This window comes from Pseudocoprococcus catus (assembly GCF_019734885.1).
GTDB classification, from domain to species: Bacteria; Bacillota; Clostridia; order Lachnospirales; family Lachnospiraceae; genus Coprococcus_A; species Coprococcus_A catus.
Window position 1 is genome coordinate 1 of sequence record NZ_JAAXCM010000047.1, and the last position, 57,671, is coordinate 57,671.

The following is a 57,671-nucleotide window of genomic DNA, read 5'->3' on the forward strand; positions in this document are numbered from 1 at the left end:
TAAGCATATCAAAAAAAGCAGAAGATATCTAATCCTTTTAGAATAAATATCTTCTGCTTTAAGTTAATGACATTGTGCTTTAAGGGGGCTTGCGTTATGGAAAGCTTTAAGTACAATTATTTGCAATCAAATCCCACCTAATAGCACACTATTAAAAATTGAATATGTTTTAGCTTTAAAGGCTCGTACAGACTATATGTTTTGTGCGGGCTTTTTTCATACCCGAAAAAATTTAAAAAATTTTTCAAAAGAGGTCATTAAATCACACCTAGCTGTCCTTATATGGTGCGGAAAGAGGGATAAACACTTTTCAAATCATAAAGGAAAGGAGGTGAGATTGATGAAACCGTCTGACTTCCAGAAAACAGTTCAATGTCGTTTTGAAAGTTGTTTAAAGAAAGTTGTCCGTAGTGTCGTGAAAGATTATTACAAGGAATTAAACCGTCGTAAGAATAAAGAAATATCTTTCAGCGAATTGCCAGATGTCCTTGTTGATAAAATGGCTGTTTGGGACGACTACGAAACAGATTATACAATCTTTTCAGTATGTGGCATTGATATTCGTGTCCTTGATGATGAATTGGCAGAAGCCTTGAAGAAACTTCCAGAAAGAAAACGCAATACTCTGTTGATGTATTACTTCTTGGAAATGACAGAAAGTGAAATTGCCAACTTGCAGAAAATCACGCAAAGCGGTGTATTTAGAAACCGACATCACGCTTTGGAAACTATGAAAAAAATACTCAAGGAGGAACATTAGAAAATGAAACAGTTATTTAAGAAACCGTCTTATTACTTGATTTCATCAGCTATGGACGGAAACGAAAAAGCGATTGAAAAATTACTGGCATTTTATGACCCTTACATATCAAAGTGCTGTTTGCGTTCACTTTATGATGAATACGGCAATGTTTATATCGTTGTAGATATGGAATTAAAAGGACGTATCAGAGAAGCACTTATCAAAATGATTTTAGGTTTTGATATTGAAGATATGGACTTAGAACCAGAAGAATAAGCAGTTTTTAGCGGAGCATGATTTAATATCCCCCTCTTTCCTGCTCTGCCACCTGCTTTTATATGAAAGCAACACGCTTTCGCCACAGCTCTTTGACAACTGAATAAAGCAGACAGATACGTTTGTGAGATGGCGAGCCACGGGGACTGTACGCCACGACCTTTTCAAAAGAAAGCGAGCGACCCACGCAGTGATCCGAGAGCGACTGTTGGAAAAGTTGTTTTGCCACGACCTATCCTCACAGAATAATGATACGTCCGCATGGTGCGGTTCTGCCCACAAGAATGGGAATAGTTGAGATACTAATGGAGCTTTCCAAAGCCGTCTGCCTGCTTGTAAAAAACGACACACAGTAAAGGGGGTGCATAGATTATGAACAATACTGATGTGCCTATTTGGGAAAAATATACGCTGACGGTTGAAGAAGCGTCCAAATACTTCCGCATTGGCGAAAAGAAATTGCGTAAATTAGCCGAAGAAAATCTTGACGCTGGCTGGGTTATCGTGAACGGCAACCGTATTCAGATTAAGCGAAAACAATTTGAAAAAATCATAGATACATTGGACGAAATCTAATGTCATTGAGCCGTAGATATGGTATAATAAATATAGCGTATCACGGCTCGTTCCATGACGGAAAGGAGCTTTACACTATGTCTAATGTAAAACGAAAAGACAGTAAAAATCGCAATTTGCGTAATGGAGAGAGCCAGCGAAAAGACGGAAGATACGTTTATAAATATACCGATATATACGGAAAGCCACAATTTATCTATTCTTGGAAACTTGTACCGACAGACAAGACACCTGCTGGAAAGCGTGATGATATATCGTTGAGGGAAAAAGAAGCACAGATTAAAAAAGACCTTAACGACGGTATCGATACAGCAGGCGGTAAAATGACAGTCTGCCAGCTCTACGACAAGAAGAACAGCCAAAGAAAGAACATCAAGAGGGCTACTGAAAAAGGACGACAGTATCTTATGAACGCTCTGAAAAATGACCCATTGGGTATGAGGGCGATTGATACTGTTAAGCAGTCGGACGCTAAAGAATGGGCTATCAGAATGAGCGAAAAAGGATACGCCTATAAAACGATTGATAACTACAAGCGTTCCTTGAAAGCGTCATTTTACATGGCGATACAAGACGACTGTATCAGAAAGAACCCGTTTGAATTTAAGCTAAGTGATGTTCTGGAAGATGATACGGAGCAGAAAGTTATCCTTACACCAGAGCAGGAAGAACGCCTGCTTGCCTTTATGGAAAAGGATAAGATTTACAGCAAGTATTATGATGAGGTTGTGCTTCTGCTGGAAACGGGACTTCGTATTTCTGAATTTTGCGGACTAACGACGCATATTGATATGCAGAACAGAATACTCAATATAGACCACCAGTTATTGAAAGACAGCGAAATCGGCTACTATATTGAAACGCCAAAGACCAAAAACGGAAAACGAGAACTTCCATTGACAGAACGGGCTTATCAAGCAATCCAAAGAATACTAAAGAACAGAGGAAAGGCACAACCGTTGATTGTAGGTGGTTATAGCAATTTCCTATTCTTGAACCGTGAGGGCTTACCTAAAGTTGCAGGAAACTATGAGGGCATGGTGCGAGGACTAATTAAGAAGTATAACAAGTATCACACGGACAAGTTACCGAACATCACACCACATTCATTCCGACATACTTATTGTACGAATATGGCAAACAGAGGAATGAACCCAAATACTCTGCAATATCTCATGGGACACGCTAACATAACCATGACACTTGGCTATTACGCACACGGTACATTTCAATCTGCAAAAGCGGAGCTGGAAAGACTGGCTTGTTAATATCGGAGCGTATATTTACTACTCATTTACTACTTTTGGTTGCATTTTCATGCTGGTAAATGCTAGCTTATGCAAGGTATCTTCCAAAAGGAAAATACCGATAAAGCCCTAAAATACGGGATATATCGGCATTTACCAACTTATGAAAAGATAATCAGAAATTTAGTAAGTTTTTGATATAAAGAAAAGTTTATAATAATGGATAGAAAATAGTATCTGTTTAGTAGAATTGAAAAACGACTATTGAACATAAACAAAAGAGAAGGTGGCAGATAATGGACGCAGAGATGAGCAAAAGGGTATTGGATGAATTTTTGAAGAAGACAGAAGATGGATTCATTGTTGTAGATAAAGAGGGGATTATCAGGGAGATTAATGAAAACTATTGTGATTTTCTGGCGCGGGGGAGGGATGAAATTATAGGACGTCCCATCAATGAGGTGATATCAACGACTTCAATGTTGGATGTTCTTAAGAAAAGATATGCCGGAGACGGCAATAATGTCTATGTGCATCCTTATAAACCGGGGGAAACAAGGGATGATGAGGAAGTTTATGCAGCAGCCAATCGGTTTTGTATTTTTGATGCTCAGGATCAGCTGCTGGGGGCAGCGGCACATATGAAATTTCGTCAGCGTGCCTTGGATACATCACAGAAGTACAGAGAGACAGAACTGAATTATTACAAACAGGAGTATCAGGATCAGATGCAGAAGGAAGGCGGTTTTGCAAATTTCAGGGGCAATGATCCGAAGATCCAGCATGTGAAAAACCTTGGCATGCGTATTGCCAAAACGGATTTCCCGGTGCTGATCACAGGAGAAACAGGTACCGGTAAGGAAGTTATCGCCAAATCCATTCATATGGAAAGCAGCCGCAGTGCAGAGCCTTTTGTGGCCATTAATTGCGGGGCTATACCGGCAGAATTGCTGGAATCGGAACTCTTTGGCTATGAGGGTGGATCATTTACCGGAGCCAAAAGACAAGGGAAAATCGGCAAATTTGAGATGGCCAATAAAGGAACCTTCTTTTTGGATGAGATTGGCGATATGCCGCTGCATATGCAGGTCAAGCTTTTGAGAGTTTTGCAGGAACATGAGATTGAACGTGTCGGCGGAAATCGGCCGATACCGATTGATGTGAGGATCATATCAGCAACCCGTCTGAATCTGATGGAGATGGTGCAGGAAGGAACCTTCAGAGAAGATCTGTATTATCGTCTTGCGGTTGTGAATATTCAGACGGTACCCTTAAGAGCGTGCCCGCATGATATAATCCTTCATGCGACGAATTATCTTGATCAGCTGAATCAGCAGTATAAGACAGAGGTCAGTCTGAGTGATGCTGCAAAGAGGTGTCTGAAGGCACACAGCTGGCCGGGCAATGTAAGAGAGTTGCAGAATGTCATTTCCAGTGCTTATGCAACCTGTGAGAACAATATGATCACCATGGATAACCTGCCGAAAGTTATTACAGACAACCACAAAGAAGAATGGATCATGTCAGATACTGAAGAGATGACATTGAAGGAAAAGATGAATCATTTGGAAAAAATTCTGTTGGAGGAAGCACTTCACAAAAACAAAAATATGACAGCAGCAGCGGCTGCGCTGGGAATAGAGCGCAGCCTGCTATATAAAAAATTAAAAAAACATCATATAGAATTTTAGAAATGACCGGGCAGAAACTATTTGCCGGAGATGACAGCACGGGAGATAACCATCTTCTGGACTTCAGATGTCCCTTCATACAGCGGAATAATCCGGGCATCACGGTACATTCTTTCGATGGCATAGTCTTTCATATAGCCGTAGCCGCCATGGATTTGAAGGGCTTTATTGGTGACATATACTGCGGCCTCGGAGGCATAATATTTGGCCATGGAGGCTTCTTTAGTGATCGGCATACCGGCATCATGAAGCCGTGCAGCATTGATTGTCAGCTGCAGGGCAGCTTCTGTGCGGGTTGCCATATCTGCCAGATACCACTGGATTCCCTGGTTGGCATTGATTGGCTTGCCAAACTGTGTACGCTCACTGGAATAAGTAACAGCAGCGTTAATAGCCCCCTGACATAAGCCGACAGCCTGGGAAGCGATACCGATACGGCCGCTGTCAAGACCAGCCATGGCAATGGAGAAGCCTTTGCCTTCCTTGCCGAGAAGCTGTGTGCGAGGTACGCAGCAGTCATTGAAAATCAATTCTGACACAGCAGCAGAGCGGATGCCCATCTTGTCTTCTGTTTTGCCTACGGAAAATCCCGGAGTATCTCTGTCAACGATAATGGCAGAAAGACCTTTTGTTTTCAGAGAAGGCTCTGTGAGTGCAATCAGAATAACGTAATCCCCTTCATTCGGGCCCATATTGCTGATGAAGCACTTGCTGCCGTTGATGATGTAATCATTTCCCTTTGCAATGGCTTTCGTGCGGGCGGAAGCAGCATCGGAGCCGGCACCGGCCTCGGTCAGAGCGAAGGCACCGACAGCACCGGAAGCAGCTTTTGGAAGATATTTCTTTTTCTGCTCTTCAGTACCGTTTTTTAAAATGATTTCATTAGTGAGGGTATGGACGGCAATCAGTTCGGCAGTACTGGCACATACTTTGGCGATTTCCATGATCATCAGGCATTTGGCGATATTGTCCATGCCTGTTCCGCCATAGGCTTCGGGAATGTTAATGCCAAGGAAACCAACATCGGCAAGCTCCTGAATAAGAGCAGGATGAATTTCACCGGTCAGATCCATTTCAGCTGCCAGAGGAGCCACCTTCTTTGTTGCGAAATTCTTGGCCAGGTCACGGATCATTTTTTGCTCATCAGTAAGTAATAAAGACATACATATTCCTCCTTCGTGTTTTGAAGTTCAGTCATGCCGTAAAGGATGACGGGATTATTGAGATATAAAGCTTGATATTAAGTAAATAAAGCAAATATTATGCCAATCTATATTTGACATTTTAAAATAATTTTTCAATAAATTGTTGACGAATGCGGTATAAATGTGCTATAGTGGTAAAGCTATGTAATGGAAGAGGTCTTTTTTTTATGCCTAAAATTAAGACCAGGTAACTTATCCTGCTTTAGCGGAGCAGGAGACACACTCAGATTAAATTTAACGGAGGTGGAAGTTGTGCGCGTTAAGATAACATTGGCATGTACAGAATGCAAACAGCGTAATTACAACATGACAAAAGAGAAGAAGACTCATCCTGACAGAATGGAAACAAAGAAATATTGTAAATTCTGTAAGAAACACACATTACACAAAGAAACAAAGTAATTTAGGATGACTGTGAGGAGTGAATAACATGGGCAATGCAACTAATGAGACAACTAAGAAGACAAATTGGTTGGACGCCATTAAAGCTCAGTTCAAGAGAATCATCTGGCCGACAAAGGAAGAAGCTGCCAGAAGGTCCGCTGTTGTCCTTGCTGTTTCCATACTGCTTGGAGTGGTTATTGCTGTATTAGACAGAGTTTTACTTCTGCTGACAGATGTGATCATTTCATTATAACAGAAGGGTGAGAATATGGCAGACAGGAATGAATATTTGGAAGACCCGATGTGGTATGTAGTTCATACCTATTCCGGTTATGAGAATAAGGTTAAAACGAATATTGACAAGTCTATTCAGAATCTTCATCTGGAGGATCAGATCCTTGATGTTCAGGTGCCTGTTCAGGAAGTCATTGAGGTAAAAGACGGCAAGAAGAAAACGGTTAAGAAGAAACTCTTCCCGGGCTATGTTTTACTCCATATGATTATGAACGATGAGACATGGTATGTTATCCGCAATACCCGTGGTGTGACAGGATTTGTCGGTCCGGAATCCAAACCGGTTCCGCTGACTGAGGATGAGATGGTTGCAATGGGTATCAGCATGGACGGTGAAGAGGCTGAGAAGGATGAGCCGGATCAGATGATTCTTGTTGATGTTGAAGAAGGTGACATGGTCAATATTGTGTCTGGTGCATGGCAGGACAAAGAAGGTATTGTACAGTCTGTAAACTCAGACAGAGGAACAGTAACTGTCGGACTTGATATGTTTGGCCGTGAAACCGCAGTCGAAATCAGTTTCTTAGATATCAGGAAAATGTAACATTTACGTACGGTTCATGACGCGGGTCATGGACAGTGGGAGGGAAATCCCCGACATTACCACAATTTTCAGGAGGTGCGCTAATAATGGCGAAGAAAGTAACAGGATATATTAAATTACAGATCCCTGCAGCAAAGGCTACACCGGCTCCACCAGTAGGTCCGGCATTAGGCCAGCACGGTGTTAATATTGTACAGTTCACAAAGGAATTCAATGCTAGAACAGCTGATCAGGCTGGTATGATCATCCCGGTTGTTATCACTGTTTATAATGATAGAAGCTTCAGCTTCATCACAAAGACTCCACCTGCAGCTATGTTATTAAAGAAAGCTTGCAAGATTGAGTCCGGTTCTGCAAACTCCAAGAAGCAGAAAGTAGCTACTATCTCCAGAGCAGAAGTTCAGAAGATCGCAGAACTGAAGATGCCTGACTTAAATGCAGCATCTATCGATGCAGCTATCAGCATGATCGCTGGTACAGCAAGAAGCATGGGTATCACAGTAGAAGACTAATACGAATACTTGTTAAATAACAGTGGGAGGGTCGCTCCCGATATTACCACAAGGAGGATTTATCATGAAAAAAGGTAAGAGATATGTAGAATCTGCCAAATTAGTAGATCGTACAAATCTTTATGATGTAGAAGAAGCAGTTAGTATCATTAAGAAAACAGCAAACGCTAAGTTTGATGAGACAATCGAAGCTCATATCAAACTGGGTGTTGATGGCCGTCATGCTGATCAGCAGGTACGTGGTGCAGTTGTACTGCCTCATGGTACAGGTAAGAAAGTTAAAGTTCTTGTATTTGCTAAGGGCGACAAAGTAGAAGAAGCTCAGGCAGCAGGTGCTGATTACGTTGGTGGACAGGAACTTGTTCCGAAGATCCAGAATGAGGGATGGCTTGACTTTGACGTTGTAGTAGCTACACCGGATATGATGGGTGTTGTTGGTCGTCTGGGTCGTGTTCTCGGTCCTAAAGGCTTAATGCCAAACCCAAAAGCCGGTACAGTTACAATGGATGTTACAAAGGCTATTAATGATATCAAAGCTGGTAAGATCGAATATAGACTGGATAAGACAAACATTATCCATGTACCAGTTGGTAAAGCTTCTTTCACAGAAGAACAGTTAGCGGACAACTTCCATACATTAATGGGCGCAATCGTTAAGGCAAAACCAGCAGCTGCTAAGGGTCAGTACCTGAGAAGCGTAACAATCACTTCAACAATGGGCCCTGGTATCAAATTAAACCCAGTTAAACTTGTTTAATTATTTTTAATTTGTTGTGGTTTTTTGATTGACAACCAATATAAATGATGATATAATATCAGAGCAAAACTGCCAAAGACAGTAGGTGCCGTAAGGCATAAGGAGAAAACGCCTACCGAGGGAGATTATAGGTGTTCTTTACGAACTCGACTTATAACAAGACCTCTCTGGGCAGCCGGAGAGGTTTTTTTGGCGGTACACACGATTATTCTATAAGGAGGTGCACCAATAATGGCAAAAGTAGAAATCAAACAGCCAATCGTTGATGAGATCGCTGGTTATTTAGCTGATGCTCAGGCAATGGTTCTGGTTGACTATCGTGGTCTGACAGTAGAAGAAGATACACAGCTTCGTAAGGCTTTAAGAGAAGCAGGTGTTGATTACAAAGTATACAAGAATACTTTAATCAAACGTGCAGTTAAAGGTACAGCATTTGAAGCTGTAACAGATCTTTGCGAAGGCCCAACAGCTATCGCAACAAGCGCTTCAGATGCAACAGCTCCAGCAAGAGTATTATATGAAGCAACTAAGAAAATGCCGAACCTTGAACTTAAGGGCGGTGTTGTAGATGGTACATTCTATGATGAGAAGATGATCCAGGTTATCGCTACAATTCCATCAAGAGAAGTACTGCTCGGAAAATTACTTGGAAGTATCCAGTCCCCTATTACCAACTTTGCTCGTGTTATTAAGCAGATCGCTGAAAGCAAAGAAGAAGTTGCATAAAATCTAAAAACGGAGGTATTTTAAAATGGCAAAATTAACAACAGCTGAATTTATCGAAGCTATTAAAGAGTTATCAGTATTAGAGTTAAATGAATTAGTAAAAGCATGTGAAGAAGAATTTGGTGTATCCGCAGCAGCAGGCGTTGTTGTAGCAGCAGCAGGTGCTGGTGAAGCAGCAGAAGAAAAGACTGAATTCGATGTTGAATTAACAGAAGTTGGCCCTAACAAAGTTAAGGTTATCAAAGTTGTTCGTGAAATCACAGGTCTTGGCCTTAAAGAAGCTAAAGAAGCAGTTGACAGCGCTCCTAAGACACTTAAAGAAGCTGTTAGCAAAGAAGAAGCTGAAGACATCAAGGCTAAACTTGAAGCAGAAGGCGCTAAAGTTACAGTTAAATAATTGTACTTTACAATATGATATGGAAGGCATCTCCTCGGAGGTGCCTTTTGTTTATTTAATAGGGAATTTCCTATTAAATAAACAGGCATTAACGCGTCTGTGATGCACACTTTGTTCTATGAGTTATTGCGAAACGCTATAGTTGTCAGTAGTGTGTAACGTTTCGCAATTAGTCATAAAACTGAGGACATGAAATGAGAACTGTTCTGTGGTAATTTGTTTTGAAAAGAGAGGTTTATATACAGATGAAGAGGAAGAGAAAGTGGAGGGGTTATTTAGCAGCGGTACTTTTGATTGGAGTGGTGTTGGCAGGATGCAGACGGACTGGCGGAGATGTGAATTCAGGAGATACAGGCAGCATGGCAGGTGACACGATGACATCAACAGAAACAGAAGCGGCTGCATCGGAAGAAACCGGGAGTGAAACAGAAAGCCGGAAAGAGCAGGTGATGGCAAATGAATCAGAGACGGAACTTCAAAGGGTGTCTGAGACAGAGAACGAAAGGGCAGTTGATCCGATTGTACTCGTATTGGACCCGGGGCATGATTCAGAGTATTGTACCAGAAATCATCCGGATCTGGGAGTGAATGAGCAGGATCTGAATCTGGCCATTGCTTTGGCTTGTCGGGATCAGCTGGAACAATATCAGGGCATTAAGGTTTATATGACAAGGGAGGATGGCAGCTGTCCGGATGCGGAACATCAGGGAGAATACTGTATTGAGGCAAGAACGAAATATGCAACGGATCTGGATGCAGATCTGTTTGTGAGCCTGCACAACAATGGGACAACGGGTGTCTATGGGGCAGAGGCCAATGGTACGGAGGTTTATGTGTCCAATTACAGTGCTTATACAGAGGAAGGGAAGAAATTAGGACAGTTAGTACTGGATCACCTTTCGGCACTTGATCTGAATCCGAGAGGTGTATTTGTACGTACCAAGGAGGAAAAAGGCCATTATGATGATGGCAGCGTACAGGACTGGTATTATCTGATCAGTTACAGTGTTGAAGGCGGTCACCCGGGGATGATTATTGAACATGCCTATATGGACAATGCTCATGATAATGCCATATTAAAAGATGAAGAAAAACTGAAGGCTATGGGTGTGGCGGATGCAGATGCAATTGCTGATTATTACGGTTTAGAGAAAAAATAACGAAAACCTTAAGATTATGCGGATTAAAGGTACTCCGGACAGTTGCAAATTGACTTTAAAGGATGAATGGTTTATAATCTGTAATATATATGTAATAATTTGCGGTTATTTTGGATTTTCGCAGCATGCTGTCATACAGCGCGGTTATTAGAGAAATGGAGGGGAATGCATGAGTGATACAGAAGATAGAGATGACAGAGATTTCGATGTATTAGAGGATGACCAGAATACATCGGATGCACCGTCAACAGATAAGGATGATGATTTTGATTATCTCAAAGAAATAGAGGCAATTGAAGCACAGGAGAGAGAACTGGAAGAGCAGCGTCAGAAGAAGAAAGCAGAACTTGATAAGCTGCGTGCAGAACATGCCAAGGAAGAACATAAGCGGTCTGTTCAGAGAAAGCATGAAATGAAAGAACGCAAGAAAGAGGCAGAGTGGCTTGGAGAACCTTTTGATGATGATGTGGAAACAGTGCCTGTTCAGAAGAAGAAGAGCAAGAAAGGCATTGCAGCCATAGTGATCATTATTTTGATAGCCATTGGTGCCGGTTCCGGTTATGCCTATAAGATGCAGATGGACAAGAAGACGGTTGCGGATTTTGAACAGAAAGTGGCATCTTTTCAGTCAGAAAAACTGGACGGCAGGGATTTTGGTACTCACCAGTCCTATTTTACTGATTTTATGAAGGAATGCCAGGATGCCATTGATGCAGGTGATCTGAAGCAGATTACTGAATTGAATAAGCAATGGAGTGAAGTTGAGAATACTTATACGACCGTTGCAAATGGCAAGACATCACTGGATGCTTTTGTATCCGGCATGGATCAGGCACTTTCTACTTATTCCATTACAGATACTTATAAGAAAAACTATGAGACTTTGAAGAAAGATGCAGAGAAAGCCCAGAAGGACTGCGATTATGAAAAGGTATCTGATTTTCAGAAACAGTTGGATGCACTTGCAACAAATCTCAAAGCAGACAATATGAAGGCAATCCAGAATCTGAAGAATGATATTTCAAGTACAGACCTGGACAAAGATTATGTCAGCTCAGATGATCAGAAGAAACTGGATGCCTATAGCAAGAAGGTTGATCAGTATACAAAAGAGGAAGATTATGCACAGGCTATCAATACATTGAATTCATGGAAGAAAGAAGTAGCTTCTATTAAGAAGAGTATTGAGCAGCAGAAAGCAGAGGAGCAGGCAAGGGCAGAATCTGAGGCAGCAGCTAAACGGGCCGCTGAGTCCAGAGCAGCAGAATCAAGGGCGGCTGAGTCCAGAGCGGCAGAATCAAAGGCAGCTGAGAAAAAGAAGAACCAGACATCCGAGACGAAGAATAACAGCAACAGCAATAACAATAATTCTTCTTCAAACGGATCTTCATCAGGTTATGTTCTGCCAAACAGCAGCAGCAGCTATCTGTCAGCAGCAGATGTGAAGAATCTTTCAAGTTATCAGTTGATGATCGCACGTAATGAAATTTATGCCCGTCACGGACGTAAGTTCAATGACAGTGAACTTCAGGCGTACTTCAACAGCAAATCCTGGTATAAGGGCACTGTGAATCCGGAAGATTTTTCAACATCCGTATTTAATGATTATGAAATTCAGAATATTGAGTTAATTCAGTCTTATGAATAATATAAGTAGACTGCCGCACTGAAGAGAAAGAAAAGTGCGGCGGTCTCTTTTGGATTTTACAGGTATTTACGACAGAGAAGAATAAGAAGATATCTGCATCGCGGCCGGTAGGGAGAGTCGTTTTTGAAAAAATACGAAAAAACAATATAAATTTGTTGACAGGACTTGAAAATTATGTTAGTATATATTACTGCATTATTATGGTATATTAGGCGCTTTAGCCTGGTAAGCAGATAGAACTTGTTGATTTATCATTCAGGGAGTGAAAAACGTCAATGAATAAAAGCAGAATTAAACCGGTTAAATCAGGTAGAAACATCCGTATGAGCTATTCCCGTCAGAAGGAAGTTCTTGAGATGCCGAATCTCATTGAAGTTCAGAAAAATTCCTATGACTGGTTCCTGAAGAAGGGCCTGAAGGAAGTTTTTGAAGACATTTCTCCGATCACAGACTACAGTGGTCATCTTAGTCTTGAATTCACAGATTTTAGTTTACGTGAAGAGGAAGCAAAGTATTCCATCGAAGAGTGTAAAGAACGTGATGCAACATATGCGGCACCTTTAAAGGTGAAAGTTCGTTTAATTAATAAAGAAACAGATAGTTTCAGCGAGCATGAGATCTTCATGGGAGATCTGCCGCTGATGACAGCAACAGGCACATTCGTTATCAATGGTGCTGAACGAGTTATCGTCAGCCAGTTGGTACGTTCTCCTGGCATTTACTATGGTGTAGGTCATGATAAGCTTGGTAAGGAGCTCTACTCCGCTACAGTTATCCCTAACCGTGGTGCATGGCTGGAATATGAGACAGATTCCAATGATGTTTATTATGTACGTGTGGACAGAACACGTAAAGTGCCTGTTACAGTACTGATCCGTGCTCTTGGTGTTGGTACAAACCAGGAAATCATGGAACTCTTTGGTGAGGAGCCGAAGATCATGGCAACACTGGCCAGCAATAAAGATGCATCCGATAGCTATCAGAGCGGTCTGCTTGAGTTATACAAGAAGATCCGTCCGGGTGAACCTCTGGCTGTAGAAAGTGCAGAGAGCCTCATCAACGCTATGTTCTTTGATCCTAGAAGATATGACCTGGCAAAGGTTGGTCGTTATAAGTTCAACAAGAAACTGGCACTGAAGAACCGTATCGCAGGTTTTGAGCTGGCTGAAGATGTTGTTGATGAGACAACAGGCGAGATCATTGCGGAAGCAGATACAATGGTGACAGAAGAGTTGGCTGAGAAGATCCAGAATGCCGGCGTTGCTGCTGTCTATGTTCAGACAGAAGAACGTGTAGAGAAGGTCCTTTCCAATATGATGGTAGAACTGACCAGCTTTGTGGATGTTGAACCGGAGACACTTGGCATTACTGAGAAGTATGTATATTATCCTGTTCTTCGTCAGATCCTTGATGAGAACGATGATATTGAAGATATCAAAGATGCAATTAAGAAGAATGCGGCAGACCTTGTTCCTATGCATATTACAAAGGAAGATATCTTTGCTTCTATCAACTACAATATGCATCTTGAATATGGTGTGGGTAATGCAGATGATATTGACCATTTGGGCAACCGTCGTATCAGAGCTGTCGGCGAACTGCTTCAGAACCAGTATAGAATCGGTCTTTCCAGAATGGAGCGTGTTGTACGCGAACGTATGACAACACAGGATCTGGAAGGTGTTTCTGCACAGTCTCTGATCAATATCAAGCCTGTAACTGCAGCGGTAAAGGAATTCTTCGGAAGTTCCCAGCTGTCACAGTTTATGGATCAGAATAACCCGCTTTCCGAGTTAACACATAAGAGACGTCTTTCAGCCCTCGGTCCTGGCGGTCTTTCACGAGACAGAGCCGGTTTCGAAGTTCGAGACGTACATTATACACATTACGGCAGAATGTGTCCTGTCGAGACACCTGAAGGTCCTAACATCGGTCTGATCAACTCCCTTGCAAGTTTCGCAAGAATCAATCAGTACGGTTTCATTGAGGCACCTTACAGAATCCTTGACAAGACAGATCCTAAGAATCCTCGTGTTACAGATGATGTTGCTTATATGACAGCCGATGAAGAAGATAAGTACAGAGTTGCACAGGCCAATGAGCCGATCGATGAGAACGGTTACTTCGTGAACAAGACAGTTTCCGGACGTTTCCGTGAAGAGACAACATCCTTCCAGCGTTCACAGGTTGACCTGATGGATGTATCTCCTAGAATGGTATTCTCTGTTGCAACATCTATGATCCCATTCCTTCAGAACGATGATGCGAACCGTGCTCTGATGGGTTCCAACATGCAGCGTCAGGCCGTTCCTTTGATGCTGACTGACTCACCGGTTGTTGGTACAGGTATGGAAGCTAAAGCAGCCGTAGACTCAGGTGTCTGTGTTGTTGCAAAACGTGGCGGTGTTGTAGAACGCTCCGCATCAAATGAAGTCATCATCAAAGCTGATGACGGCACAAGAGATACTTATAAACTGCTCAAGTTCTCCGGATCCAACCAGGGTGCATGCTACAACCAGCGTCCGATTGTATTCAGAGGCGACAGAGTAGAAAAAGGCGATGTTCTGGCCGATGGTCCTTCTACATCACAGGGTGAATTAGCCCTTGGTAAGAACCCACTGATCGGTTTCATGACATGGGAAGGTTACAACTTCGAGGATGCCGTTCTGTTGAGTGAACGTCTTGTGCAGGAAGATGTTTATACATCTATCCATATTTCCGAATACGAAGCAGAAGCCAGAGATACAAAGCTCGGACCTGAAGAGATCACACGTGATGTACCGGGTGTTGGTGATGATGCACTGAAGAACCTTGATGAAAGAGGTATTATTCGTGTCGGTGCAGAGGTTCGTGCCGGAGATATCCTTGTCGGTAAAGTGACACCAAAGGGTGAAACAGAACTGACAGCAGAGGAAAGACTGCTCCGTGCCATCTTTGGTGAGAAGGCACGTGAAGTCAGAGATACATCCCTGAAGGTACCGCATGGTGAATATGGTATCATTCTGGATGCGAAGGTATTTACAAGAGAAAACGGTGATGAACTGTCACCGGGTGTTAACCAGTGCGTACGTGTCTATATTGCACAGAAGAGAAAGATTTCCGTTGGTGATAAGATGGCCGGCCGACATGGTAATAAGGGTGTCGTTTCCCGTATTCTGCCTGTTGAAGATATGCCATTCCTTCCAAACGGCCGTCCGCTTGATATCGTGCTGAACCCTCTGGGTGTGCCTTCACGTATGAATATCGGACAGGTTCTGGAAATCCATCTTGGTCTTGCTGCAAGAGCGCTTGGCTTTAAGATCGAGACACCTGTATTCAATGGTGCCGATGAAAATGACATCATGGATACACTGGAACTGGCCAATGATTATGTCAATACATCATGGGAAGAATTTTCAGCAAAATGGAAAGATACCCTTGATGAAAAAGTATACAATTATCTTGATGAGAACAAGGCTTACAGAGAAGAGTGGAAGGGTGTTCCAATCAGCCGTACAGGTAAAGTCCAGTTAAGAGACGGTCGTACAGGTGAAGAATTCGACAGCCCGGTTACAATCGGTTTCATGCATTACCTGAAACTGCATCATCTGGTTGATGATAAGATCCATGCACGTTCCACAGGTCCTTATGCCCTTGTTACACAGCAGCCTCTTGGTGGTAAAGCTCAGTTCGGCGGACAGCGTTTCGGTGAAATGGAGGTTTGGGCACTGGAAGCATACGGTGCAGCATATACACTTCAGGAAATCCTGACATTCAAGTCCGATGATGTGACAGGTCGTGTGAAAGCATACGAAGCCATCATCAAGGGCGAGAATATTTCCGAGCCGGGTATTCCTGAATCCTTCAAGGTATTGCTCAAAGAGCTGCAGTCACTGGCACTGGATGTCAGAGTCCTTCGTGATGACCAGACAGAAGTTGAACTTGGTGAAACGGTTGATTACGGTGATGACGATTTCAACAGCATCATGCAGGGCGATGGCGGTTTCAGATTTGATACAGAAGAATCCCTTGGCGATTATGTCCACAAACAGCAGACTGTCAACAGTGATGGTGAGTTTGTAGATGTTGAAGATGAGGGCAGTGCCGATGACGATACAGAAGAGTTTTATGGAGAAGATTCTGACAACGAATAGAGAAGGGAGTGCCATTCATGCCAGAAACAGTTAGTAATGAAGCTTATCAGCCAATGACTTTCGACGCCATTAAGATTGGTCTGGCTTCCCCTGAGAAGATCAGACAGTGGTCCCATGGTGAAGTCAAGAAGCCTGAAACGATTAACTATAGAACATTAAAGCCTGAGAAGGATGGTCTGTACTGCGAAAAGATTTTCGGACCTAGCAAGGACTGGGAATGCCATTGCGGTAAGTACAAGAAGATCCGTTACAAAGGCGTAGTCTGCGATCGATGCGGCGTTGAAGTTACAAAATCCAGCGTTCGTCGTGAACGTATGGGCCACATTGAGCTTGCAGCTCCGGTTTCTCATATCTGGTATTTCAAGGGTATCCCTAGCCGTATGGGTCTGATCCTGGATATGACACCGAGAAACCTTGAGAAGGTTCTGTACTTTGCATCCTATGTTGTGCTGGATAAAGGCAGCACAACACTGGAGAACAAGCAGGTATTATCTGAGAAGGAATACCAGGAAGAGTGCAAGAACTTCGGTGAAGACAGTTTCCGTGTAGGTATGGGTGCAGAAGCGATTATGGAGCTTCTGCAGGCCATTGACCTTGAAACAGAGGCTGTTCAGCTCAAGAAAGACCTGAAGACATCTTCAGGCCAGAAACGTGCAAGAATCATCAAACGTCTGGAAGTTGTTGAAGCTTTCAGAAGCTCAGGCAACAAGCCTGAATGGATGATCATGACCGTTATTCCGGTTATTCCTCCGGATATCCGTCCAATGGTACAGTTAGACGGCGGACGTTTTGCAACATCCGATTTAAATGATCTGTACAGACGAATCATTAACAGAAATAACAGACTGAAACGTCTTCTTGAGCTGGGTGCGCCTGATATTATCGTCAGAAATGAAAAGCGTATGCTTCAGGAAGCTGTTGATGCCCTGATTGATAATGGCCGCCGCGGTCGTCCTGTTACAGGTCCTGGCAACAGAGCGTTGAAGTCTCTTTCGGATATGTTAAAAGGTAAACAGGGTCGTTTCCGTCAGAATCTTCTTGGTAAACGTGTTGACTATTCCGGTCGTTCCGTTATCGTCGTTGGTCCTGAACTGAAACTCTATCAGTGTGGTCTGCCAAAGGAAATGGCCATCGAGCTGTTCAAGCCTTTCGTCATGAAAGAACTCGTATCCAGAGGCATTGCACACAACATCAAGTCTGCAAAGAAGATGGTAGAACGTCTTCAGACAGAAGTTTGGGATGTACTGGAAGATGTTATCAAAGAACACCCGGTTATGCTGAACCGTGCACCTACACTGCATCGTCTTGGTATTCAGGCCTTCGAACCTGTACTGGTAGAAGGTAAAGCAATCAAGCTGCATCCGCTGGCTTGTACAGCTTTCAACGCCGATTTCGATGGTGACCAGATGGCTGTCCATGTACCGCTGTTTGTAGAAGCTCAGGCAGAATGCCGTTTCATCCTGCTTTCTCCAAACAACTTGCTGAAACCTTCAGATGGTGCGCCTGTAGCTGTTCCTTCACAGGATATGGTCCTTGGTATCTATTATTTGACACTTGAGAAACCGGGTGATAAGGGTGAAGGTATGTTCTTCAAGGATGTTAATGAAGCAATCCTTGCTTATGAGAACCATATCATCACACTTCAGGCTCCGATCAAGGTCAGAAGAACAGGTATCGTGGGTGGAGAAGAGGTAACAAGAGTTGTTTCCTCTACACTGGGCCGTTTCATCTTCAATGAAGGTATTCCTCAGGACCTTGGCTATGTAGACAGAGAGAACCGTGATAATGACCTTGTACCGGAGATCAACTTCCTGGTAGCGAAGAAACAGCTGAAACAGATCATTGACAAGTGTATTCATACACATGGTGCAACAAAGACAGCGGAAGTTCTGGACTACATCAAAGCAACAGGTTATAAATATTCAACAATCAGTGCTATCACTGTATCTATTTCAGATATGACAGTGCCTGAAGCTAAGAAAGAGCTTCTTGCAAGTGCTGAAGCAACAATTTCCAAGATTACAGCACAGTACCGTCGTGGTCTTGTTACAGACGAAGAACGTTACAAAGCTGTTATTGAGACATGGAAACAGACAGATGACCAGCTGACAAAGGCTCTGTTGGATGGTCTTGACAAATACAACAACATTTACATGATGGCCGATTCAGGTGCCCGTGGTTCCAACCAGCAGATCAAACAGCTGGCCGGTATGCGTGGTCTGATGGCTGATACATCAGGTCGAATCATCGAGCTGCCTATCAAGTCCAACTTCCGTGAAGGTCTTGACGTACTGGAGTACTTCATTTCTGCCCATGGTGCCAGAAAGGGTATGTCCGATACAGCTCTCCGTACAGCCGATTCAGGTTACCTGACGCGTCGTCTTGTTGATGTATCCCAGGATCTGATCATTCGTGAAATCGACTGTAGCGAAGATTCAGAGAACATTCCGGGTATGTGGATCGATGCATTCATGGATGGCCGTGAAGTGATCGAAAGTCTGGAAGAACGTATGACTGGTCGTTACGCTGCTGCCGATATCGTAGATCCTGCAACAGGTGAAGTCCTTGTAAAAGCAGATCACATGATCACACCAAAGCGTGCAGCTATGGTTGCAGAAGCAGGCGTGACAAAGGTGAAGATTCGTACAGCACTTTCCTGTCGTTCACATCTTGGTATCTGTGCGAAGTGTTACGGTGCCAACATGGCAACTGGTCAGGTTGTTCAGGTGGGTGAAGCTGTCGGTATTATCGCTGCTCAGTCCATCGGTGAACCTGGTACACAGCTGACAATGCGTACTTTCCATACCGGTGGTGTTGCCGGTGATGATATCACACAGGGTCTTCCTCGTGTCGAAGAACTTTTCGAGGCAAGAAAACCAAAGGGTCTTGCCATCATCGCAGAGTTCGGCGGTACAGTTTCTATCCGTGATACAAAGAAGAAACGTGAAATCGTTATTACAAATGACGAGACAGGTGATTCCAAAGCATATCTCATCCCTTATGGTTCCCGTATCAAGGTTCAGGAGGGACAGGTACTTGAAGCCGGTGATGAACTGACAGAAGGTAGTGTTAACCCACATGATATTCTGAGAATCAAAGGCGTGCGTGCTGTTCAGGATTACATGATCCAGGAAGTACAGCGTGTATACCGTCTGCAGGGTGTTGAAATCAATGATAAGCACGTTGAGGTTATCGTTCGTCAGATGCTGAAGAAGATTCGTATCGAGAACAGCGGAGATACAGAATTCCTGCCTGGTACACTGGTTGACGTTCTTGACTTCGAGGAAATCAACGAGAACCTCAGGGAACTGGGTGAGAGACCGGCTGAAGGTGTCCAGGTTATGCTTGGTATCACAAAGGCTTCTCTTGCTACAAACTCCTTCCTGTCAGCTGCTTCCTTCCAGGAGACAACAAAAGTCCTGACAGAAGCTGCTATTAAGGGTAAGGTTGACCCACTGATCGGTCTGAAAGAAAATGTTCTTCTCGGCAAGCTGATTCCTGCCGGTACAGGTATGAAGCGTTATCGTACAATCAAACTGGATTCAGAAATCGACGAGAATGAAGAACTGACACTGGCCGATGATGACGATGCATATCTTGATCTCAGCGATGGCATCTCAGGTGAAGAAGCAGATGAAGATATGGCTGAAACAGAAGAAACAGCTGTTGAAACTGCACCTGAAGAAGCAGAAGACGATGCATTCGACGGTGAATCTGAAGACGATACAACAGATGAAAACTAATCGTTATGAAGGTCTTGAACTTTCATTAACATAATACAAGTCTAAGAAGCAGTATGGTTGCTGATCACATCGTATCAAAGGCCATACTGCTTTTTTACTATCTGCTTTCATAGAACAGGCCTTTGCGGGATGACGACAGGCCTGAATCATGGATACGGAGGCGTAAAGGTGAATAAAAAACTGAATGTGAAAGGTTTTTGTACGGATCTGGCCTATGATCTGGTTGGTTCCGTATTGTATGCAGCCGGTATTGTCTGCTTTGTTAATCCGGCGAATATGGCTCCGGGCGGGATGTCCGGTGTGGCCATTTTATTAAATTATCTTTGGGGACTGCCAATCGGTACCATGACCATTGTGCTGAACATCCCTCTGCTGATTTTGTCCTATATTTTCCTTGGCAAATCTCTGACATGGAAAACAGTGAAATCACTGGTGATCAGCAGTTTAATGGTGGATCTGGTCATGGCCAGATATGCACCGATTTATGCAGGTGACCGAATGATCGGCGGCGTTTTTGGCGGTGTACTGATGGGTGCCGGTCTGGCGATTATTTTCCTGCGGGGTTCCACAACCGGCGGTACGGATATTATTTCTTTCCTTGTGAAGAAGTGGTATCCTCATGTGCCTATCGGCCGAATGATCATGGTGGTGGACTGCATTATCATTGGTGTATCTGTCCTTGTATTCGGCAATCTGGAATCTGCCCTGTATGGTCTGATTTCCCTGTATTGCTGTTCTATGGTCATTGACAGTATTATTTATGGTCTGGACAAAGGCAGTATGGTGATGGTAGTTTCAGAGAAGAATAATGAAATCGCGGCACAGATCATGGATGAACTGGAACGCGGCGTTACCTTGCTGAAAGGCCAGGGAGCCTATACCGGTACGGACAGGGATGTGCTGATGTGTGCAGTACGCAAGCAGCAGTTTGCCAGAGTCCGTGCGATTATTTACGAGAAGGATCCGAATGCTTTTGTGATTGTCAGTGAAACCAGTGAAGTTTTGGGCGAGGGATTCAAACAAGTGTCCGGCTCATAAAGACAAATGTTTATTTGTCTTTAGCACGATGACAAAGTGAAGAGATATGACTGGAAACTGTTGACAAATGAAAGTCATAATAATAAAATTGAACGTAAAGCATGAGAGAAGGAGGATTTAAAATGAAAAAGTTAGTTAGTTTCATGTTAGTTGCTGCTATGGTAGCGGCAACATTAACTGGCTGCGGCAGTTCAGATAATGCAAAGTCAACTGAGGCAGCTGGCGAATCAAGTGCAGCTGCAGGTACAACATTTAAGATTGGTGGTATCGGCCCTGTGACAGGCGGTGCTGCTCTGTACGGTCTGGCAGTACAGCGTGGTGCGCAGATTGCTGTTGACGAGATCAACGCAGCAGGCGGTATCAATGGTACTCAGATTGAATTCAATTTCCAGGATGATGAAGCAGATGCTGAGAAGTCAGTTAACGCTTACAACTCCCTGAAAGACTGGGGTATGCAGATGCTGATGGGTACAGTAACAAGTACACCATGTGTTTCTGTAGCTGCTAAGACAGCAGAAGACAATATGTTCCAGTTAACACCATCCGGTTCATCCGTAGAATGTGTACAGAACGACAACGCATTCCGTGTATGTTTCTCTGACCCAGACCAGGGTAAGAAATCCGCACAGTACATCGGCGAACACAAACTGGCTACAAAGGTAGCAGTTATTTATGATAGCTCTGATACTTATTCAACAGGTATCTATGAATCTTTTAAGAGCGAAGCAGTTAATCAGGGTATCGAAGTTGTAGCAGAAGGTGCATTCACTGCTGATAACAAGACAGACTTCTCTGTTCCTCTTCAGCAGGCACAGGCAGCTGGTGCAGAACTTGTTTTCCTGCCAATCTACTATACAGAAGCTTCTCTGATCATTACACAGGCTAACAAGATGGGCTATGCACCACAGTTCTTTGGTTGTGACGGTCTTGACGGTCTGATCGGTGTTGAAAACTTCGACCAGTCTCTGGCAGAAGGCGTTATGCTTCTGACACCATTTGCAGCAGATGCTCAGGATGATCTGACACAGAAATTCGTTTCTGCATACAAGGACAAATACGGCGAAACACCTATTCAGTTCGCAGCTGATGCATACGATGCCATCTATGCCATCAAGCTTGCAGCTGAGAAAGAGAATGTGACACCTGATATGAGTGTTTCTGATATCTGCGAAGCTATGAAGAAAGGCATGACAGAGATCTCTCTTGAAGGTCTGACAGGTACAATCACATGGACAGCATCCGGTGAACCTGATAAGGAACCTAAGGCTGTTAAGATTGAAAATGGTGCTTACACAGCCATGGAATAATCGGTGTGTCTGACGCGATTGTACAATCGATTTAGATTTTACTAAAAGATAAAGGGGACAGGATTTTCCTGAGCGGGAATTGAAGTGGATTCCTGAAGGAAGATCTGTCCTCTTTTTTATCAGGTACATGGAGAATTACCGGACAGGCCGGACGGTCGGACTGGATACCGAACTGCGGTGGCAAGACATCATAGCATGGCTATAACTTCTGATTAGAGCTGATATCAGCAATAGATATAACCTGCATTTATGAGGCGGAAGTCAAGAGGTTGAATTCAGATTTTTCATGTGCTATACTTTTTGATAAGTATCTATAAAAATACAACAGAGAGGTGTTATTATGCAATTTATTTCTTATTTGATTAATGGCATCAGTCTGGGAAGTGTTTATGCGATTATTGCTCTGGGGTATACAATGGTATACGGCATTGCTAAGATGCTGAATTTTGCCCACGGTGATATCATCATGGTCGGCAGCTATGTGGTTTACATTGCTGTCAGCTCTCTTGGACTGAATCCGATTCTTTCGGTGGTTATATCAGCCATTGTCTGCCTTGTTCTGGGGGTTGTCATTGAAAAGGTGGCTTACAAGCCTCTGAGACATGCATCCAAACTGGCCGTATTGATTACTGCCATTGGTGTCAGCTATTTTCTTCAGAATGTAGCACTGCTGATATTTGGTGCCAATACGAAGTCCTTTACATCCGTTGTACCGGCGGTTTCTCTGAAACTGGGATCTCTGACAATCACAGCTGAGACAATTGTTACCATTGCAGCCTGTGTGATTATCATGATCTGTCTGACTTTATTTATCAATAAGACAAAGGCCGGACATGCCATGCAGGCTGTATCTGAAGATCAGGATGCGGCACAGCTCATGGGTATCAATGTCAATGCGACAATTTCCCTGACATTTGCTATTGGTTCAGCACTGGCTGCCGTTGCCGGTGTGCTCCTTTGTTCCGCATATCCGTCCTTGACACCTTATACAGGTGCCATGCCGGGTATCAAAGCCTTCGTTGCCGCTGTATTCGGCGGTATCGGCTCTATTCCGGGTGCGCTGATCGGCGGTATCCTTCTTGGTGTGATCGAGATCCTTTCCAAAGCCTATATTTCTTCACAGCTGTCAGATGCCATTGTATTCGGTGTCCTGATCGTTGTTCTGGTTGTGAAGCCGACAGGTATCCTTGGTAAGGTAATACAGGAGAAGGTGTAGGTGACAGTGATGAAGAAGAAATTGAACAAAACAACAAAGAGCAATCTGATTACATATGCAATGGTGGTCATTGTCTATATTATTGTACAGCTGCTTGTTTCAGGCGGAGCCGTTTCCAGTCTGATGAAAGGCCTGCTTGTGCCATTATGTGTTTATTCCATTCTGGCTGTTTCACTGAACTTAACAGTCGGTATTCTCGGTGAGCTGAGCCTTGGTCATGCAGGTTTCATGTGCATAGGTGCTTTTACAAGTGCGACATTCTCAAAGCTTACTAATGGTGTGATCCAGCCTGCAGGGTTCAGATTCTTCCTGGCAATTCTTGTGGGTGCGGTATTTGCAGGTATCTTTGGTCTTTTGATCGGTATTCCTGTTCTGAGACTGAAAGGCGATTACCTGGCCATCGTTACACTGGCTTTTGGGGAAATTATCAAGAATATTGTCAATGTTATTTATCTTGGCCGTGACAGTCATGGTATTCACTTTTCTATCAAAGATGCTGCCTCCCTTGGAATGGATGCGGACGGTGAGATGATCATCAAAGGCCCTCAGGGTATCACGGGTACACCGACGGATTCCACATTTACCATCGGTATTGTCCTGATTCTTGTGACATTATTCATCGTTTTGAATCTGGTTCATTCCAGATCCGGACGTGCGATTATGGCGATTCGTGATAACCGTATTGCAGCAGAATCTGTTGGTATTAATATCACAAAGTATAAGTTGATGGCATTTTCCATCTCAGCTGCACTGGCAGGCGTGGCAGGTGTGCTTTATGCCCACAATCTGTCCACGCTGACAGCTCTGCCGAAGAACTTTGGCTACAACATGTCTATCATGATTCTTGTATTTGTTGTTCTCGGTGGTATCGGCAATATCCGTGGTTCCATTATCGCTGCAGTTCTGCTGACAATGCTGCCTGAACTTTTACGAGGTCTGAACGACTTCCGTATGCTGATTTACGCTATTGTACTGATTGCGACAATGATTATTACGAACAATGAGAAGATCATGAATACAATCCGTCGTTTCCTGCCGAAGAAGCAGGCACAGCCGGTAAAGGAGGAGACGAAATAATGGCAATGCTTGAAGTGAAGAACTTAGGAATATCCTTTGGCGGTCTGCGTGCGGTAGACGGTCTGGATATGACAATCGAAAAGGGTGAGTTGTACGGATTGATCGGACCGAATGGCGCCGGCAAGACCACTGCTTTCAATATGCTGACAGGTGTCTACAAACCGACAGACGGCGTGATCAAGCTGGATGGTGAAGACATCACAGGCAAGAGTACTATTGAGATCAATAAGGCAGGTATCGCCCGTACATTCCAGAATATACGTCTCTTCTCGGAATTATCTGTTTTGGACAATGTCAAAGTCGGCCTGCACAATCATTACAAATATTCTACAATCGCAGGTATCTTAAGACTGCCTGCTTACCGTAAGGCAGAGAAGGAAATGGATGCGAAAGCCATGGAGCTTCTGAAGGTGTTTAATCTTCAGGATGAATGGGATTACAAAGCATCCAATCTTCCATATGGTAAACAGCGTAAGCTGGAGATTGCCCGTGCCCTTGCAACGGAACCGAAGCTTCTGCTTCTGGATGAACCGGCAGCCGGCATGAACCCGAATGAAACAGGAGAACTGATGGATACCATCCAGTTCGTATGCAAGAACTTTGATATGACGGTTCTTCTGATTGAACATGATATGAAGCTTGTATCCGGTATTTGCCAGAAACTGACAGTATTGAACTTCGGTCAGGTACTGGCTCAGGGCAAGACAAGTGATGTTTTAAATGACCCGAAGGTTATCAAAGCCTATCTGGGAGAATAAGGAGAGTAGTATCATGTCAATGTTAAAAGTCACAGATTTACAGGTATATTATGGTGTGATTCAGGCGTTGAAGGGCATCTCCTTTGAAGTTAATGAAGGAGAAGTTATCGCGTTGATCGGTGCCAATGGTGCCGGAAAGACAACCATCCTGCATACCGTTACCGGTCTGATCAATCAGAAAGCCGGCAAGATAGAATTTGAAGGCAAGGATATTTCCCATACACCGGCCTATAAGATTGTAGCAGAGGGCATGGCTCATGTGCCGGAGGGCAGAAGGGTCTTTGCAGAACTCTCTGTTTATGATAATCTAATGATGGGAGCCTATACACGCAAAGATAAGAAAGAAATCGCAGAGACACTGGCAATGGTTTACAAGCGTTTCCCGCGTCTTGAGGAACGTAAGAAACAGATGGCCGGTACATTGAGCGGTGGTGAGCAGCAGATGCTGGCTATGGGCCGTGCGCTGATGTCCAAGCCGAAGATTATCCTGATGGATGAGCCTTCCATGGGTCTTTCTCCGATTTTCGTTAATGAGATTTTTGATATCATCAAAGCTGTCAGTGCCAGCGGTACGACTGTTCTTCTGGTAGAACAGAATGCCAAGAAGGCACTTTCCATTGCTGACAGAGCTTACGTCCTTGAGACAGGCAAGATTATCCTTGAGGGCGATGCAAAGGTATTGATGAATGATGAGAGAGTCAAGAAAGCTTATTTAGGTGAATAGAGGCATCTCTGAAGGAGGGGTTTTATGGGCAGCAACAGAATCATTACAATTGCAAGACAGTACGGCAGCGGCGGCAAGACCGTTGGTCAGATGCTGGCCAAAGATCTGGGCATCGACTGTTATGACCGTGAGATCTTGCGTATGGCTTCTGATGACAGTGGTCTGAATCTGCAGATGTTCGGTAATCCGGATGAACGCCGCAGAAACACATTTCTGACCCGGGCCATCAAGAAAGTCTACAAAGGTGAAGTGATTCCGCCGGATAGTGATGATTTTGCATCATCTGACAATCTTTTCAACTATCAGGCAAAGATTCTGAAAGAACTTGCAGAACAGGAATCTTATGTTGTCATCGGGCGATGTGCGGATTTCATTCTGAGAGACAATCCGAATGTTGTCAGCGTCTTCATCCATGCACCATTTGATTATTGCGTAGAGCGTGGCCTTGAGAAACAGAGTATGACAAGGGCGCAGATGGAGAAATACATCCAGAAGACAGACAAGCAGAAGGGCGATTACTACATGTATCACACAGGCCAGCACTGGTCCGATGCACGTAACTACGACCTCTGTCTGGACAGCAGCAAGCTGGGCTTCGCGGGATGCGTAGAGGCGATCAAGGCTTATATGGCGGTTCGCTTTAAAGAAGATTAAAAGATAAACAGGCTGGATACTAGAAAAGCAACACTGTGAATTTGTTCATGGTGTTGCTTTTTTCATAGAAAAGACAGTGTTACTGTGATCTAAATAAACAAAAAAAATATAGGATACCATAAAAAATTCATAAGTAATCCAAAAATTTTCTATTGATTATTCGAATAGGGTTCATTATAATAAAAATATCTATTAAGTTTAAGTCATTTTTGATGCAAACTAAACAAATTGGAGGAGTAAAAATGAAAAAAAGAAGAGTATTGGCGGGCATGATGGCATTAACAATGGCATTATCACTGGCAGGCTGCGGTGGCGGTTCAAGTTCATCCAGCTCTAACAGCGGTTCTGCAGAAAGCACAGCAGCAACAGCAGCTACAAACAAAGACAAACCACTTTGCTGGTTTAACCGTCAGCCATCTAACAGCTCAACAGGTGAGCTGGATAAGGATGCGCTGAATTTCAACAAAGACACATATTATGTTGGTTTCGATGCTAACCAGGGTGCTGAATTACAGGGACAGATGGTTGTAGATTACATCAAAGCAAACGCTGACAAGATTGATAGAAATGGTGACGGCGTGATCGGATATGTTCTTGCAATCGGTGATATCGGTCATAATGACTCTATCGCTCGTACACGTGGCGTTCGTACTGCTCTTGGTACAGGCGTTGGCGAAGCAGGCAATGTTGACTCTTCACCAGCTGGTACAAACGTAGACGGTAGCTCAAAGGTTGTTCAGGACGCTCAGCTTGAAGTAGATGGCAAGACATTCACAATCCGTGAGCTTGCTTCTCAGGAAATGAAGAACTCAGCTGGTGCAACATGGGATGCAGCAACAGCTGGTAACGCGATCAATACATGGACAGCTTCTTTTGGTGATCAGATCGATATCGTTGTTTCTAACAATGACGGTATGGGTATGTCAATGTTCAATGCATGGGCAAAAGACAACAGCGTTCCTACATTCGGATATGATGCAAACAGTGATGCTGTAGCAGCAATCGCTGAAGGTTACGGCGGTACAATTTCTCAGCATGCAGACGTTCAGGCTTATCTTACACTGAGAGTTCTTCGTAACGCACTTGACGGTGTTGATATCGATACAGGTATCGGTACAGCAGATGAAGCAGGCAACTGCTTAGTAGAAGGCGAAGATTACAGATACAGCGAAGAAGACAGATCTTACTACGCATTAAACATTGCTGTAACAGCTGATAACTATACAGAATTTGCAGATTCAACAAAGATCTATGATAAAGTTGCGAACCAGCTGGATGCAACAAAGAGTCCTGAAAAGAAAGTTTGGCTGAATATCTACAATGCATCAGATAACTTCCTGAGCTCTACATATCAGCCACTTCTTGAAAACTATGATGATCTTCTTAACCTGAAGGTTGATTACATCGGTGGAGATGGACAGACAGAATCCAACATCACAAACCGTCTGGGTAACCCAAGCGAATATGACGCATTTGCAATCAACATGGTTAAAACAGATAACGCAGCATCATATACAGAACTTCTCTCAAAGTAAGAGATCGGTAAATGTTAGATTAAATTGATGGAAACAGAGGGGTGTCAGTGATGATACCCTTCTTTCTCTCTTAGAAAAGGAAATGGGCTATGACAGAGGATAAGAATAAATACATCTTATCGATTAGTGGCATGAGTAAATCATTCGGCAGAAATAAAGTTCTGAAACATATTGACCTGAATGTCAAACCTGGAACCATTATGGGTTTAATGGGTGAAAATGGTGCCGGAAAATCGACAATGATGAAATGTCTCTTTGGAACATATCAGAAAGATGAGGGGACAATTATATTAGACGGCAGAGAAGTGGATTTCTCGGGACCGAAAGATGCACTGGAAAACGGCGTGGCAATGGTTCACCAGGAATTAAACCAGTGTCTGGAAAGAAGTGTTGTGGATAATTTGTTTCTTGGACGTTATCCAAAGAATTCGTTAGGTATTGTCGACGAAGGAAGAATGAAAAAAGAAACAGCGAATTTATTCCGACAGCTTGGCATTACAGTTGATCTGACGCAGCCGATGAAGAAAATGTCTGTGTCACAGCGTCAGATGTGTGAGATTGCAAAGGCAATTTCTTACCATTCAAAGGTGATCGTATTGGATGAGCCAACATCCTCGCTGACTGCACCGGAAGTAGAGAAGCTCTTCAAGATGATGCGTCAGTTGAAAGCACAGGGTATTTCACTGATTTACATTTCACATAAGATGGATGAGATTTTTGAAATCTGTGATGAGATTTCCGTACTTCGAGATGGAAGTCTGGTTATGACGAAAGACAGCAAAGATACAGATATGAACGAACTGATTTCAGCGATGGTTGGTCGTTCACTGGATAACAGATTTCCACCTGTTGATAATGAACCTGGAGAAACAGTTCTCACTGTACAAAATCTTTCAACAAAATTTGCACCGAAAATTCAGAATATATCTTTTGATATCCGAAAGGGTGAAATTTTCGGATTTTATGGTCTGGTTGGTGCCGGACGTACAGAATTATTAGAAACAATCTTCGGTATGCGTACAAGAGCAGAGGGAAATGTCATTTACAATGGCAAGATCATGAATTTCTCCTCTCCAAAGGATGCGATGGATCATGGATTTGCGCTGATCACAGAGGAAAGAAAGGCGAACGGTCTTTTCCTCAAAGGGGACATTACGTTTAATACAACGATTGCCAACATGAGTCATTATGTCCATGGTATTGCACTGTCTCAGGACGAAATGGTGCGTGCAACCTCTGAGAAGATTAAAATCATGCATACAAAATGTATGGGACCGGATGATATGATTTCCAGTCTTTCCGGTGGTAATCAGCAGAAAGTCATTTTTGGTAAGTGGCTGGAACGTTCACCGAGCGTATTTATGATGGATGACCCAACGCGAGGCATTGACGTCGGTGCAAAATATGAAATTTACGAGCTGATCATCAACATGGCAAAACAGGGCAAGACGATTATCGTTGTTTCTTCTGAGATGCCTGAAATCCTTGGTATTACAAACCGTATTGGTGTTATGTCCAACGGCCGTCTCGCGGGCATTGTCAATACAAAAGAAACAGATCAGGAAGAATTGTTGAGACTCAGCGCGATGTATTTGTAAGAGAGAGGAGTATAGAATATGGCAGATCAAACGTTGATTCTTTCGGTTGATGAAGAAGCAAAGCTTTTGCAGCCGATTGACGAATATGTTGGAAAGATTCAAGAGCAGATCGACGCACTTCGCGTGGAAGGCTCTGATAGAGTCAATAGTTTAAAAAATCAAATTGCAATCGCAAAAGAGGATAAGAACTTATCCAAAGAAGAGCAGACAAAGATTATCGAAGAATGCAAGAAAGAGCTTGAGAAGGCCAAGAGTGTGGAAAATACAAATAAACCGCAGATTTCCAAGCTGATTGCAGACGCAGAGGGATATCTTTCTCAGCATTATAAGAAAGAGTATTATGATGTTGTTGCTCAGAGCTGCAAGGCTGAAAAAGAGGCAGAAAAGAGCAAGTATGAGAAGGTTAAGGCAGAGCTTCAGGCAGAGCATCAGGCAAAACTGAGCGGCTTGAAGGATGCTGAAGAAATTAAAGCAGAAAAATATACACATAAGAATAAATTATTTGATGCACAGATGGCATATGAATCCAAAATTCAGGAAATCAAAGACAGAAGACATGATGCATATATGCATAAGTATCATCTGATCGATCTTCTGAGAATGTCCAAATTTACATTTGCACAGAAGAAAGCACAGAGTCTTGAAAATTACAAGTATTCATTTAATCTGGCGCAGTTCCTTTACAGAAACGGTCTGTATATTGTCATTATCATGATTTTCGTTGCACTGTGTATCATTACACCGCTGGTTAAGAACACACAACTTCTGACCGTGACAAATATCCTGAATATTTTACAGCAGGCTTCACCGCGAATGTTCCTTGCACTTGGTGTTGCCGGCCTGATCCTTTTGACCGGCACTGACCTTTCTGTTGGCCGTATGGTTGGTATGGGTATGGTAACTGCAACTATCATCATGCATAAGGGGATCAATACAGGTGGTGTATTTGGACACGTTTTTGATTTCTCAGGTATTGCACCGGTGCCAAGAGCACTGCTGGCATTGCTTGTATGTGTCGTGCTGACAACGGCCTTTGCGATGGTTGCCGGATTCTTCATGGCGAAATTTAAGATGCATCCATTCATTTCAACAATGGCGAACATGCTGATTATCTTCGGTCTTGTTACGTATGCGACAAAGGGTGTATCATTTGGTGCGATCGATTCAGTGATTCCAAATACATTTATTCCACAGATCGGCAAATTCCCAACCATTATTCTGTGGGCAATCGCTGCAATTGCAGTTGTATGGTTCATCTGGAACAAAACTGTTTTCGGCAAGAACCTCTATGCTGTTGGCGGAAATCCGGAAGCAGCTGCTGTATCCGGTATTTCTGTTTTCAAAGTCACAATGGGTGCTTTCATCCTTGCAGGTATTCTTTACGGATTTGGTTCCTGGTTAGAATGTAACCGAATGATCGGTTCCGGTAGTGCGGCTTATGGACAGGGATGGGATATGGATGCCATTGCAGCCTGCGTTGTAGGTGGTGTATCATTTACCGGTGGTATCGGTAAGATTTCCGGTGTTGTAACGGGTGTACTGATTTTCACATCATTGACATATTCCCTTACAATTCTTGGTATTGATACAAACCTTCAGTTCATCTTTGAAGGTATTATCATTCTTGCGGCAGTTACACTTGACTGTCTGAAATATGTTCAGAAGAAATAATTACTAAAGAATGAAAACCGTTCTGTTTGCCGTTATGGCGGGTGGAACGGTTTTCGTGCGTTTAATTTACGCGAGCAACGAGCCAAAGTCAGTGCTTGCACGAAACCTTGGCGACTGCCGCGATAACTTGAGAAACTCGCGGAGCGTGTTTCTCATAGTTTGTAAACAGTATTCGCTTTAAAAAGGAATTTTTGCTATAATAACACTATCAGAAAAACATTTTATATGTGTGAAAAAAATCTTGAACAGAGGGGAATTAGGATGGAACAATATAAAGTCATTCTGGTAGATGATGAAGCAGAAGTTATCGACATAATGGAAGCGAAAATCCGATGGAGTGAACTTGGATTTGAAGTTGTGGGGAGTGCGAAAAATGGCGTCAAGGCACTTGAACTGGTAGAAAAGCTGCAGCCGGATGTTGTCCTGACAGATATCAGAATGCCCTATATGGATGGGCTGGAACTGTCAAGGAAACTGAATCAGGATTATCCGAATATTTATATTATCCTCTGTACAGGCTTTGATGAGTTTGAGTATGCGAAGGAAGCAGTACATCTGGATATAAAGGAATATCTGTTGAAGCCGATCAGTGCGGCGGAATTGTCAGAAAGTCTGATGAGACTGAAGGAGAATCTTGATAAGGAACGCGAAGAGAAACTGAATGTCAGGAAGCTGGAGAATTATTTTCAGGAATCACTGCCGGCGCTGCAGTCGAATTTATTTATCTCTTTAATGGAGGGCAGAGTCAGTGAAGAAGACTATGCAAGATTTTCGGCAGCGTATCAGGTCAACATGAAAGGTCCGCTTTTTTGCTGCATTGTATTTCATACTTCGGAAAACCATGTGCCGGAGGGAATGAATCCGCTGCTGTTGTCCATGTCTGTGGAGAGAGAGATCAGACAGCGACTGGTTGAAAAATGGCACTGCAAGGAGTTTCTGTATCTTGGGAATACCGTATTGATTATGGAGATGGGGTCAGAGGAACAGATGGTTCCGATTACGGATGAATGTGACCGTTTCTGCAGATGGGCCTACCGCGTAATGGGTGCAGTTGTCACAGCCGGAATTGGTACAGTCTGCGACAACCTGTTCAATATCAACCTGTCCTACGAGGGGGCAAGGGAGGCGGTTTCTTACCGTGTCTTATATGGTACGCAGCGTGCCATCAATATCAGGGAGATTGTGCCAAAAGAACAGGCGACGTTAAGTCTGTTGGAAGAAGGGCGGATGCATGACCTTTTTCGGGCGATTCGAGTCGGAAATCCGGAGAAGATTGAAGAAGCTGTGCAAAAAGAAATCCAGAAGATACATAAGCATACGGTGACCATTGGTCAGTATCATCTGGCAGCAATGGAAACGGTCAGTAATTTTTATAAATTCTGTGCGAACAATTCTCTTGATTTCAATGAGATCGCGGGGAATGTTCCGAATCTCTACGAAAAAGTGCCGCAGATGGATGAAAGCTCATTGACTTCATGGATGAACGAGATGGCCCGGATGATCAGCGAGGAATTAAAAACCGCGAGAAACAGCACGTCGCACCGTCTTGTGACGGAGGCGCAGCTGCTTGTCAGAGAGAAGTATATGGACGCATCCATATCGCTGGATGTGGTCTGCTCTATTCTCGGTGTATCGAACTCATATTTTTCTTCCGTATTCAAAAAGGAAACAGGCAAATCGTTTATTTCCTATTTGACAGATTACCGAATGGATATTGCGGAGGAACTCATTTTAAGCGGAGAGACCAAAAGCTATAAAGTGGCAGAAAAAGTAGGCTATCTGGATGCAAACTATTTCAGTTATGTTTTTAAAAAGAGATTTGGTGTATCCCCTTCGAAATATCGCGCCAGAAATTTGCAGAAAGAAAGTGAATCCTGAACAGAATAGAAACTGAGAAGATGAGATGAAGACAAAAGAGGATAAAAAAAGATTTCACAAAGGAGAATTCAGTATACAGTCAATCATTATGTCGGTGCTGTCAGCAGTGACAATTGTGACGATTGTGATTATGGGCTTTCTGCTTTATCATCGGTTCAGGCAGACGATGGATAAAACAGCGGTCTCGGATACAGAGGCCACAGTAGAGAGCACGGTGGAACGGATCAACCTGGCTTTTTTAGATATCCGCCATATTTTCAATGCAGCCAATTACAACGTGATTCAGGAATTTGATATTTCTAGTCAGGAATTTGGCAAACAGTTCAGCCTGCTGTATGAGATCAATTCGGACAAAATTCAGAGTATTGCATTGTATGGCAAAGATGGAAAGCTGATCGCTTCGGAGCCAGTGGCGATGGAAAAGAACAATGCCGATGTCACAAGCCAGAGCTGGTATTGCAATGCGGAAAGCGATATAGAGAATATTCAGTTTTCGCTTCCACACACGCAGAACCTGTTTCGGGATGGATCCTTTCGGTTTTATCGGGTGATCTCCCTGAGCCGCTCGGTCGATATCAATGATGGCGAGAGACCGGGAAGCGGTGTCCTTTTAGTGGACATAAAATGTTCGGTGATTGAGGATGTGCTGCGGCAGATTAATGATTCTTCGGATGGTGTTTACTATTATGTGTGTAATCGAGATGGTGAGATGATTTACCATCCAAGACAATCAGAGCTGAGCAGGGGATTATTTGCCGAGGACAGCAGCCCGGCGGCAGGATATGAAGATGGTGTGTATGAGATGCCATCAGGCGGCAGCACAGAGCAGGTTATTGTAGGCAGTATTGCGTATACCGGCTGGAAGTTAATCGGGGTTATACCTCAAAACCGGCAGACGACAAGCAACGATGACTTGAAATATTATATTTTTATCACGATTATTGTTCTGCTGATGATGCTGCTTGGCGGCAACAGAATTATTTCTAAAAAGATATCCAAACCGATCCGGGCACTGGATGAGTCAGTAAAAGCCTATGAGGCCGGCGGAAAGCCGGATATTTATATTGGCGGTTCCACAGAGATCCGGCATCTGGGCCATTCTGTTCAGAAATCCTATGAGCAGATTGAAGAACTGATGGATGAGATCATCCGACAGCAGAATGAACGAAGAAAAAGTGAGCTGGCAGTACTGCAGAATCAGATTAACCCGCATTTTCTGTATAATACACTGGAATCGATTACGTGGATGGTCGAAGCCCGGAAAAATGACGAGGCTGTATTGATGATCACTGAGCTGGCAAAGCTTCTTCGCGTCAGTCTGTCAAAAGGAAAGACGATCATACCGATTGCGGATGAACTTCAGCATAGCAGAAGCTATATGAATATTCAGCGCGCACGTTACAAGGACAGTTTTAAAACAGAATTTCAGATTGACGATGAAATCAAAGACTACTGCATTGTTAAACTTGTCATTCAGCCGATTCTGGAGAATGCGATCTATTATGGCGTTGGTCATATGGATGAAGATGATGATGGAAAAATCATCGTGAGAGGAGAAAAGAAGGGAGAGGATATTTATATCAGTATTGAGGATAATGGGATGGGGATGCCGGAGGATGTTCTGCAGAACCTTCTGACGGACACCAACAAGGTGTCTAAGCATGGCTCCGGTGTAGGTGTGATCAATGTGCATTCCAGAATCAGACTGATGTTTGGTGAAAAGTATGGTCTTTCTGTAGAAAGTGAGCCGGATGAGGGGACAAGAGTCGTTATTCATATTCCGGCAATTCCTTATACGAGGGAGAATGCGGAGCAGCTCGAAAAACAACCATGCAGGCAGTGGAGGAAAGAGGATGAGAAAAAATAAAATAACTTTTCTTGTGATGGAGCTTTTACTGTTGATACTGGCATTGTTTTTTGTATGGAAAATCTTTAATCAGAATGTGCCGGAGAAAAGGGTGGCCGTTGTACTGCCGGAAGCCGGGGATAATCGATGGGATGCACTGATCAAAGGAATGAAGCAGTCTGCCAAAAACAACCATATCCATCTGATTATCTGTAATACAGATGAGATGGAAAGCGCAGAGGTCGAGCAGGAGATTATCCAGGAACAAAGAAACAATCAGATTGATGCCTTTCTTGTGTGGCCTGCATCCGGCAGTGAGACGGAAGAAATGCTGAAAAATGAATGTGCCGATGTTCCGGTGATCTTAATTGTGGAGAATGTATACAACGAAGATGAACAGGAATTTTCGACATTTTCTGAGATCGGTCCGGACTATTATGAGATGGGCGCGTTGCTGGCCAGAGAGTTGGGGGAGGATGCCTCGAAAATCGGAATAGTTGCCGGACGGGAGGAATCGGAAGCAAGTACGAGTGCTGTGCGGGGATTTTCTGATACGCTGGAACAGATGAAGGGTGAGATTGCATGGTGCTATTATCAGGAAGAGGATTGCAATGTGCTGGATGAGATCAGGGCGAGAGCGCCGGTGGATCATCTGGTCGTACTGGATTCGAGGACGCTCGACAGAATTGGAGAGCAGGCAGACAATGGCGAGCTGAAGAATATCAGGATTTTTGGCATCGGATACAGTGTCAAATCGATTGCGATGCTGGATTATGGGAAAATAGACGGGCTTGTGGCACCGGACGGATATGAGATTGGCTATAAAAGTGTAGAAGAAATGGCAAAGAAGCTGCAGCACAGGTTCTATAAAACAAAAAGCGTAAAGACAACAATCAAAATGATTCGAAGCGACGATCTGTTTCAGGATGAAGACATAGAAAGGTTTTTGTATTCTTATGAATAAAAGGGATAGAAAGAAATGGAGGACACTGGCGGTGATGATTTTGCTGATCTTCACATGCTCCGGCTGCGGGAACAGACATCCGGAGATGAAGGAAGCGCTGCATGTCGGTGTTGTGACGTATACACAGGGTGATCCATTTATCAATGCGATGACGGACAAGCTGAAGGAAAACTTAAAATCCATGGAAACAGAAGACATGAAAATTATTGTGTCTGTAAAAAATGGCAAGGACGATCAGCAGGCCCAGAATGAAACGGTGGAGGAGATGATCGATGCCGGATGTGATGTGCTTTGCATCAATCTGGTTGACAGAACCGTGCCGTCGCGAATTATCAAGCTTGCAAAGCAGAATCATATTCCTGTCATTTTTTTCAACCGGGAGCCGGTACGCGAGGATCTGCTTCAATGGGAAGAACTGTATTATGTCGGTTGTGATGCAGAGCAGTCCGGCATTATGGAGGGAGAGATTGCAGCAGACTATATTAAGGATCATCCGGAAGTCGATAAGAATCAGGACGGCAAAATTCAATATGTGCTGCTGGAAGGTGAGGCTGGACATCAGGATACAATCAGCCGAACGGATTATTCGGTGAAGACACTGATTGAAGAGGGCGTGCAGCTGGAAAAGCTGAGCTATCAGTTTGCGGACTGGAACAGAGGGCAGGCAGAAAACAGAATGACACGTTTGATCAGTCAGTATGAAGACGGTATTGAGCTTGTAATTTCTAATAATGATGAAATGGCACTTGGCGCTGTGGAAGCGTATCGAAAGTCGGAATACGTGCCTTCAAAATGGCCGGTTATCTTTGGTATCGACGGCCTGGACAGTGCGCTGGAAGCTGTGAAATCCGGAGAGATGCAGGGAACCGTCTACAATGACAAAGAAGAACAGGCACTTGAGATGGCCAGGCTTTCGCTGGAAATCTTCCGTGGAGAAAATGTCTACAGGAACCAGTTAAAAGAAGGAAGATATTATGTGTCACAGTATCAGCGGGTAGACAGCAGCAATGTGGATGATTTTTTAAAACATTAAAGAATAAATGAGGATCATATCAATGGAACAAACGTGGATAGAACTGTTTTATCAGGAAACAGATGCCGGAAAGAGGCAGGCGCTTTTAGCGCAGAATTCGGAAAAAGACAATGAAGCGGCGGCTTTGTTTCGGGAAAAACTATGGATTGCCAGGTATGGAAAGAGAAGTCCGAAGAAAGATATATTTGTCGGTTGTCTTATGGAACTGAAGTATCTGTCGGAAGGGTCGGCTATCGATTTTGGCGGCAAAAAAAGAAGGCAGGCAGCACAGATCGTCAACATGCTGTGTTTGTCCGGCATCAGTGAACAGCCGGAAGAATGCCGGGAAATACTGTTATCTGAACTGAAAAATGTTTTTTTAAGTTTTATGAAGATCAGCAGGGAAGGGCGTGGATTTACGTCGCTGGTCTTCGGCATGGGCCAATTATCGGAGGAAGGTGTCACAAGAAAGATTGCGGAGCAAATCAGTGCGATTGCATTTCGGACACCGCATTTCCTTCATATGGATAAAGAATTTGCACTTTTGCAGGAAGCGGCACTGCTGGCTTTTCGCCAGGAGTACCCAAACAGAGAACATTTTTTGAAAAAATAAAAAGGAGTGGGGATATTTTGAAAAACTGGAATGATATTTATCAGAGCGTAAAAACCGGGGAGATGGATGAAAAATTGAAAATGATGGGCTGCGAGGACATGGCGGCCGGAAGAGACAGAGCGGTACATGTGCTTGAAAGCTTCAAAGAATGCTTTGGCACAAAGGAGGATACGCCGGTGATGCTGTGCTCAGCGCCTGGTCGAACAGAGATCTGCGGTAATCATACCGATCACCAGCATGGACATGTGCTGGCGGCAGCAGTCAATCTTGATTTTCTCGCCTGCGTTGCGTTAAACGGCACACAGACCGTGCGTTTTCAGTCAGAAGGCTGGCCGATGACAACGGTTGACCTGTCTGATCTCAAAGTGCAGGAAGCAGAAAAGGAAACAACCGCATCACTGGTTCGCGGTGTGCTAGCTCAGCTGGCGCAGGGCGGCTATGAGGTGGCCGGTTTTGATATGTATGCTGTTTCAAGTGTTCTTCCGGGATCCGGACTTTCCTCGTCAGCAGCCTGTGAGGTGCTTCTTGGCACAGCCGGTAATCATTTATTCTGTGGGGATGCATATGATGCAGTGACGATTGCCAGAATTGGTCAGAAGGCAGAGAATATTTATTTTGGAAAACCAAGTGGATTAATGGATCAGACTGCTTCCTCAGTGGGAGATACAGTGGCGATTGATTTTGCAAATCCGGAGGCACCGGTTGTCAGACCGATTGAAGCCAATCTGGAAGGTCTTGGGCTGGCACTGTGCATCATTGATTGTGGTGCGGATCATGCCGCTTTAACCGGAGAATACGCGTCCATTCCACAGGAAATGTGTCAGGTAGCTGCTTATTTCGGGAAAAAAGTGCTGCGTGAAGTAAATGAAGCGGATGTACTGGCTAATCTCCCTGCACTGCGCCAGAAAGTCGGTGACAGAGCGGTACTCAGAGCACTGCATTTTTATGCGGACGATCAGAGAGCAGTGGAAGAAGCCGATGCACTGGCAAGTGGAGAAAAAGAAATATTTTTGAATCTTGTAAAAGAATCCGGACGTTCTTCATGGGAGCTTTTACAGAATATTACGCCGGCTGCAGCTGTGGCCCATCAGGATATGGCCATTGCGCTGACTGTCGCAGAAAAAGCGCTGAATGGAGAAGGGGCCTGCCGCGTTCACGGTGGTGGTTTTGCCGGAACAATCCAGGCATTTGTTCCGCTTGAAAAAGTAAGTGCGTTCAAGAAAACAGTAGAAAGTATGCTCGGAGAGGGATGCTGTCATGTACTGAGTATCCGTCCTGCAGGCGGCATTGTGCTTGAATAATTGATGGAGGAATGTGTGATGAATCGGAATGAAGCAATAAGTGGATTAGTCAATTATGCACTGGAGAAAGAGATGATCCAGCCGGAAGAAAAAGCATGGGCAGTGAATGGCCTGCTGGACATTCTTCAGTTGGATGCTTTCTCCTGGGAGGAAGGCGAAAAGGCTGAACTGACAGAGTTACTGGATACATTGCTTGATGATGCTTATGAACGTGGCATTCTTGAGGAAAATTCAGTTGTTTACAGAGATCTTCTGGATACAAAACTGATGGGAAGCCTTCTGCCTCGCCCGGCACAGGTGATGGCACATTTTGATACGCTGAGAAAAGAATCTTCTCAAAAGGCAACAGACTGGTATTATCAGTTCAGTCAGGACAGCAATTATATCCGAAGAGATCGAATCGCGAAAGATATGCGCTGGAAGACAGATACAGAATATGGTGAACTGGATATTTCCATCAACTTATCCAAGCCGGAAAAGGATCCAAAGGCAATTGCAGCCGCAAGAACTCTGGCGGTTTCCAATTATCCGCGCTGCATGCTGTGCGCCGAAAACATGGGCTATGCCGGCCGTCTGGATTATCCGGCCAGACAGAATCACCGGATCGTACCGGTGCAGATCAACGGTGCGGCCTGGTATCTTCAGTATTCTCCATATGTTTATTACAATGAACATTGCATTTGTTTTAATAAAGAACATACACCGATGAAAATCGACCGTGCCTGCTTCGGCAAGCTTTTGGATTTTGTCGGTCAGTTTCCGCATTATTTTGTCGGTTCCAATGCAGACCTGCCAATCGTCGGCGGTTCCATTCTGGCTCACGATCATTTCCAGGGCGGACGCTATACATTTGCAATGGAACGTGCACCGATTGAGACAGAGATTTCTTTTAAGGGTTATGAAGATGTCAAAGCAGGCATTGTGAAATGGCCGATGTCCGTTATTCGTCTGGCCTCCGAAGATCCGCAGAAGCTGGTAGACCTTGCAGACAGAATCCTTGCAAGCTGGCGCGGTTACACAGATGAAGCAGCGATGATTCTGGCAGAAACAGACGGGGAACCGCATAATACGATTACACCAATTGCACGCCGCAGGGGTGCAGACTACGAACTGGATCTTGTTCTTCGCAACAACCTGACTACGCCGGAGCATCCCCTTGGTATTTATCATCCACATGAGGAACTGCATCATATTAAGAAGGAAAATATCGGTCTGATTGAAGTCATGGGTCTGGCGATTTTGCCGGGAAGACTCAAACAGGAACTGGCAGCAGTGGCAGAAAAGCTTGTTTCAGGTGCAGATCTTTGCGAGGATCCGCTGACAAAAGCACATGCTGACTGGGCCAAAGCGATTGCAGCGAAACACACAATCACAGCAGAAAATGCAATGGAGATTGTGCTGCAGGAAACAGGCCTTGTGTTTGCAAAAGTACTGGAGCAGGCCGGCGTTTATAGCCGGACACCGGAAGGTAAAGCAGCCTTTCTTAGATTTATTGAGCAGGTATAAAAGGCAAGAAAAGAACATATCATATTGATTGACGATAATCCGGATGCAGTGAGAACGGTCTGTTATGCAATGGGTGATGACTCAAAACGACTGGAAATGGCAATATTTCGCAGCACCGGATAGCGGAAAGAAGGCATAAAATGACAACAGAGCAGCAATACATTGAATCATTAGATATAGAAGCATCCTATAACCTGGCCAAGAAGATGGAGGCCTACCGCACGAATCCTGTTCTCGGCTACCGACCGGCAGGATCCTGGGCAGAGTTTGAGACCGGAGAGATGCTGAAGGCTTATATGGAAGATTTGGGGCTTTCCAATGTCCGCAAGGATGAGATTAAAGTGGATGGCTGGGAGTTTGAGAGGGCCGTTTTAGCCTACAGAGATGCAGCAGGCGAGAGACAGGAAGTCCAGCTGGGAGCATACCAGACGGATTTTGTGACAGAAGGCGCAGAAACATTTCAGGTCGTTTATGTAGGAAAAGGCGGCGAGAAAGATTATGCTGATAAGGACGTGGCAGGGAAGATCGTGTTGGCGGAGATCAACCAGAGAGATGAATGGTGGATTAATTTCCCTGTGTATCAGGCCCATGAGAAAGGGGCAAAAGCACTGATTGCTGTTCAGGTCGGCGGATATGGACAGGTAGACGAGAAGGCTTTAAATGCCCAGGATATCGCGGGTCCTCCGGAGGCATCAGCTTTTTCTATGTCCTTTGAAGATTCTGAGAAATTAAAGGCATGCCTGGATGAAAAGGGTGAGATCACCGTTACTCTGGATGCCAGCAGCCGGGTTATGCGGGATGTTTCTACATATAATATTCTTGGCGAGATCCCGGGAAAGCGTTCAGATAGAATGATTCTTTTGTCGGCTCATTATGATTCTTATTTCAGCGGTTTTCAGGATGACAACACGGCGGTGGCCATGATGCTTGGCATTGCACGGGCTTTTATTAAAATGGGCTATCAGCCGGAGAATACATGGGTATTCTGTGCCATGGCTGCGGAAGAGTGGGGAATTGCTGATTCCAAGTACGACTGGTCAACCGGCGCTTATGCGGAGGTGTTTAATGTCCATCCGGAATGGGCGGGCAAAGTGATTGGTGATTTCAACTTCGAATTGCCGGCACTTTCTAACGGCAATCTGGACGGAATCCGCTGTACATATGAATACAAAGACTTTTTTGAAGATACATTAAAGGCACTGCCGGCACTTTCGCCGGCCTATCCGGAAGGTGTTCTTGTATCGGCACCAATTGAAACCTGGTCGGATGACTTTTCTGTGGCTATCAGCGGTATTCCGTCCATGGTCAATGAATTCAGTGCAGGTTCCTTTATGACTACGCACTATCACTCACAGTATGACAGTGATGAATATTATAATGAGGCGGCTTACCGATTCCATCATGAACTTTACGGTCTGCTTTTGATGCATCTGGACAGACAGTCTGTGGCACCGCTGAATTTTGCGGAGGTTTTTGAGCAGGCATCTGCCAGTCTGGATGTGCTGATGTGTCAGAAATCCGGTAGCAGGGTTACTGCCCTTCTGAACCTTCTGGGACAGACAGAAGAGATGGCAGAAGAAGTTTATGATCGTATTTATGATATCAATGAGGCTGGAGTGGATTCTGAAGAATGCCGTGAGGCTGAGAAGATTCTGCTGAAAGTATTCAAGATGACTCAGGACAAATATGTTCGTCTCACATGGGAGGATGCGGTTGTTTTTCCGCAGGAGGCGGCTCAGAATAATCTGCGGTATCTGAAGAAGGCCATTCGCGCTTTAAGGCGTAAGACGCCGGATGCCGAGGCTGCGTTTGAAGCTTTATATGAGATTGATAACAATGCCTATGCTTTTCAGTTTTCAAAACAGGTCTATGAGCGATTTACAGATTATGTTCTTGACCAGAATTCAGACCGTCTGCAGTGGGGACGCGGCCGGATCGTGCATCATGAGAATCTCTATGATTTGGTGGCACAATTGATGGATAAGTATCATCAGGGAGCGATGGATTTTGCAGATGAAATTGCAGAGCTGGAAAGGGTTGTGGAACGGCAGAAAGACTATCTCAGGGATGATATCGAATACATGCTGCAGTCCACAGAGAAAATGCTGCTTTTGCTTCAGTCAGCCAATGAACGGCTGAAAAATATACAGGAGAAAAATTAATTATTATGGAAAGTGAAAGACTATATCAGGTGCAGAAAGAGGATCTGCCGAAACTGGAGGATTTGCTGACACAGTGTTTTAGGGAGGACCCCCTTTATCACAGCCTGATACCGAATAAGGATATTAGGGAAAGGCTGATGCCGGAGCTTTTTAAATGTGATCTGACGGAGTTCTATGAATGCTGTGATATTTATGCAGACAGTCCGGAATGCAACAGTCTGCTGGTGGTTTCTGACGAAATGGAACCCTATGAACATTTATTTAAAGCGTATTTTACAGAAATTGCGGCAGCATTAAAGACGGATGGTTATCTTCTGAAAGAAGATGCTTCCATGCATACATTCTGGAATTTCATTCTGGGGAGGGATTACCTGAATTCTGCATGGACAGACCAGCTGCATCAGAAACACCGTCTTCATGTGATTTATCTGGCGGTACGGCCGAATATGCAGCATCATGGATTGGCGGATGTGCTGATGAATGAGGTGATTCGATATGCCGATGAACATCGGATGATGGTGTCTTTGGAGACGCACAATCCGGTGAATGTGGAATTTTATCAGCGTTTTGATTTCAAGGTTTTCGGTATTGTACAGAAACACTTTGATCTGAAGCAGTATTGTCTGATCCGGGAAATCCGCAAAAGAGAATCTGCAGCAAAGTAATTGAAGGCTCAGGGAAGCAGGTTCACAAGAAATAGAAGATAAAATACATAAAGAATGCCGTCGCATCCGGGATGATAGAAATCTCCGGTGCGACGGCATTTTGTGGTAGAGTAGACCTTTTATCAGATGACAGGTCCGAGACAGTGGATATCGATGGAAGTAAAGTACTGGATGGCCTCATTTCGTGTCATTTCCCCGTTCAGGACACGCAGCATTTTCTCAAAAGCAGCTTCGCCGACTTCATTGATACTGTTTTTGCCCTCAATAATGACACCGGCGTTGAGATCCATATCGTTTTTCATCCGTTCGTAAGTATTTGGATTGCCACAGATTTTGATCACCGGCATGCACGGAAAGCCCTGAGGGGCACCGCGGCCGGTGGAGAACATCATAAACTGGGCGCCTGTTGCAGCCATACCTGTCAGGATTTCCGGTTCACGTCCCGGAGTATCCTTGATCCAGAGGCCTTTGCAGCCGGCAGCATGCTGAGGATATTCAAGAACACCCTGAATCGGACGGCTGCCGGATTTCATAATAGCTCCAAGACTCTTTTCTTCAATAGAGCTTAATCCGCCGGCGATATTGCCCGGTGTTGGCTGACCTTTTCTCATATCGCAGCCGATGGCTTTGGCACGTCCCTCCATTTCATTGACGATCTGGTAGATCTTCCGGCCGACAGGACCGTTTTCACCGCCTACGGCACGGCGGGCCAAAAGATGTTCACCGCCAATGAATTCTGTTGTTTCGCCAAAGATAACTGTTGCACCAAGATCCACCAGTTTGTCAGCAACATAGCCGATGACACAGTTGGAAGCGATACCGGAAGTTGTATCAGAGGCACCGCATTTAATGGACATAACGACTTCGGAGATATCTGTTTCTTCACGCTGCAGGCCGGAAATTTCTATGGCCATATTCCGGGCGATATCGGTACCTTTCTGGATGGCGTTGGAGACACCGCCAAGTTCCTGAATACGGATAATTTCAACATGTTTGCCTGTGGCAGAGACCTCTTTATACAGGCGTTCAACATCAGTACCTTCACAGCCCAGGCTGACGATCAGTACAGCTCCAAGATTCGGGCTTTTGCCGAGACTGATCAGTGTGTCCGTAACTCTTTCAAGATCCGGCGGCATCTGGCAGCAGCCCTGATGATGCGGAAATGTGACACAGCCCTGTACCTGTCGGCAGATGGCTGAGGCAACATCTGATGCGCAGGTAACACTCGGAATAATACCGACATAATTTCTGATACCGACCTGACCGTCAGGACGGCGATAACCATTGAATGTATAACCCATTACACTGTCCCTCCTTCCAGATCACCGCGTCCGCGCTGACTGTCCATGTTGTGGATATGGACATAATCACCTGCAGCAATATCCCTGGATGCGGCACCGATGGCCTCACCGTATTTAATAATTTCTTCGCCCTTTTTAATATCGCAGAGGGCAATTTTGTGTCCGTAAGGGATATCAGACAATAATTGAATTTCAAAGTGGTGGCCCTTTTTGTCTGCGACGTTGGCGATCATGCCGGCTTTGACGTCGTTGGTAAAGACGGTGGCCACATTATCGTGGTCAATTGCTTTTAATGCAAATACTTCAGCCATTGTAAGTCATACGCTCCTTTCAGTTTTTCAGTTGCTGTTTTGTAAGTCATGATTATGCGTTGGCTCTTGTCAGAAGATTTTCCCAGCGTCTGTCGATTTCTCTCTGGATATCTTCAATGAGATGTTCATTTTCCGGTTTGAAAAGGTGGGCAAAACGTCCCTGGCTTCTCAGGAAATCTTCAATTGGCAGCTTTTTCTTTGGAATGTAATTGACAACCCATTTTTCACCGTCATAACATTCAAATAATGGCCAAAAACAGGTATCCACAGCAGCTTTGCACAGATCAATGATATCCGGTGTATTATAGCGCCATCCGCGAGGACACGGTGCCATAATATTGAGGAAAGCGGCCCCGGATGTGTATAAAGCTTTCTCGGATTTGATATGTAAATCCCTGAAATTTTGGACAAATGTTGTCTGGGCAACATATGGTACATGATGAGCTGCGATTACTTCAGCCAGATCTTTGCGGTTTTGCGGTTTACCGTTGCTGACTGTACCGACAGGTGTTGTTGTTGTATCCGCATACAGAGGTGTTGCAGAAGAACGCTGGATACCTGTGTTCATATAGGCTTCATTGTCATAGCAGACATAAACCATATCGGTGTTTCTCTCCATAGCACCGGAAAGGGACTGGAAACCGATGTCATATGTTCCGCCGTCGCCGCCTACAGCGATAAATTTGTAAGTACCGCCTATTTTGCCTTTTTTGGACATGGCTCTGTAAGCAGCTTCCACGCCTGAACAGGTTGCACCGGCATTTTCAAATGCTGTGTGAATGTAGGAATCCTGCCATGCTGTGTATGGATAGATAAAAGTGGAAACTTCCATACAGCTTGTTGCATTGCAGATAACTGCATGGTCTTCAGGATGAACAGCTTTCATCACATTTCTAAGGGCAATGGATGCACCGCATCCTGCACACATTCTGTGACCGGCAGTCAGTCTGTCGGGACGTTCCATATATTCTTTAAAATTATATGCCATTTCGATTCCTCCTTATCCCTTCAGGGACAGATAACGATATGTCTGTCCGACTGTGCCGTCAGCGGCAATTTTCATCATATCCTCATAGACACTTGTAAGGCTTGCAACAGTAACATCACGACCGCCGAGACCATATACATAATTAACGAATTTCGCGTGGATGCCGGCATCATAAAGTGCACATCTGACATCGGCGCCCAGAGGACCTGTGACCGTATTGAAACTTTCTGTACGATCCATGCAGGCAACAACTTTGACATTCTTTAATGCTTCTGCAATCTGGGATGCCGGGAATGGACGGAACATGCGGACTTTGATCAGGCCGGCACGGATACCCATGCTGCGGAGTGCATCAACAGCGTCCTTGCCTGTGCCGGCAGCACTTCCCATGATGACCATGGCATAGTCAGCATCTTCCATGCGGTAGGATTCAAAGAAGCTGTATTTTCTGCCTGAAATTCTCTCAAAATCTGCAGCAACATCTAACATAACCTTTTTGGAATTTTCCAGTGCCTGAAGATTAGCACGTTTGGCTTCCATAACATAAGGCGGATTCGCATAAGGTCCGATGGCCAGCGGCTCGGATGCATTCAGAAGATAGTGTTCGGGTCTGTATTCACCTACAAAATTTTTGACAACATCGTCTTCTAACAGTTCGATATTTTCAACACCGTGGCTGATGATAAAGCCATCCTGGCAGACCATGATCGGCAGACGGACATCCGGATGCTCGGAAATACGGAAAGCCATGACCATATTATCATAAGCTTCCTGGTTATTTTCTGAGAACAGCTGGATCCAGCCGGCGTCACGGGCACCCATGGCATCAGAGTGGTCACAGTTGATGTTGATCGGTCCGGAGAGAGCACGGTTGACAAGAGCCAGAGCCAGCGGCAGTCTGTCGGAGGCGGCCACATAAAGCATTTCCCACATATAGGCAAGGCCGCAGGAAGAAGTTGCGGTCATGGCGCGGGCACCGGCTGCGGAGGCACCGATGGTGGCACTCATGGCGCTGTGTTCGCTTTCTACGGGAACAAAAACAGAATCGACTTTGCCATTGGCAACATAGCTGGAAAAATACTGAGGGATTTCTGTTGATGGCGTAATTGGAAAGGCTGCGACAACGTCAGGATTAATCTGGCGCATGGCAGTTGCAATCGCTTCATTACCGGATAATCTTTCTCTGATTGACATTATTCGTCACCTTCTTTCATGGTGATGGCACCGAATGGACATACTTTGGCACAGATACCGCAGCCCTTGCAGTGCATCAGGTCAAAATCTTCACGTTTCTGGTTTTTTACAGGAATGGAGGAATCCGGACAAACCGGCACGCACATCAGACATTGTTTGCATTTGTCCATATCCAGAACCGGCACATTGACACGCCATTCACCTGTATTGAATTCAGGAGCCGTGGCACCGCCTGTTACAACAGTACCGGGATTCAGATTCTGCCAGGTAACATCAATATCCTGTTTTCTGATATCAGTTTTCATACTCAATGTACCTCCTTTAAAGCAATTTCCAATGCTTTCATATTGCCGTCAATAACGGATGGCTTGGAAGCAAATTTATGGGCGTAGGATTTGCGCATATCTTCCAGAAAGGCCTTTTCCTCCATAACGCCGGTAACTTTGACAACGGCTGCCAGCATCGGAGAATTCGGAAAATATTTGCCAAGAGTTTCAATGGAAATCTTTCGGGCGTCAATGGTATAAATATGACCGTGATAACCTTTTTCCTCAAGAAGCGGTTTTAATTCATTGCTGCTTTTATGGGAGTTGATGATGATTGCACCGCCTTCCTTGATACCGGCAGTAACATCGACGCTTTCAATTAAAGACTCATCGACAACAACCACGTAATCCGGCTCATAAATATTGGAATGAACGCGGATCGGGTTACGACTTAAACGATTATAAGCAGTAATGGGAGCTCCCATTCTTTCAGGACCGTATTCCGGGAAGCCCTGAACATAGAGACCATTATTGAAAGCAACATCAGCCAGCAGGAGGGCAGCCGTTTTAGCACCCTGACCGCCGCGGCCATGCCATCTGATTTCAATTAAATCCTTCATTTTCTTACCTCCTTTGATTTGTAAAAAATCCTCAAAAATGATTTTTATAAAGGATAAGACGCTTCAGATATTCAGCGGAATATCCAAGCGTCTTATCTGATATGTGTTCAAAGCGAACACATTGAAATGCGGGTTGTTAAAGAACAACAGCCAGCAGATAGGACATAATACATACGATGACACCTAATACAATACAGATACCAACAGTCTTTGTCATGATCTTGCCGTCAGAGCCTTCAAGTCCGATCGCAGCAACACCGATGGCGATACTCTGAGGGGAGATCAGTTTGCCGATACCGCCGCCTGCAAGGTTGGCTGCAACCAGCATAACAGGGTTGGCACCGATAAGTTCAGCAACCTCATACTGCATCTTGGCAAATAATACACCGGAAGATGTTGTGGAACCTGTTACGAATGTACCGAGGATACCGCAGATTGGTGCGAACAATGGGAAAATAGATCCGGTAAGATCAGCAAGTAAAGTTGCGATGGCTGTTGTCATACCGCTGTAGCCCATAACCTTGGCAAGAGCGATGATGGCAATAACAGTGACCATGGCTTTCCACATGTTCTTTAATGTCTGGCCAAGTGTTGAAATCATTTCGCCGATACTCATATGCTGGGCAAAACCTCCGATGATGCCGGCAAGCAGGATCAATGTTCCGGCATTGCCAATCCAGGCCAGCTTGATGGTGGCGGCACCTTCACCGGCATATACAGAGAAAGCTGTTGAAAACTTGCCAAGGAAGGCGTTGATTGGTGGAACAAGTTTGGATGTACCAAGCAGGAAAACAAGCATCAGAATATACGGAAGCACAGCGGCACCCATACCGAATTTAACATCAGAAGCCTCTTCTTCACTGGCTTCGATCATATAAGCAGGATCTGTTGTAGGCGGCATTTTCTTTGCAAAAACGACCAGAACGATCAGACAGATCACACAGCCGATAAGGTCGACAAATTCTGCACCTACAAAATTACCAACGATGGCTGCAGGGATGATATAAGAAAGAGCAGCAACGATGGTGAAAGGAATCATGCCTTCAAAAGGTTTCTTGGAACCGCAGGCTTTACCGGTCATCCATACGATGATGAATGGAACGATAATGGCCGGAATAATCAGCATGTTGATGGCAGGACCCGATAAAAGAGCTGCATCAAGACCAACAGCGCCGGCTGCGGATGTTGTAGGAATGGCAACGGAACCGAATGGCGGTGCAATGGAGTTGGCAACCAGACAGACAACAGCGGAGAAGATTGGGTCAAAGCCGAGACCAACCATCATAGCTGCAGGGATAGCAACAGGTGTACCAAAACCTGCGATGGCTTCCATGAAACCGCCGAAGCCCCATGTAAGCAGCATAACAAGGACACGCTTGTCATTGGTTACAGATGTAAGAAGGCGTTTGATCATTTCCATAGCACCTGTTTTTACACAGATATTGTAAGTAAACATGGCTGCCAGAATGATCAGACAGATTGGCCAGATCGCGCCGATACCACCTTCAATGGCTGCGGTCAAAGCTTCAGGTACTGTCAGGCTGAATGCCGGAATAACAAGACTCTCTACAATGGAGATAGCCAGTGCGATCAGACATCCGATGTAGCCGGGCATTTTCAGTACAAGAAAGGCAATGAAAAGCCAGATGATAGGAAGTAGTGCAAGAATGAATTCCACGAACATAAACGTCGCCCCTTTCCCCTGACAATATATACGAAAAAAAGATGCCTTTTGGATGTGCTTCACGGACAAGGCGTTGTATATATTGCCTAAAAATAAATAGTGTACCGATGCTCAGATAATAAAAATGATGATCTGAGTGGTTAAACATAATTTGAGTATAATACAAAATGACGAAAAAGTCCATTAATAAAATGAAAAATTATTGAAAATGATAAAAGAGAATTAATACATTCCGTTAATTCATCGACAATAAATGAAATTATCAGATAAAACAGATGCGTTGTATTGTATCTATATAAATACAATCAAATGTGTTATAATAAAGGAGACAATAATCCGTGTGCATAGAGGACGGAATTTTGACCTTAGTTTTCGGGAAGCACAAAAAGGGGAATAAGGGGGATTTTACATATGTCGGAGTATATCATTTCACTGGATCAGGGAACCACAAGCTCAAGATGCATTTTATTTGACCATGGAGGCAGAATTGTCAGCGTGGCGCAGAAAGAGTTTACTCAGATTTTTCCGAATCCGGGGTGGGTGGAACATGATCCTATGGAAATCTGGGAGAGTATTCAGTGTGTGATGGCGCAGGCTATGGATAAGGCCGGTGTGACGACGGAGAATATTGCAGCCATCGGCATTACCAATCAGCGGGAGACAACAGTTGTCTGGGATAAGGAGACAGGAAAGCCGATTTATAATGCCATTGTCTGGCAGTGCAGAAGAACGGCGCCTGTCATAGAGGATTTAAAGGATCAGGGATATGAGAACTTTATTAAGAAGACAACAGGTCTGATCCCGGATGCTTATTTTTCGGGTACAAAGATCAAATGGATACTGGATCATGTGATGGGTGCCCATGAGAGAGCAAAAAAGGGTGAACTGCTTTTTGGTACCATTGATACATGGCTGATCTGGAATCTGTCCGGCGGCAAAATTCATGTGACAGATTATACCAATGCCTCAAGGACCATGCTTTTTGATATCCACAGTCTTTGTTGGAATGAAAAGCTTTTGGAAGTGCTTGATATTCCGATGGCCATGATGCCGGAAGTGAAGCCATCCAGCTGTCTTTACGGTTATACGGATCCGCAGATAACGGGCGGTGCCATTGCCCTTGCGGGAGCAGCAGGCGATCAGCAGGCTGCACTGTTTGGCCAATGCTGTTTTGAAGAGGGAATGGCTAAGAATACATATGGCACAGGATGCTTTTTATTAATGAATACGGGTCATCAGGCGGTTGAATCCAAGAAGGGATTGTTGACAACAATTGCGGCAGGTACAGATGCGCATGTGGAATATGCCCTGGAAGGCAGCGTCTTTGTAGCAGGTGCAGCGATTCAGTGGCTGAGGGATGGACTGGAACTGTTGAAGAGTTCCTCGGAATCAGAGGGGGTTGCTGAAAGTGTCGATGATACAGCCGGAGGCTATGTGGTACCTGCATTTACAGGTCTTGGTGCACCTTACTGGGATCAGTATGCCAGAGGGGCTGTTGTAGGCATTACACGAGGTTTTACTAAAGCACATTTTGTCCGGGCAACACTGGAATCACTGGCGTATCAGGTTTATGATATTTTGAAAGCCATGGAGGAGGATGCGGGCATTCAGCTGGCGGATCTGCGAGTAGACGGCGGTGCATGTGCCAACAATTTCCTGATGCAGTTCCAATCCGATCTGCTGGAGAAAAATGTTCTGAGACCGGAATGCATTGAGACGACGGCTCTCGGAGCGGCCTATCTTGCAGGACTGGCTGTGGGCTACTGGAAGGATAAGGATGAAATCAGGCATAATTGGTCACTGTCCAGAACGTTTATTCCGGATATGGATAGTGAGAACCGTAAAAGGCTGTTGCGGGGATGGCACAAAGCAGTGAAATGTGCTTTTGACTGGGAAGAACATTAGTACATCGTTTTGTAAATAACGCTGCCCATCATGCGGGAGACAGATTTGAGTGTGTAAAACTCAGTAAAAACTGCGGCTCATCAGGGCCGGAGCGCATAAAAGTGTACAAAAAGGGATATAAAGCAAACGTTTTGCTTTATATCCCTTTGATTTTTGCCGGGTGAGTGTTATGCTTACATCATGTTAATGGAGGTGTAATGAAATATGATAGTGGTATTTTTTGCGGTCAGTCTGCTGGCATCCATCGTGGGCTCCATCTGCGGTATCGGCGGCGGTGTGATCATCAAGCCGGTGTTAGATGCACTGGATGTCATGAGTGTTTCGTGTATTAGTTTTCTGTCTGGCTGTACTGTGCTGACCATGTCGGTGGTGTCTGTTTACAAAAATATGCGTGCCGGCAAGAAACTGAATCTTCGGATCGCGACCTTATTGGCTGTTGGTGCAGCTGTTGGCGGTGTGGCCGGCAAGATGATGTTTCAGACAGTGAAAGCATCCGTGGGCAATGAGAATTTTGTAGGCATGGTGCAGGCAATCGTGCTGATCGGCGTGACAGGTATAACGTTTGTGTATACAATTTTTAAGAAGAAAATACATACACTGACACTGAGTAATGCTGCTGTGTGTGTGATTGTGGGACTGGTTCTCGGCATTATGTCAAGTTTTCTTGGCATTGGCGGTGGTCCGATCAATCTGATGGTGCTTGGTTTTCTTTTTTCTATGTCTACCAAGGAGTCAGCACTGGCTTCACTGTACATTATTGTCTTTTCGCAGGTTACCAGTCTGGTTCAGACCGTCGTTACGGGAACGATTCCGCCGGTGCAGCTGTCTTATCTTGTAGTGATGGTCATCGGCGGTCTTCTGGGCGGTACCATCGGCAGCAGGATCAACAAGAAGATCGAGGATGAGAAAGTTGACAAATTGTTTATGGCATTGATGTTTATCATCATCTGCATCAATATTTACAATACTTATAAATTCGCAGTTGCTCTTTAAAAAGCAAACGTTTGCGTCAAGGCTTTAGCAGGCTAAAATGGTTTTTGACCTTTTTAGTCTGCTTTTTTGTCACAAAAAGTCGACAGAAATTTCCAATTTTGTGTTAAAATTGAATATATCAAAATTGTATCGTTGAAAATACACAAAAAAATTTTTGTAAAATGTGCAAAAAGTAGGATAACGTTTGGATAAAATAGGCCTTATTTTAAACAAAAACTGTGATAGGATAAGTATATCAAAAGAAACAAAGCATTGACAAAAAATGTAAAACATTTGTGCATATTATATAATTATGTGCAAAATGATAGGAGTGCAGATAAATGGCAGATAATCTTTTAGTTGTACATGGAGGCGGTCCGACCGCAGTAATCAATGCATCTTTGTATGGCGTTATCCGTGAAGCTAAAAAGAATCCATCCATTGGAAAGGTTCTGGGAGCAATCGGTGGAACAGGCGCAATCTTTACAGAACAGTTTCTTGATCTGACAGCATTTTCAGATGAGAAGCTGAAACTTCTGCTTCATACACCGGCTTCGGCCATCGGATCATCCAGATATCCGCTGTATGAAGAAGATTATGCGAAGATGCCTGAGATTTTCAAGAAACACCATATCGGCTATGTCCTTTTAAATGGCGGCAATGGTACGATGGATGCTTGTGAACATATTTATGAAGTTTGTCGGGATCACGGCATCGGCGTTGCAGGTATTCCGAAAACGGTGGATAATGATATTGCAATGACAGATCATGTACCGGGCTATGGCAGTGCCGCCAGATATCTGGCAGCAACCACACAGGAAGTCGGAGAGGATGTTAAGTCACTTCCAATCCATGTCAGTGTCATTGAGGCCATGGGAAGAAATGCCGGATGGATCACCGCAGCATCAGCCCTTGCAAGACGTAAGAAAGGCGATGCACCACATCTGATCTATGTACCGGAAAGACCATTCCATGAAGATGAATTTCTGGAAGATGTAGAAAGACTTTACAAGGAAAAAGGCGGCGTTGTTGTTGTTGCCAGTGAAGGTTTGACGAACGTCAATGGTGAATCCATTGTTCCTCCGATTTTCAAGAGCGACAGAGCTGTATATTATGGCGATGTCAGTGCTTATCTGGCTGAGTTGGTCATTAAGAAACTGGGTATCAAAGCCAGAAGTGAGAAACCGGGTATCTGCGGAAGAGCGTCTATTGCTCTCCAGTCACCGGTGGACAGAGCAGAAGCAATTCTGGTAGGTGAGCTGGCTGTCAAAGCCGTGACCAGCGGCAATGGTGGACATATGATCGGCTTTAAACGTCAGCCCGGGAATATTTATCAGGTTGAACCGGTGCTGGTACCGCTGAAGGATGTCATGCTTTATGAGAGAAAGCTTCCTGAAGCTTATATCAACGAAAGAGGCAATGACATCACGGATGAATTTGTGAAATGGTGCGAACCGCTGATCGGCGGCCCGCTTCCTGAATTTCTGAATTTCAGAGACTATATCTAAAAGTTTCTTATCCATATACTTGGGAAGAGGATAGATGATATAATGAGCGTTAGAGAGCGAGAGCAGGCGCTGCCTGTTCATCGCGAACGGCGAATGGCGATCATGATAGCTGCGAATGCAGCGTTAAGCACCCAAAGGTGCGAATCATGATATAATGAGCGTTAGAGAGCGGGAACAAGCAATGCTTGTTCATCGCGAACGGCGAATGGCGATCATGATAGCTGCATACGCAGCGTCAAGCACCAAAGGTGCGAATCATGATATAATATAGGGAGGAAATTGTAACGATGAAACATATTTATCTGAATCTGAAGAGATTTGATATTCCAACAGAGGCAGGCGGCGTTAACCGTATCGCTTCGCCGGCGGAATGGGGACCATATATTGTCTCCCACACACAGGATCAGCTGGCGGCTTACGATCCAAAGGATGTAGAGTTTGCCATGTTTTTCCCGGAAGCCCATCTGATCGGTGCTGTTTCAGCAAGAAAAGCAGATAGTGCATTGAAGATCGGACCACAGAGTGTTCTGGGACAGGATACAGCCCTTGGCGGTAACTTCGGCGCATTTACTTCAAATCGTACAGGTAATGCCATGAAAGCCATAGGATGCGATGCTGTACTGATTGGTCACTGTGAAGAGCGCCGTGATAAGCTGAGTATTATTGCTGAAGGCAAGGGTACAGATGCAGCAGCTGTCAACCGGATCCTGAACAAAGAGATTAAGGCAGCTATTGCAGCCGGTCTGGATGTACTTTACTGTATCGGAGAGAATGCTGATGAACAACCAAGATGGCAGGAGGTTCTGAAGGAACAGCTGACAGTAGGTCTTGAAGGCGTAGACAAGAGCAAGGTCACCATTGCCTATGAGCCTGTATGGGCCATCGGACCTGGCAAGATTCCGCCGGATGCAGATTATATCCAGAAGATTGCTTCTTATGTCAAGGAAGTGACAGATGGCATGGATGTTGTCTATGGCGGCGGATTAAAGACAGACAATGCGAGGATGCTTGCATCTGTCAAAGAGATTGACGGCGGTCTGATCGCATTAACAAGATTTTCAGGAGAGATTGGTTTTTATCCGGATGAATATCTGGAAATCATTAAGACTTATCTCGGATATTAATTCACAGTACATATCGTTTACAGACAGAATTTTAAATGGAGGTTTTTTAGAATGGGCAAGAAGAGCAAAGGCGCTGATTTTGTCGGAAAGATTCCAAAGGGTGTCTGGCTGCTGATTTCATTAGTAGTAGCATTGATATTATGGACAGTTTTATCAATCATCCCAAGTACATCCAGATGTTTTCCGAATGCGATTAAAGTTATTGGTTCCATCCAGACGATGGTTTCAAGAGGTTTACTGTTCAAGGATATCGGAAGCAGTTTGATTTCCGTATTACTTGGTTTCCTGATCGGTTTCGTTACAGCCGTTCCGGTTGCGTTCCTGATGGCATGGTACAGACCTGTAAGATTCATCATTGAGCCATGGATCCAGTTCATCAGAAACATTCCACCACTGGCTTACGTACCACTGGTTGTTATCGGTGTTGGTGTCGGTCGTACACCTCAGGTCATCGTTATCTGGCTGGCTACATTCCTTACAATGACAGTCACAATTTTCCAGGGTGTTATCAACGTGGATGAGACATTGATCAAAGCTGCAAGAGTACTTGGTGCAAAGGATTCAGACCTTTTCGTTAAGGTTATTTTCCCAGCAACAACACCATTTATTATCACAGCTATCCGTCTTGGTATTTCAACAGCCCTGACAACACTGATCGCTGCCGAATCAACAGGTGCAGTTGCCGGTCTTGGTATGCGTATCAAAGCATTATCTAACTCTTATGAAACAACACCAATGCTTCTCTACATCATTATCATCGGTATCATCGGTATGCTGGCAGAGAAGATTCTTAAATATTTTGAAAGGAAGTTAACAGGATGGCAGGAAAAGAGGGAAATATAAAAGTCAGTATTCGTAATGTCGTAAAGAAATACGACACACGAAATGGTGAAATGATCGCTTTAAATGGTGCCAATCTTGACATCATGGAGAATGAGTTTATCTGCGTGATCGGACCTTCCGGCTGCGGTAAGTCCACACTTCTGAATATTATCGCAGGTCTTCTGGAACCGACATCCGGTGAAGTTATCGTAGATGGACACAAAGTCGAAGGTACAGGCGTGGATCGAGGCGTTGTCTTCCAGCAGTATGCACTGTTTCCTTGGCTGACAGTTAAGAAAAATGTTCAGTTTGGTCTGAAGCTTCAGGGTAAATCCCAGAAAGAAATGGATGCCATCTCTGAGAAGTATATCAAGATGGTAGGCCTTGAGAAGTTTACAGATTCTTATCCGAAGGAATTATCCGGTGGTATGAAACAGCGTGTGGCTATTGCAAGAGCCTATGCCGTTAATCCGTCCGTACTTCTCATGGATGAGCCTTTTGGTGCTCTGGATGCCCAGACAAGAACACAGCTTCAGACAGAGCTGTTAAAGACATGGCAGGAAGAGAACAAGACATGTTTCTTTGTTACCCATGATATTGAAGAAGCCATCGTTCTGGCATCAAGAGTTGTCATCATGAGTGCACGTCCTGGACGTATCAAAGAGATCATCGATATTGATATTCCTCATCCGAGAGATCAGGCAACGAAGATGAGTCCGAGATTCGTTGAATTGAAGAATTACATCTGGAGCCAGGTATATCAGGAATATCTTGAAGTTCAGAAATAATCAAACGAATTATTATCTTACAGACCGCACAGAAGCGTCATCTTCAGGAAATGACTGCTCTGCGCGGAATGTGAGGTTATAATGATACAGGTGAACGGCGTAATGAACCGGTCACCGACACACTTTTTTAAGGAAAAGGAGAGATTGGGAAATGAAAAAAAGAATCATGGCAGTTGTTGTAACAGCAGCAATGGTAATGGGGGCTTTAGCAGGATGCGGAAGCTCATCTGCAAAAGAAACACAGGCACCTGCTTCAACAGAAGCAGCAGCATCCGAAACTGCAGCAGCATCTGAAACAACAGGGGAAACAGAAGCATCAGATGCAGCTTCAGGTGATCTGACACATGTGAATGTTGCTTACATGGCAAACTACGCATCACTGTGGCAGGTAGCAACAGCAATCAACAAAGGATACTTCAAGGATGAAGGTCTTGATGTTCAGCTTTACATGTTCCAGGATGGTCCTACAGAAATCGCTTCCATGGAATCCGGTTCAATTGATGTCGCTTACATCGGACCTGGCGCACACAAACTGTGTATCAAAGGTCAGGCAGATATCTTCTGCTTCTCACAGCTCGGCAACGCAGACTGTGTAATGGGTCTTAAATCTCATGGTGTAAACTCCCTT

At 44.4% G+C, this 57,671-nt stretch carries 50 protein-coding genes and 1 other annotated feature (1 of these 51 running past the window's edge); of the genes, 42 read left to right on the top strand and 8 right to left on the bottom strand.

The features are described from left to right. The first annotated feature begins 340 nt into the window (after positions 1 to 340). The 5 genes from HED67_RS12925 to HED67_RS12945 all read left to right on the top strand — a co-directional run bounded on the left by HED67_RS12925 (position 341) and on the right by HED67_RS12945 (position 4,532). Positions 341 to 760: an RNA polymerase sigma factor gene (locus HED67_RS12925; RefSeq protein ID WP_003061815.1), complete on the top strand. Its 420-nt coding sequence runs from the start codon at positions 341 to 343 to the stop codon at positions 758 to 760. Between the two features lie 3 nt (positions 761 to 763). Then, on the top strand, positions 764 to 1,018 hold the full coding sequence (locus tag HED67_RS12930) for a helix-turn-helix domain-containing protein (RefSeq protein WP_002322727.1): 255 nt from the start codon (positions 764 to 766) through the stop codon (positions 1,016 to 1,018). A gap of 372 nt (positions 1,019 to 1,390) precedes the next feature. Beyond that, on the top strand, positions 1,391 to 1,594 hold the full coding sequence (locus HED67_RS12935) for an excisionase (RefSeq protein WP_002322728.1): 204 nt from the start codon (positions 1,391 to 1,393) through the stop codon (positions 1,592 to 1,594). A gap of 77 nt (positions 1,595 to 1,671) precedes the next feature. After that, positions 1,672 to 2,862 (top strand): site-specific integrase, encoded by a 1,191-nt coding sequence (locus HED67_RS12940; RefSeq protein WP_032684686.1) that lies wholly within the window; start codon positions 1,672 to 1,674, stop codon positions 2,860 to 2,862. A gap of 275 nt (positions 2,863 to 3,137) precedes the next feature. Then, a complete protein-coding gene (locus HED67_RS12945; protein ID WP_221718557.1) occupies positions 3,138 to 4,532 on the top strand; it encodes a sigma-54 interaction domain-containing protein in 1,395 nt (464 codons plus the stop codon). 17 nt (positions 4,533 to 4,549) lie between these two features. Here HED67_RS12945 and HED67_RS12950 read toward each other — a convergent pair whose 3' ends face one another. Further along, positions 4,550 to 5,695, bottom strand: coding sequence for an acyl-CoA dehydrogenase family protein (locus HED67_RS12950; RefSeq protein ID WP_221718558.1), 1,146 nt, complete (start codon positions 5,693 to 5,695; stop codon positions 4,550 to 4,552). A 294-nt stretch (positions 5,696 to 5,989) separates the two neighbouring features. Between HED67_RS12950 and rpmG the strand changes: the two genes are divergently transcribed. The 30 genes from rpmG (at position 5,990) to HED67_RS13100 (ending at position 43,560) form a co-directional block, all read left to right on the top strand. After that, positions 5,990 to 6,139, top strand: a complete 150-nt coding sequence (rpmG, locus tag HED67_RS12955; RefSeq protein WP_117528862.1) for a 50S ribosomal protein L33 — start codon at positions 5,990 to 5,992, stop codon at positions 6,137 to 6,139. 28 nt (positions 6,140 to 6,167) lie between these two features. Beyond that, complete coding sequence (secE, locus tag HED67_RS12960; protein ID WP_178438393.1) at positions 6,168 to 6,374, top strand: preprotein translocase subunit SecE; 207 nt, start codon at positions 6,168 to 6,170, stop codon at positions 6,372 to 6,374. Positions 6,375 to 6,410: 36 nt separating this feature from the next. Beyond that, on the top strand, positions 6,411 to 6,959 hold the full coding sequence (gene nusG, locus HED67_RS12965; RefSeq protein ID WP_178438506.1) for a transcription termination/antitermination protein NusG: 549 nt from the start codon (positions 6,411 to 6,413) through the stop codon (positions 6,957 to 6,959). A gap of 86 nt (positions 6,960 to 7,045) precedes the next feature. Continuing rightward, complete coding sequence (gene rplK / locus HED67_RS12970) at positions 7,046 to 7,471, top strand: 50S ribosomal protein L11 (RefSeq protein ID WP_015513669.1); 426 nt, start codon at positions 7,046 to 7,048, stop codon at positions 7,469 to 7,471. 64 nt (positions 7,472 to 7,535) lie between these two features. Beyond that, positions 7,536 to 8,228, top strand: coding sequence for a 50S ribosomal protein L1 (gene rplA, locus HED67_RS12975; RefSeq protein WP_178438394.1), 693 nt, complete (start codon positions 7,536 to 7,538; stop codon positions 8,226 to 8,228). A gap of 54 nt (positions 8,229 to 8,282) precedes the next feature. Continuing rightward, positions 8,283 to 8,427, top strand: a sequence feature (ribosomal protein L10 leader region). A 32-nt stretch (positions 8,428 to 8,459) separates the two neighbouring features. After that, positions 8,460 to 8,954 carry a 50S ribosomal protein L10 gene (gene rplJ / locus HED67_RS12980; protein WP_221718559.1) on the top strand — a complete coding sequence of 165 codons (495 nt, stop codon included), beginning with the start codon at positions 8,460 to 8,462 and terminating at the stop codon, positions 8,952 to 8,954. 25 nt (positions 8,955 to 8,979) lie between these two features. Then, positions 8,980 to 9,351 carry a 50S ribosomal protein L7/L12 gene (gene rplL, locus HED67_RS12985; protein WP_015513672.1) on the top strand — a complete coding sequence of 124 codons (372 nt, stop codon included), beginning with the start codon at positions 8,980 to 8,982 and terminating at the stop codon, positions 9,349 to 9,351. Between the two features lie 245 nt (positions 9,352 to 9,596). Further along, complete coding sequence (locus HED67_RS12990) at positions 9,597 to 10,511, top strand: N-acetylmuramoyl-L-alanine amidase family protein (protein ID WP_221718560.1); 915 nt, start codon at positions 9,597 to 9,599, stop codon at positions 10,509 to 10,511. A gap of 169 nt (positions 10,512 to 10,680) precedes the next feature. Then, the gene (locus HED67_RS12995; protein ID WP_221718561.1) at positions 10,681 to 12,159 is read left to right on the top strand and encodes a YARHG domain-containing protein; all 1,479 of its coding nucleotides are present in this window, start codon (positions 10,681 to 10,683) and stop codon (positions 12,157 to 12,159) included. A 275-nt stretch (positions 12,160 to 12,434) separates the two neighbouring features. Beyond that, on the top strand, positions 12,435 to 16,292 hold the full coding sequence (gene rpoB, locus HED67_RS13000; protein ID WP_221718562.1) for a DNA-directed RNA polymerase subunit beta: 3,858 nt from the start codon (positions 12,435 to 12,437) through the stop codon (positions 16,290 to 16,292). A 17-nt stretch (positions 16,293 to 16,309) separates the two neighbouring features. Beyond that, positions 16,310 to 20,035, top strand: a complete 3,726-nt coding sequence (gene rpoC / locus HED67_RS13005; protein WP_221718563.1) for a DNA-directed RNA polymerase subunit beta' — start codon at positions 16,310 to 16,312, stop codon at positions 20,033 to 20,035. Between the two features lie 168 nt (positions 20,036 to 20,203). Next, the gene (locus tag HED67_RS13010) at positions 20,204 to 21,073 is read left to right on the top strand and encodes a YitT family protein (RefSeq protein WP_260702733.1); all 870 of its coding nucleotides are present in this window, start codon (positions 20,204 to 20,206) and stop codon (positions 21,071 to 21,073) included. A 122-nt stretch (positions 21,074 to 21,195) separates the two neighbouring features. Then, entirely contained in the window at positions 21,196 to 22,380 is a 1,185-nt protein-coding gene (locus HED67_RS13015; protein WP_221718565.1) for an ABC transporter substrate-binding protein, read from the top strand. Between the two features lie 340 nt (positions 22,381 to 22,720). After that, the gene (locus HED67_RS13020; RefSeq protein ID WP_221718566.1) at positions 22,721 to 23,596 is read left to right on the top strand and encodes a branched-chain amino acid ABC transporter permease; all 876 of its coding nucleotides are present in this window, start codon (positions 22,721 to 22,723) and stop codon (positions 23,594 to 23,596) included. Positions 23,597 to 23,605: 9 nt separating this feature from the next. Next, positions 23,606 to 24,673 (top strand): branched-chain amino acid ABC transporter permease, encoded by a 1,068-nt coding sequence (locus HED67_RS13025; protein WP_117541229.1) that lies wholly within the window; start codon positions 23,606 to 23,608, stop codon positions 24,671 to 24,673. After that, positions 24,673 to 25,431 (top strand): ABC transporter ATP-binding protein, encoded by a 759-nt coding sequence (locus HED67_RS13030; RefSeq protein WP_117541146.1) that lies wholly within the window; start codon positions 24,673 to 24,675, stop codon positions 25,429 to 25,431. The genes HED67_RS13025 and HED67_RS13030 overlap by 1 nt, the downstream gene beginning before the upstream one ends. A gap of 13 nt (positions 25,432 to 25,444) precedes the next feature. Then, positions 25,445 to 26,155 carry an ABC transporter ATP-binding protein gene (locus HED67_RS13035; protein ID WP_117528225.1) on the top strand — a complete coding sequence of 237 codons (711 nt, stop codon included), beginning with the start codon at positions 25,445 to 25,447 and terminating at the stop codon, positions 26,153 to 26,155. Positions 26,156 to 26,179: 24 nt separating this feature from the next. Next, a complete protein-coding gene (locus HED67_RS13040; protein WP_221718567.1) occupies positions 26,180 to 26,809 on the top strand; it encodes a cytidylate kinase-like family protein in 630 nt (209 codons plus the stop codon). Between the two features lie 242 nt (positions 26,810 to 27,051). Continuing rightward, positions 27,052 to 28,344 carry a substrate-binding domain-containing protein gene (locus HED67_RS13045; protein WP_221718568.1) on the top strand — a complete coding sequence of 431 codons (1,293 nt, stop codon included), beginning with the start codon at positions 27,052 to 27,054 and terminating at the stop codon, positions 28,342 to 28,344. 89 nt (positions 28,345 to 28,433) lie between these two features. Beyond that, a complete protein-coding gene (locus tag HED67_RS13050; RefSeq protein WP_221718569.1) occupies positions 28,434 to 29,942 on the top strand; it encodes a sugar ABC transporter ATP-binding protein in 1,509 nt (502 codons plus the stop codon). Between the two features lie 18 nt (positions 29,943 to 29,960). Then, a complete protein-coding gene (locus tag HED67_RS13055; RefSeq protein WP_221718570.1) occupies positions 29,961 to 31,613 on the top strand; it encodes a galactose/methyl galactoside ABC transporter permease MglC in 1,653 nt (550 codons plus the stop codon). A 261-nt stretch (positions 31,614 to 31,874) separates the two neighbouring features. Then, positions 31,875 to 33,491, top strand: a complete 1,617-nt coding sequence (locus tag HED67_RS13060; RefSeq protein WP_178438414.1) for a response regulator — start codon at positions 31,875 to 31,877, stop codon at positions 33,489 to 33,491. 25 nt (positions 33,492 to 33,516) lie between these two features. Further along, a complete protein-coding gene (locus HED67_RS13065) occupies positions 33,517 to 35,358 on the top strand; it encodes a cache domain-containing sensor histidine kinase (protein WP_178438417.1) in 1,842 nt (613 codons plus the stop codon). After that, the gene (locus HED67_RS13070) at positions 35,345 to 36,301 is read left to right on the top strand and encodes a substrate-binding domain-containing protein (protein WP_221718571.1); all 957 of its coding nucleotides are present in this window, start codon (positions 35,345 to 35,347) and stop codon (positions 36,299 to 36,301) included. Before HED67_RS13065 ends, HED67_RS13070 begins: the two co-directional genes overlap by 14 nt. After that, positions 36,294 to 37,334 carry a galactose ABC transporter substrate-binding protein gene (locus HED67_RS13075; RefSeq protein ID WP_221718572.1) on the top strand — a complete coding sequence of 347 codons (1,041 nt, stop codon included), beginning with the start codon at positions 36,294 to 36,296 and terminating at the stop codon, positions 37,332 to 37,334. Before HED67_RS13070 ends, HED67_RS13075 begins: the two co-directional genes overlap by 8 nt. A 22-nt stretch (positions 37,335 to 37,356) precedes the next feature. Further along, positions 37,357 to 37,926: a DUF6553 family protein gene (locus tag HED67_RS13080; RefSeq protein WP_221718573.1), complete on the top strand. Its 570-nt coding sequence runs from the start codon at positions 37,357 to 37,359 to the stop codon at positions 37,924 to 37,926. Between the two features lie 17 nt (positions 37,927 to 37,943). After that, complete coding sequence (locus tag HED67_RS13085) at positions 37,944 to 39,227, top strand: galactokinase (protein ID WP_221718574.1); 1,284 nt, start codon at positions 37,944 to 37,946, stop codon at positions 39,225 to 39,227. Positions 39,228 to 39,245: 18 nt separating this feature from the next. Beyond that, complete coding sequence (galT, locus tag HED67_RS13090) at positions 39,246 to 40,733, top strand: UDP-glucose--hexose-1-phosphate uridylyltransferase (RefSeq protein WP_221718575.1); 1,488 nt, start codon at positions 39,246 to 39,248, stop codon at positions 40,731 to 40,733. 140 nt (positions 40,734 to 40,873) lie between these two features. Further along, a complete protein-coding gene (locus HED67_RS13095; protein WP_221718576.1) occupies positions 40,874 to 42,895 on the top strand; it encodes a M28 family peptidase in 2,022 nt (673 codons plus the stop codon). 5 nt (positions 42,896 to 42,900) lie between these two features. Further along, on the top strand, positions 42,901 to 43,560 hold the full coding sequence (locus HED67_RS13100) for a GNAT family N-acetyltransferase (RefSeq protein ID WP_221718577.1): 660 nt from the start codon (positions 42,901 to 42,903) through the stop codon (positions 43,558 to 43,560). A 122-nt stretch (positions 43,561 to 43,682) separates the two neighbouring features. Here the strand turns inward: HED67_RS13100 and HED67_RS13105 are convergent, their stop codons facing one another. From HED67_RS13105 to HED67_RS13135, 7 genes are all read right to left on the bottom strand, one after another. Then, positions 43,683 to 44,861 carry a UxaA family hydrolase gene (locus HED67_RS13105; RefSeq protein WP_221718578.1) on the bottom strand — a complete coding sequence of 393 codons (1,179 nt, stop codon included), beginning with the start codon at positions 44,859 to 44,861 and terminating at the stop codon, positions 43,683 to 43,685. After that, positions 44,861 to 45,172, bottom strand: coding sequence for a UxaA family hydrolase (locus HED67_RS13110; RefSeq protein ID WP_215631802.1), 312 nt, complete (start codon positions 45,170 to 45,172; stop codon positions 44,861 to 44,863). Before HED67_RS13110 ends, HED67_RS13105 begins: the two co-directional genes overlap by 1 nt. A 52-nt stretch (positions 45,173 to 45,224) precedes the next feature. Then, entirely contained in the window at positions 45,225 to 46,160 is a 936-nt protein-coding gene (locus tag HED67_RS13115) for a thiamine pyrophosphate-dependent enzyme (RefSeq protein ID WP_221718579.1), read from the bottom strand. 12 nt (positions 46,161 to 46,172) lie between these two features. After that, entirely contained in the window at positions 46,173 to 47,354 is a 1,182-nt protein-coding gene (gene porA / locus HED67_RS13120; RefSeq protein WP_178438447.1) for a pyruvate ferredoxin oxidoreductase, read from the bottom strand. Next, complete coding sequence (locus tag HED67_RS13125; RefSeq protein ID WP_178438450.1) at positions 47,354 to 47,659, bottom strand: 4Fe-4S dicluster domain-containing protein; 306 nt, start codon at positions 47,657 to 47,659, stop codon at positions 47,354 to 47,356. The genes porA and HED67_RS13125 overlap by 1 nt, the downstream gene beginning before the upstream one ends. 2 nt (positions 47,660 to 47,661) lie before the next feature. Next, entirely contained in the window at positions 47,662 to 48,240 is a 579-nt protein-coding gene (locus HED67_RS13130) for a 2-oxoacid:acceptor oxidoreductase family protein (RefSeq protein ID WP_178438454.1), read from the bottom strand. Between the two features lie 136 nt (positions 48,241 to 48,376). Next, positions 48,377 to 49,924 (bottom strand): L-lactate permease, encoded by a 1,548-nt coding sequence (locus tag HED67_RS13135; protein WP_221718580.1) that lies wholly within the window; start codon positions 49,922 to 49,924, stop codon positions 48,377 to 48,379. Between the two features lie 411 nt (positions 49,925 to 50,335). On the opposite strand from HED67_RS13135, the gene glpK reads away from it, so the two are divergent. From glpK to HED67_RS13170, 7 genes are all read left to right on the top strand, one after another. Beyond that, positions 50,336 to 51,829, top strand: a complete 1,494-nt coding sequence (gene glpK / locus HED67_RS13140) for a glycerol kinase GlpK (protein WP_221718581.1) — start codon at positions 50,336 to 50,338, stop codon at positions 51,827 to 51,829. A 204-nt stretch (positions 51,830 to 52,033) separates the two neighbouring features. After that, entirely contained in the window at positions 52,034 to 52,822 is a 789-nt protein-coding gene (locus HED67_RS13145) for a sulfite exporter TauE/SafE family protein (protein ID WP_178438463.1), read from the top strand. Between the two features lie 320 nt (positions 52,823 to 53,142). Next, the gene (locus HED67_RS13150) at positions 53,143 to 54,309 is read left to right on the top strand and encodes a diphosphate--fructose-6-phosphate 1-phosphotransferase (RefSeq protein WP_221718582.1); all 1,167 of its coding nucleotides are present in this window, start codon (positions 53,143 to 53,145) and stop codon (positions 54,307 to 54,309) included. Between the two features lie 287 nt (positions 54,310 to 54,596). Continuing rightward, complete coding sequence (locus HED67_RS13155; protein ID WP_178438469.1) at positions 54,597 to 55,433, top strand: triose-phosphate isomerase; 837 nt, start codon at positions 54,597 to 54,599, stop codon at positions 55,431 to 55,433. Between the two features lie 51 nt (positions 55,434 to 55,484). Beyond that, positions 55,485 to 56,276, top strand: a complete 792-nt coding sequence (locus HED67_RS13160; protein WP_015513689.1) for an ABC transporter permease — start codon at positions 55,485 to 55,487, stop codon at positions 56,274 to 56,276. Beyond that, entirely contained in the window at positions 56,252 to 57,043 is a 792-nt protein-coding gene (locus tag HED67_RS13165) for an ABC transporter ATP-binding protein (RefSeq protein WP_178438471.1), read from the top strand. The genes HED67_RS13160 and HED67_RS13165 overlap by 25 nt, the downstream gene beginning before the upstream one ends. 151 nt (positions 57,044 to 57,194) lie before the next feature. Further along, a protein-coding gene (locus tag HED67_RS13170; protein WP_178438475.1) for an ABC transporter substrate-binding protein crosses the window boundary here: on the top strand, positions 57,195 to 57,671 show its 5' portion. Its footprint extends 621 nt past the window's final position; only the first 477 of its 1,098 coding nucleotides appear in the window; the start codon lies at positions 57,195 to 57,197; its stop codon lies off the right edge, out of view.

Excerpts from the sequence above, each read along its gene's own strand:
- HED67_RS12925 (WP_003061815.1), top strand. The coding sequence starts at position 341 with ATGAAACCGTCTGACTTCCAGAAAACAGTTCAATGTCGTTTTGAAAGT.
- HED67_RS12930 (WP_002322727.1), top strand. The coding sequence starts at position 764 with ATGAAACAGTTATTTAAGAAACCGTCTTATTACTTGATTTCATCAGCT.
- HED67_RS12935 (WP_002322728.1), top strand. The coding sequence starts at position 1,391 with ATGAACAATACTGATGTGCCTATTTGGGAAAAATATACGCTGACGGTT.
- HED67_RS12940 (WP_032684686.1), top strand. The coding sequence starts at position 1,672 with ATGTCTAATGTAAAACGAAAAGACAGTAAAAATCGCAATTTGCGTAAT.
- HED67_RS12945 (WP_221718557.1), top strand. The coding sequence starts at position 3,138 with ATGGACGCAGAGATGAGCAAAAGGGTATTGGATGAATTTTTGAAGAAG.
- HED67_RS12950 (WP_221718558.1), bottom strand. The coding sequence starts at position 5,695 with ATGTCTTTATTACTTACTGATGAGCAAAAAATGATCCGTGACCTGGCC.
- secE (WP_178438393.1), top strand. The coding sequence starts at position 6,168 with ATGGGCAATGCAACTAATGAGACAACTAAGAAGACAAATTGGTTGGAC.
- rplK (WP_015513669.1), top strand. The coding sequence starts at position 7,046 with ATGGCGAAGAAAGTAACAGGATATATTAAATTACAGATCCCTGCAGCA.
- rplA (WP_178438394.1), top strand. The coding sequence starts at position 7,536 with ATGAAAAAAGGTAAGAGATATGTAGAATCTGCCAAATTAGTAGATCGT.
- rplJ (WP_221718559.1), top strand. The coding sequence starts at position 8,460 with ATGGCAAAAGTAGAAATCAAACAGCCAATCGTTGATGAGATCGCTGGT.
- rplL (WP_015513672.1), top strand. The coding sequence starts at position 8,980 with ATGGCAAAATTAACAACAGCTGAATTTATCGAAGCTATTAAAGAGTTA.
- HED67_RS12990 (WP_221718560.1), top strand. The coding sequence starts at position 9,597 with ATGAAGAGGAAGAGAAAGTGGAGGGGTTATTTAGCAGCGGTACTTTTG.
- HED67_RS12995 (WP_221718561.1), top strand. The coding sequence starts at position 10,681 with ATGAGTGATACAGAAGATAGAGATGACAGAGATTTCGATGTATTAGAG.
- rpoB (WP_221718562.1), top strand. The coding sequence starts at position 12,435 with ATGAATAAAAGCAGAATTAAACCGGTTAAATCAGGTAGAAACATCCGT.
- rpoC (WP_221718563.1), top strand. The coding sequence starts at position 16,310 with ATGCCAGAAACAGTTAGTAATGAAGCTTATCAGCCAATGACTTTCGAC.
- HED67_RS13015 (WP_221718565.1), top strand. The coding sequence starts at position 21,196 with ATGAAAAAGTTAGTTAGTTTCATGTTAGTTGCTGCTATGGTAGCGGCA.
- HED67_RS13020 (WP_221718566.1), top strand. The coding sequence starts at position 22,721 with ATGCAATTTATTTCTTATTTGATTAATGGCATCAGTCTGGGAAGTGTT.
- HED67_RS13025 (WP_117541229.1), top strand. The coding sequence starts at position 23,606 with ATGAAGAAGAAATTGAACAAAACAACAAAGAGCAATCTGATTACATAT.
- HED67_RS13030 (WP_117541146.1), top strand. The coding sequence starts at position 24,673 with ATGGCAATGCTTGAAGTGAAGAACTTAGGAATATCCTTTGGCGGTCTG.
- HED67_RS13035 (WP_117528225.1), top strand. The coding sequence starts at position 25,445 with ATGTCAATGTTAAAAGTCACAGATTTACAGGTATATTATGGTGTGATT.
- HED67_RS13040 (WP_221718567.1), top strand. The coding sequence starts at position 26,180 with ATGGGCAGCAACAGAATCATTACAATTGCAAGACAGTACGGCAGCGGC.
- HED67_RS13045 (WP_221718568.1), top strand. The coding sequence starts at position 27,052 with ATGAAAAAAAGAAGAGTATTGGCGGGCATGATGGCATTAACAATGGCA.
- HED67_RS13050 (WP_221718569.1), top strand. The coding sequence starts at position 28,434 with ATGACAGAGGATAAGAATAAATACATCTTATCGATTAGTGGCATGAGT.
- HED67_RS13055 (WP_221718570.1), top strand. The coding sequence starts at position 29,961 with ATGGCAGATCAAACGTTGATTCTTTCGGTTGATGAAGAAGCAAAGCTT.
- HED67_RS13060 (WP_178438414.1), top strand. The coding sequence starts at position 31,875 with ATGGAACAATATAAAGTCATTCTGGTAGATGATGAAGCAGAAGTTATC.
- HED67_RS13065 (WP_178438417.1), top strand. The coding sequence starts at position 33,517 with ATGAAGACAAAAGAGGATAAAAAAAGATTTCACAAAGGAGAATTCAGT.
- HED67_RS13070 (WP_221718571.1), top strand. The coding sequence starts at position 35,345 with ATGAGAAAAAATAAAATAACTTTTCTTGTGATGGAGCTTTTACTGTTG.
- HED67_RS13075 (WP_221718572.1), top strand. The coding sequence starts at position 36,294 with ATGAATAAAAGGGATAGAAAGAAATGGAGGACACTGGCGGTGATGATT.
- HED67_RS13080 (WP_221718573.1), top strand. The coding sequence starts at position 37,357 with ATGGAACAAACGTGGATAGAACTGTTTTATCAGGAAACAGATGCCGGA.
- galT (WP_221718575.1), top strand. The coding sequence starts at position 39,246 with ATGAATCGGAATGAAGCAATAAGTGGATTAGTCAATTATGCACTGGAG.
- HED67_RS13095 (WP_221718576.1), top strand. The coding sequence starts at position 40,874 with ATGACAACAGAGCAGCAATACATTGAATCATTAGATATAGAAGCATCC.
- HED67_RS13100 (WP_221718577.1), top strand. The coding sequence starts at position 42,901 with ATGGAAAGTGAAAGACTATATCAGGTGCAGAAAGAGGATCTGCCGAAA.
- HED67_RS13105 (WP_221718578.1), bottom strand. The coding sequence starts at position 44,861 with ATGGGTTATACATTCAATGGTTATCGCCGTCCTGACGGTCAGGTCGGT.
- HED67_RS13110 (WP_215631802.1), bottom strand. The coding sequence starts at position 45,172 with ATGGCTGAAGTATTTGCATTAAAAGCAATTGACCACGATAATGTGGCC.
- HED67_RS13115 (WP_221718579.1), bottom strand. The coding sequence starts at position 46,160 with ATGGCATATAATTTTAAAGAATATATGGAACGTCCCGACAGACTGACT.
- porA (WP_178438447.1), bottom strand. The coding sequence starts at position 47,354 with ATGTCAATCAGAGAAAGATTATCCGGTAATGAAGCGATTGCAACTGCC.
- HED67_RS13125 (WP_178438450.1), bottom strand. The coding sequence starts at position 47,659 with ATGAAAACTGATATCAGAAAACAGGATATTGATGTTACCTGGCAGAAT.
- HED67_RS13130 (WP_178438454.1), bottom strand. The coding sequence starts at position 48,240 with ATGAAGGATTTAATTGAAATCAGATGGCATGGCCGCGGCGGTCAGGGT.
- HED67_RS13135 (WP_221718580.1), bottom strand. The coding sequence starts at position 49,924 with ATGTTCGTGGAATTCATTCTTGCACTACTTCCTATCATCTGGCTTTTC.
- glpK (WP_221718581.1), top strand. The coding sequence starts at position 50,336 with ATGTCGGAGTATATCATTTCACTGGATCAGGGAACCACAAGCTCAAGA.
- HED67_RS13145 (WP_178438463.1), top strand. The coding sequence starts at position 52,034 with ATGATAGTGGTATTTTTTGCGGTCAGTCTGCTGGCATCCATCGTGGGC.
- HED67_RS13150 (WP_221718582.1), top strand. The coding sequence starts at position 53,143 with ATGGCAGATAATCTTTTAGTTGTACATGGAGGCGGTCCGACCGCAGTA.
- HED67_RS13155 (WP_178438469.1), top strand. The coding sequence starts at position 54,597 with ATGAAACATATTTATCTGAATCTGAAGAGATTTGATATTCCAACAGAG.
- HED67_RS13160 (WP_015513689.1), top strand. The coding sequence starts at position 55,485 with ATGGGCAAGAAGAGCAAAGGCGCTGATTTTGTCGGAAAGATTCCAAAG.
- HED67_RS13165 (WP_178438471.1), top strand. The coding sequence starts at position 56,252 with ATGGCAGGAAAAGAGGGAAATATAAAAGTCAGTATTCGTAATGTCGTA.